Source organism: Pseudoalteromonas sp. 23_GOM-1509m, from assembly GCF_000518425.1.
GTDB lineage: Bacteria > Pseudomonadota > Gammaproteobacteria > Enterobacterales > Alteromonadaceae > Pseudoalteromonas > Pseudoalteromonas tetraodonis.
The window spans coordinates 57,672-115,342 of the sequence record NZ_JADO01000012.1 but is presented as its reverse complement, the minus strand read 5'-3'; the positions used below and the strand labels follow the sequence as shown (position 1 = coordinate 115,342).

Annotated in this window: 44 protein-coding genes and 1 pseudogene (2 of these 45 cut by a window edge); 13 read left to right on the top strand and 32 right to left on the bottom strand. The window is 38.8% G+C overall.

What is annotated here, in order from left to right; translation table 11 throughout:
* Both N523_RS0106205 and N523_RS0106200 read right to left on the bottom strand, forming a co-directional pair.
* Positions 1-653, bottom strand: partial view of a methionine synthase gene (locus tag N523_RS0106205; RefSeq protein WP_028834618.1) — the 5' portion only. 388 nt of this gene lie to the left of the window's left edge; the window shows 653 of its 1,041 coding nt (coding positions 1-653); it begins with the start codon at positions 651-653; its stop codon lies beyond the left edge, outside the window.
* A 31-nt stretch (positions 654-684) separates the two neighbouring features.
* Complete coding sequence (locus N523_RS0106200; protein ID WP_028834617.1) at positions 685-1,659, bottom strand: DUF1852 domain-containing protein; 975 nt, start codon at positions 1,657-1,659, stop codon at positions 685-687.
* 463 nt (positions 1,660-2,122) lie between these two features.
* Here N523_RS0106200 and N523_RS18955 point away from each other — a divergent pair.
* Positions 2,123-2,930 (top strand): annotated as a pseudogene (locus N523_RS18955) (sulfite exporter TauE/SafE family protein).
* A 159-nt stretch (positions 2,931-3,089) separates the two neighbouring features.
* Here N523_RS18955 and nhaR read toward each other — a convergent pair.
* Positions 3,090-3,983 (bottom strand): transcriptional activator NhaR, encoded by an 894-nt coding sequence (gene nhaR / locus N523_RS0106190; RefSeq protein ID WP_028834616.1) that lies wholly within the window; start codon positions 3,981-3,983, stop codon positions 3,090-3,092.
* 109 nt (positions 3,984-4,092) lie between these two features.
* Between nhaR and N523_RS0106185 the strand changes: the two genes are divergently transcribed.
* Complete coding sequence (locus N523_RS0106185) at positions 4,093-4,404, top strand: hypothetical protein (protein WP_008110823.1); 312 nt, start codon at positions 4,093-4,095, stop codon at positions 4,402-4,404.
* 450 nt (positions 4,405-4,854) lie between these two features.
* Complete coding sequence (locus N523_RS0106180; protein ID WP_013462777.1) at positions 4,855-5,829, top strand: alpha/beta hydrolase; 975 nt, start codon at positions 4,855-4,857, stop codon at positions 5,827-5,829.
* Between the two features lie 169 nt (positions 5,830-5,998).
* Here the strand turns inward: N523_RS0106180 and N523_RS0106175 are convergent, their stop codons facing one another.
* Together N523_RS0106175 and N523_RS0106170 are read right to left on the bottom strand one after the other, a co-directional pair.
* Positions 5,999-8,329, bottom strand: a complete 2,331-nt coding sequence (locus N523_RS0106175) for a S9 family peptidase (RefSeq protein ID WP_028834615.1) — start codon at positions 8,327-8,329, stop codon at positions 5,999-6,001.
* Between the two features lie 134 nt (positions 8,330-8,463).
* A complete protein-coding gene (locus N523_RS0106170; protein ID WP_028834614.1) occupies positions 8,464-9,351 on the bottom strand; it encodes a LysR family transcriptional regulator in 888 nt (295 codons plus the stop codon).
* 71 nt (positions 9,352-9,422) lie between these two features.
* Between N523_RS0106170 and N523_RS0106165 the strand changes: the two genes are divergently transcribed.
* Positions 9,423-10,319 (top strand): MBL fold metallo-hydrolase, encoded by an 897-nt coding sequence (locus N523_RS0106165; protein WP_155949127.1) that lies wholly within the window; start codon positions 9,423-9,425, stop codon positions 10,317-10,319.
* A 74-nt stretch (positions 10,320-10,393) separates the two neighbouring features.
* Here the strand turns inward: N523_RS0106165 and N523_RS0106160 are convergent, their stop codons facing one another.
* From N523_RS0106160 to N523_RS0106140, 5 genes are all read right to left on the bottom strand, one after another.
* A complete protein-coding gene (locus N523_RS0106160; RefSeq protein ID WP_028834612.1) occupies positions 10,394-11,191 on the bottom strand; it encodes a DODA-type extradiol aromatic ring-opening family dioxygenase in 798 nt (265 codons plus the stop codon).
* 104 nt (positions 11,192-11,295) lie between these two features.
* Entirely contained in the window at positions 11,296-12,765 is a 1,470-nt protein-coding gene (gene rmuC / locus N523_RS0106155; RefSeq protein WP_028834611.1) for a DNA recombination protein RmuC, read from the bottom strand.
* Between the two features lie 589 nt (positions 12,766-13,354).
* Positions 13,355-16,501 (bottom strand): DEAD/DEAH box helicase, encoded by a 3,147-nt coding sequence (locus N523_RS0106150; RefSeq protein ID WP_028834610.1) that lies wholly within the window; start codon positions 16,499-16,501, stop codon positions 13,355-13,357.
* A 426-nt stretch (positions 16,502-16,927) separates the two neighbouring features.
* Complete coding sequence (locus tag N523_RS0106145; protein WP_028834609.1) at positions 16,928-17,890, bottom strand: transcriptional regulator; 963 nt, start codon at positions 17,888-17,890, stop codon at positions 16,928-16,930.
* 15 nt (positions 17,891-17,905) lie between these two features.
* On the bottom strand, positions 17,906-19,144 hold the full coding sequence (locus N523_RS0106140) for an AAA family ATPase (RefSeq protein ID WP_028834608.1): 1,239 nt from the start codon (positions 19,142-19,144) through the stop codon (positions 17,906-17,908).
* Positions 19,145-19,917: 773 nt separating this feature from the next.
* On the opposite strand from N523_RS0106140, the gene N523_RS0106135 reads away from it, so the two are divergent.
* Positions 19,918-21,132, top strand: coding sequence for a hypothetical protein (locus N523_RS0106135; RefSeq protein WP_013463357.1), 1,215 nt, complete (start codon positions 19,918-19,920; stop codon positions 21,130-21,132).
* Between the two features lie 62 nt (positions 21,133-21,194).
* Here N523_RS0106135 and N523_RS0106130 read toward each other — a convergent pair whose 3' ends face one another.
* Positions 21,195-22,070 (bottom strand): DNA replication terminus site-binding protein, encoded by an 876-nt coding sequence (locus tag N523_RS0106130; protein ID WP_028834607.1) that lies wholly within the window; start codon positions 22,068-22,070, stop codon positions 21,195-21,197.
* Positions 22,071-22,662: 592 nt separating this feature from the next.
* On the opposite strand from N523_RS0106130, the gene N523_RS0106125 reads away from it, so the two are divergent.
* Complete coding sequence (locus tag N523_RS0106125; protein WP_024602472.1) at positions 22,663-24,012, top strand: class II 3-deoxy-7-phosphoheptulonate synthase; 1,350 nt, start codon at positions 22,663-22,665, stop codon at positions 24,010-24,012.
* 89 nt (positions 24,013-24,101) lie between these two features.
* Here the strand turns inward: N523_RS0106125 and ppsR are convergent, their stop codons facing one another.
* Positions 24,102-24,911 carry a posphoenolpyruvate synthetase regulatory kinase/phosphorylase PpsR gene (gene ppsR, locus N523_RS0106120; protein ID WP_008464475.1) on the bottom strand — a complete coding sequence of 270 codons (810 nt, stop codon included), beginning with the start codon at positions 24,909-24,911 and terminating at the stop codon, positions 24,102-24,104.
* Between the two features lie 154 nt (positions 24,912-25,065).
* On the opposite strand from ppsR, the gene ppsA reads away from it, so the two are divergent.
* Positions 25,066-27,441 carry a phosphoenolpyruvate synthase gene (gene ppsA, locus N523_RS0106115; protein WP_016898933.1) on the top strand — a complete coding sequence of 792 codons (2,376 nt, stop codon included), beginning with the start codon at positions 25,066-25,068 and terminating at the stop codon, positions 27,439-27,441.
* Positions 27,442-27,488: 47 nt separating this feature from the next.
* On the opposite strand, the gene N523_RS0106110 is transcribed toward ppsA, so the two are convergent.
* Positions 27,489-27,707, bottom strand: coding sequence for a PGPGW domain-containing protein (locus N523_RS0106110; protein ID WP_013463352.1), 219 nt, complete (start codon positions 27,705-27,707; stop codon positions 27,489-27,491).
* Positions 27,708-27,851: 144 nt separating this feature from the next.
* Between N523_RS0106110 and ydiJ the strand changes: the two genes are divergently transcribed.
* Positions 27,852-30,899, top strand: coding sequence for a D-2-hydroxyglutarate dehydrogenase YdiJ (ydiJ, locus tag N523_RS0106105; protein ID WP_028834606.1), 3,048 nt, complete (start codon positions 27,852-27,854; stop codon positions 30,897-30,899).
* A gap of 73 nt (positions 30,900-30,972) precedes the next feature.
* On the opposite strand, the gene N523_RS0106100 is transcribed toward ydiJ, so the two are convergent.
* The gene (locus N523_RS0106100) at positions 30,973-32,172 is read right to left on the bottom strand and encodes a cation:proton antiporter (protein ID WP_028834605.1); all 1,200 of its coding nucleotides are present in this window, start codon (positions 32,170-32,172) and stop codon (positions 30,973-30,975) included.
* Complete coding sequence (locus N523_RS0106095; protein ID WP_028834604.1) at positions 32,172-33,383, bottom strand: tyrosine-type recombinase/integrase; 1,212 nt, start codon at positions 33,381-33,383, stop codon at positions 32,172-32,174. Before N523_RS0106095 ends, N523_RS0106100 begins: the two co-directional genes overlap by 1 nt.
* A 140-nt stretch (positions 33,384-33,523) precedes the next feature.
* Between N523_RS0106095 and N523_RS0106090 the strand changes: the two genes are divergently transcribed.
* Positions 33,524-34,087, top strand: a complete 564-nt coding sequence (locus N523_RS0106090; RefSeq protein ID WP_008108715.1) for a YSC84-related protein — start codon at positions 33,524-33,526, stop codon at positions 34,085-34,087.
* A gap of 353 nt (positions 34,088-34,440) precedes the next feature.
* Here N523_RS0106090 and N523_RS0106085 read toward each other — a convergent pair whose 3' ends face one another.
* The 5 genes from N523_RS0106085 to N523_RS0106065 all read right to left on the bottom strand — a co-directional run bounded on the left by N523_RS0106085 (position 34,441) and on the right by N523_RS0106065 (position 40,421).
* Positions 34,441-35,487, bottom strand: coding sequence for a patatin-like phospholipase family protein (locus N523_RS0106085; protein ID WP_028834603.1), 1,047 nt, complete (start codon positions 35,485-35,487; stop codon positions 34,441-34,443).
* Positions 35,488-35,581: 94 nt separating this feature from the next.
* Positions 35,582-36,988: an alanine/glycine:cation symporter family protein gene (locus tag N523_RS0106080; RefSeq protein WP_028834602.1), complete on the bottom strand. Its 1,407-nt coding sequence runs from the start codon at positions 36,986-36,988 to the stop codon at positions 35,582-35,584.
* A 330-nt stretch (positions 36,989-37,318) separates the two neighbouring features.
* On the bottom strand, positions 37,319-38,314 hold the full coding sequence (locus N523_RS0106075) for a patatin-like phospholipase family protein (RefSeq protein WP_028834601.1): 996 nt from the start codon (positions 38,312-38,314) through the stop codon (positions 37,319-37,321).
* A 223-nt stretch (positions 38,315-38,537) separates the two neighbouring features.
* Positions 38,538-39,530 carry an LLM class flavin-dependent oxidoreductase gene (locus N523_RS0106070; protein ID WP_008468090.1) on the bottom strand — a complete coding sequence of 331 codons (993 nt, stop codon included), beginning with the start codon at positions 39,528-39,530 and terminating at the stop codon, positions 38,538-38,540.
* A gap of 144 nt (positions 39,531-39,674) precedes the next feature.
* Entirely contained in the window at positions 39,675-40,421 is a 747-nt protein-coding gene (locus N523_RS0106065) for a siderophore-interacting protein (protein WP_028834600.1), read from the bottom strand.
* A 102-nt stretch (positions 40,422-40,523) separates the two neighbouring features.
* Between N523_RS0106065 and N523_RS0106060 the strand changes: the two genes are divergently transcribed.
* The 3 genes from N523_RS0106060 to N523_RS0106050 all read left to right on the top strand — a co-directional run bounded on the left by N523_RS0106060 (position 40,524) and on the right by N523_RS0106050 (position 42,682).
* Positions 40,524-40,943 (top strand): MarR family winged helix-turn-helix transcriptional regulator, encoded by a 420-nt coding sequence (locus tag N523_RS0106060; RefSeq protein WP_028834599.1) that lies wholly within the window; start codon positions 40,524-40,526, stop codon positions 40,941-40,943.
* Between the two features lie 81 nt (positions 40,944-41,024).
* Positions 41,025-41,438: a LexA family protein gene (locus N523_RS0106055; protein WP_013463339.1), complete on the top strand. Its 414-nt coding sequence runs from the start codon at positions 41,025-41,027 to the stop codon at positions 41,436-41,438.
* Complete coding sequence (locus N523_RS0106050) at positions 41,426-42,682, top strand: Y-family DNA polymerase (RefSeq protein ID WP_028834598.1); 1,257 nt, start codon at positions 41,426-41,428, stop codon at positions 42,680-42,682. Before N523_RS0106055 ends, N523_RS0106050 begins: the two co-directional genes overlap by 13 nt.
* Here N523_RS0106050 and N523_RS0106045 read toward each other — a convergent pair.
* The 5 genes from N523_RS0106045 to N523_RS0106025 form a co-directional block, all read right to left on the bottom strand.
* On the bottom strand, positions 42,679-43,134 hold the full coding sequence (locus N523_RS0106045) for a hypothetical protein (protein ID WP_008468096.1): 456 nt from the start codon (positions 43,132-43,134) through the stop codon (positions 42,679-42,681). The two genes, N523_RS0106050 and N523_RS0106045, sit on opposite strands and share 4 nt — an antisense overlap.
* A 292-nt stretch (positions 43,135-43,426) precedes the next feature.
* On the bottom strand, positions 43,427-43,945 hold the full coding sequence (locus tag N523_RS0106040; protein ID WP_024601008.1) for a DUF4240 domain-containing protein: 519 nt from the start codon (positions 43,943-43,945) through the stop codon (positions 43,427-43,429).
* On the bottom strand, positions 43,942-44,136 hold the full coding sequence (locus N523_RS0106035) for a YwbE family protein (protein ID WP_028834597.1): 195 nt from the start codon (positions 44,134-44,136) through the stop codon (positions 43,942-43,944). Before N523_RS0106035 ends, N523_RS0106040 begins: the two co-directional genes overlap by 4 nt.
* A gap of 131 nt (positions 44,137-44,267) precedes the next feature.
* Positions 44,268-44,558 (bottom strand): hypothetical protein, encoded by a 291-nt coding sequence (locus N523_RS0106030; protein WP_028834596.1) that lies wholly within the window; start codon positions 44,556-44,558, stop codon positions 44,268-44,270.
* Positions 44,559-44,561: 3 nt separating this feature from the next.
* Positions 44,562-44,771: a hypothetical protein gene (locus tag N523_RS0106025; RefSeq protein ID WP_013463335.1), complete on the bottom strand. Its 210-nt coding sequence runs from the start codon at positions 44,769-44,771 to the stop codon at positions 44,562-44,564.
* A 100-nt stretch (positions 44,772-44,871) separates the two neighbouring features.
* Here N523_RS0106025 and N523_RS0106020 point away from each other — a divergent pair, with 100 nt between their 5' ends.
* The gene (locus N523_RS0106020; protein ID WP_024601010.1) at positions 44,872-45,675 is read left to right on the top strand and encodes an ion transporter; all 804 of its coding nucleotides are present in this window, start codon (positions 44,872-44,874) and stop codon (positions 45,673-45,675) included.
* Between the two features lie 32 nt (positions 45,676-45,707).
* Here the strand turns inward: N523_RS0106020 and N523_RS0106015 are convergent, their stop codons facing one another.
* From N523_RS0106015 to N523_RS0105985, 7 genes are all read right to left on the bottom strand, one after another.
* Complete coding sequence (locus N523_RS0106015; protein ID WP_028834595.1) at positions 45,708-47,666, bottom strand: methyl-accepting chemotaxis protein; 1,959 nt, start codon at positions 47,664-47,666, stop codon at positions 45,708-45,710.
* Between the two features lie 174 nt (positions 47,667-47,840).
* Positions 47,841-50,060, bottom strand: a complete 2,220-nt coding sequence (locus N523_RS0106010; RefSeq protein ID WP_028834594.1) for a bifunctional diguanylate cyclase/phosphodiesterase — start codon at positions 50,058-50,060, stop codon at positions 47,841-47,843.
* Between the two features lie 341 nt (positions 50,061-50,401).
* Positions 50,402-51,271, bottom strand: a complete 870-nt coding sequence (locus N523_RS0106005; RefSeq protein WP_028834593.1) for an MBL fold metallo-hydrolase — start codon at positions 51,269-51,271, stop codon at positions 50,402-50,404.
* 148 nt (positions 51,272-51,419) lie between these two features.
* Complete coding sequence (gene asd, locus N523_RS0106000; protein WP_028834592.1) at positions 51,420-52,559, bottom strand: aspartate-semialdehyde dehydrogenase; 1,140 nt, start codon at positions 52,557-52,559, stop codon at positions 51,420-51,422.
* 202 nt (positions 52,560-52,761) lie between these two features.
* A complete protein-coding gene (locus tag N523_RS0105995; RefSeq protein ID WP_028834591.1) occupies positions 52,762-55,473 on the bottom strand; it encodes a TonB-dependent receptor domain-containing protein in 2,712 nt (903 codons plus the stop codon).
* Between the two features lie 93 nt (positions 55,474-55,566).
* Positions 55,567-57,168, bottom strand: coding sequence for a hypothetical protein (locus tag N523_RS0105990; RefSeq protein WP_028834590.1), 1,602 nt, complete (start codon positions 57,166-57,168; stop codon positions 55,567-55,569).
* A gap of 314 nt (positions 57,169-57,482) precedes the next feature.
* Positions 57,483-57,671 carry the end of a tetratricopeptide repeat protein gene (locus N523_RS0105985; protein WP_028834589.1) on the bottom strand. It continues 1,140 nt past the right edge of the window, so only the last 189 of its 1,329 coding nucleotides appear in the window; its start codon lies beyond the right edge, outside the window; the stop codon is at positions 57,483-57,485.

Sequence of the window (57,671 nt, the reverse complement as noted above, 5' to 3'; positions counted from 1 at the left end):
ATGCCGTAGCCGTAACAAATATGCACGGCGGTTTCGCATTTTAACCCCTCAATGGCTCGCTCTAGGCAGGCTATGCCCCAGTCGTTTACCTCGTCAAAAAACACGTTAAAAGCGGGTTCATCAAATTGAATTATGTCGACCCCAGCGGCTTCTAGTTCTTTGGCTTCTTGGTTGAGTATTTTAGCAAATTCCCATGCTAGTTTTTCACGGCTTTTATAATGATCGTCATACAGGGTGTCGATCATGGTCATTGGCCCAGGCAATGCCCATTTAATTGGTTGGCTGGTTTGCTGGCGTAAAAACTTAGCGTCTTCAACAAATACCGATTTAGTGCGAGACACAGGGCCAATCACTGTGGGTACGCTGGCGTCGTAACGGTCGCGAATTTTAACTGTTTTACGGTTTTCAAAATCAACGCCATTTAAGTGTTCAATAAAGGTGGTTACAAAGTGTTGGCGGGTTTGTTCGCCATCGCTGACTATATCAACGCCTGCGGTTTGTTGCTCGTGTAGGGAAATACGCAGGGCGTCGTGTTTGCCATCAACCAGCTCATTGCTTTTTAATTTCCACGGTGACCATAAGGTTTCGGGCTCAGCAAGCCATGACGGTTTTGGCAAGCTGCCAGCAGATGATGTGGGTAATAGTTTTTTCATAATAAATGCTGCCTTTAATTTTGTTGTGTGATTAAGCGATACTTGCTGAGAACTGCTGCAGCACTGATTGATAAGGCTTAATAAAATGCTGCTCGGTGAATTTGCCTTGCTCAACCGCTAATTGACCTCGCTCTGCGCGGTCATACACAATTTGCGTTAATGAATGATCATCATTTTTTAAATTTGGTTTATAACGGCTACCTGCGGCGGCATTGGCGTTATAAATTTCTGGACGATAAATTTTTTGAAACGTTTCCATGGTGCTAATAGTGCTAATTAGCTCAAGGTTGCTGTAGTCGTTAAGTAGGTCACCAAAAAAGTAAAAGGCTAACGGTGCAACGCTGTTTGGTGGCATAAAGTAGCGCACTTGTAAGCCCATTTTTTTAAAATATTGCTCTGTTAACGACGACTCATTAGGCTGATACTCTACGCCTAAAATGGGGTGTAAGTTTTCGGTTTGCTGATAGGTTTTATTATCAGACACGCTTAAACAAATAACCGGTGGCTTTTTAAAGTGCTGTTTATAGGTATTTGAGTTTACAAAGCATTTAAACAACTTGCCGTGTAAGTCACCAAAGTTATCGGGAATACTAAATTGCGGTTTGCTTTTGTTATGCTCAAGCAATAACACGCTAAAGTCGTAGTCGCGCACATAGGATGAAAAGTTATTACCCACTATGCCTTCTATTCGCTCGTTCGTTTGGCGGTCAATAATATTGGTTTTTAATACCTCAATTGACGGAAATGCTTGGCCACTGCCTGCAATGTCTAAATCAACCGAAATGATCTTGAGCTCAACCTCGTAACGATCCCCTTGTGGGTTATCCCAACTGGCCAGTGCATTAAAACGATTGTTGATCATTTTTAGGGTATTACGCAGGTTTTGTTGGCGACTTTCCCCCCTTGCTAAATTAGCGAAGTTGGTCGTAATACGTGTGTTATTTGATGGATGGTAGTTTTCATCCAAGTTAGTGCTTTTAATAGTAAATGTAAGATCAGTGCTCATAGCCGTATCCTTTCAATTTGAGTTGTTGCTGCTTTTATTAATGGCGCATTACTCGCTGTTAAAACCGACATAACGGGTTAGCTGTAATGGTGCTGTGCAGAGTTAATAAATTTATACGCGCTATGTAGCATGAAGAAAAACGGTATTATTTCAGGTAAAACATGAGCCAGATTCATTCTGTAGCAAAGTTAAATGGGTAAATTCAGCTAATTACCTATGACCCTCTCACAAAAACCACTTTAGAAGTCTAGATTTCTAGATGTTTTTACGGGTGTTGTGATTTATTCATACAAAACGTGAGTATTATTCAATACTTATAAGTACTTAAAGTGCCATTTGCATAAACGGTTGTTGATATACTCGAATAAACCTTGGTGAGATTAGATGTTTTATTAAACGTTTTTTACACGCAACTCACCGCCACAGAGCATAACAACCCCTAACATAAGAAGAGACAAAAGGAATGAGTGATTTAATAGTGTTAATTATATACTGCGCCATATTAGGTAGCGGTGTTGGTTTTTTAGCAGGCTTATTAGGAATAGGGGGCGGGCTGGTAATTGTGCCCATACTCAGCATGATATTACTGCACTTTAATGCTTTGCCACCTGAACAAGTAGTGGTAGTTGCCATTGCGACCTCGCTGGCCTCTATTTTATTTACCTCGACCTCGTCGGCTATTGCGCATCATAAAAATGGCAATGTACCGTGGGATATTGCACCTTGGGTGATGGCGGGCGTTGCCTTTGGCGCGCTTATTAGTGGCTTTATGGCTGCGCTGTTACCTGAGCATGTAGTGCGTTGTATTTGCTGTAAGTGTGGTGTTAATTGCATTAAAAATGATTTTTTCAGGTAAGAATGATTCAGCAATAGCGCGCCCGTTGCCAAACAAAGGGTTACTCAGTGTTTATACGACCATAACCGGTGGCTTGTCTGCCATGATTGGTATTGGCGGCGGGGCAGTATTGGTGCCGTTACTGACGTTTTTTTCTGTTGATATGAAAAAAGCCATTGGCTGCGCCTCGGCCTCAGGCATTGTGATAGCGCTGTTTGGTTCAATGGGTTATATCAGCTCAGGCAGCCAGTTATTTACATTAAAACAAGGATTTGCAGGTTTTGTGTATTTGCCCGCTTTATTGGGTATTGTATGCACGTCATGGTTTACTGCGCCGCTCGGTGCTAAAGCCACACACTACTTACCAGTTTCAACCATTAAAAAAATATTTGCCGGCTTATTAATTGTAATGGCAATTAATATGTTTACTCGATAAGAGCATTTATATGAGCCTTAAAAAGACGCGGCATAAAGCCGCTGCTACCTAGAATATTAGCGACTAGTAGCAGCGGGTTCACCCCGCGTCGGTGTTAAGCGTTAGAGTCCGAACTCTTTAACCTTTAACCTTTAACATCTTAAGGCGATTAACTAAAATCTACGTCATTTGCGCGTGTTTTATAAATTCATCATAAATACTGTCTTTAATTAGCCTGTCAGGCGTAAAAGCATAATAATGCTGATAAACATTATCAATTGTACCAATGTAATTAACGCCGTAATGGCGCTCTACTTCGGCTCTTACCAAAATAGGCGCAGGGAATATACCAAACCCTTGCTCACCGAGTGACTTCATTAATGCGCTGTCGTCAACATGGCCAGCTATTGTCATTTCAATCTCTTGCTCTTGCAGCCAATAATAAATAGCACGCGCGACGGGGCTTTCTTTTGCAGGGAGCACTAAAGGCTTGTTATTTAAAGACTGCGGAAACTGCTTATGTAACTGCGAATGCCATGTTTCGTTACCAAAAAGAGCGATTTGGCTTTTACCTATTTCATGGCAAAACGCCTTAAATGGCAAAGTAGTATCGAGTGGTTTATCAGCTAACACTAAATCGAGCTTATGAATCGCCATTTGTGCAAGCAGTTCATCTTGTTGGCCGTCAATACAGTGCAAGTTGGTAATACGGTCGTTATTAATTAAAGGCGCTAGCCACTTCGACACCAGTGATTTAGGCAACACGTCTGAAATACCCACCTTTAACGTTCGTGAGTATTGCGTGGTATCACCTTGCGTGGTTTCTAGCCATTCGTGAGCAATAGCAAACATATCATCAGTGTATTGTTGGGTTACATGGCCAAACTCCGTTAACTGTAGGCCTCGCCCTTGGCGAATAAATAGCGGTTTTCCTAACCGTTGTTCTAAGTTAGTAATTTGCGAGCTGACCGTTTGCGGCGTTAAATTAAGTATTTTACTCGCCGCTGCAATACTGCCGTGCTTACTTACCTGCCAAAAATAATATAAGTGATTGTAGTTAATATTGGTAATCATTCGAAAATACCTGTTTTAAAGTAAGAAATAATCAGCTTTTTCCTTTGCCACTAAGTTAGTAGATTACAGTCATGCCTGCAACATAGTTACTATTAAAAGGTGTAATTGCATGAAGCTAAAACTTACAGTTAAAAATAAGATAATTAACGCAAGTGAAAAGATGTCGCTTTTGAAGTTGATAAAAAGCCAATTGGCAAAACATGCTTTAAATATTCGTAAAGTTGAGATTCAAATAAATGATCTTTCGAGTGAGCGCCACGGCACTTTGCAGCAATGCAAAATTAATATTCTTTTGCCTGGGCTACCCAGTATTAATGTAAATACAAAAGGAAGAAGTATGCTGCAAGCGATAAAGCGGGCTCTTAAAAGTTTGCAGCACATTCTCGTTAATAAGTATCAACCTTCGCAACCAAGCAGTTAATATCGCACTTGTAGTAGCAAGGATGCTACTTTTTTTAATGCCTCTTAAATACCAAACTTTGTTTAGCAAAAAACGATTTAATTATTGCCTATTGAGCTTTTTTCTTGTTGGGTTTCGTTGCAATCAACCCAACGAACGCTTTGTAAACCTCCGCACCATTTTGATTAAAAAGAGAGTGAAATTTCAGCCCCTAAATCCATAAAACTTTGATAAAAAAGTAACTTAAAGTCGTAACTAAGCACTAAATTTGGGTTTTGATTAATAAGCAAGTGTCTACTTAATGCCAAACAGATTTATTTACTTGAGAAAATTGAGGTGGATAGAAGATACTGTTAAGGTACTTTGAAATGATAAAAAATGCCTAACTAACGGCTAAAACCTCCTCCACCTCATAGGACGTTATCTGCTTAATTAAAGTGTTGATGTTCAAGTTTAACTAATGAAGCGAAAATGGAAAATTTCACCAAACTATTAGCAATTACACTTTATATATTTTCTTTGTCTGGCTGTACTTCAATTGGCAGTTACGTCATGTCAAACCCCGGTATCTATCTTTCTGAAGCACAGTTTATAAAAGCAAAACCTAGCGACATTGGCTTTGAAAAACAAAAGTTTTGCTCTTTTAGTACCACTCAATGCATTACATATCTGACTGCTGAACCTTATCAAGCAGCCGAATTTTCGCAAGAGAGTTCTGTTTATTACAACCTTCATGCTACTGGTAATAATGTAGAAAATACAATTTCACACAGAATGACACCAGACACATTTAATCGTTTTGAAGGCACTGCTTTATTACTTCATGGCTATGGGGGCAGTAAAGAAGCAATGATGGCTTCAGCTATCTATTTTAGAGCGCTTGGTATGAACGTTATTATTCCAGATCTTTTTGGCCATGGTGAATCAACTGAAGCATTTGTATTTGCAGCAAAAGAGCACGGCATTTTAAATGAACTGCTTGCTGAATCACTTTTAAATCAAATAAATAACCAGACTGTTGTAGTCGGCCATTCTATGGGAGCACTTACTGCAAGTAACTTATTATCATCAGAATATGTTGACGCTGCTATTTTACTTGCCCCAATGATGAGTTTTGACGTTGCAGCTAAGGAGTACTTACCTTATAAATCGCCTTTGCTTAGTCATTTTTTTCATAGCGAGATTGATAATATTGTTAACCAGGCAATGTTTGAGGCAGGAGTAACCATTCAAGAAACAAATTTATTGCCTAAATTAACTGAGACTAAAAAGCCTGTATTGTTAATTAACTCAGATGTTGACTCTCTATCCCCCCCGGCTTACTTTTCATCTATACAAAATGAGTTAGTAAAAAAAATAACTTTTAATGCTCGCTCTCATTCAAGTTTAATGGTGTTTGATCGTGATGATGCTATCGAAATTGAAAAATGGCTAATAACATGGTGAGCCTTGGCTGTTTTAGATGACATTGAGTGTATAAGTCATTTTTTATTATTGTTGGGTTTCGTTGCACTCTATCCAACTTACGCTTTGTAAACCCCCATTACATTTTGATTAAAAAAGCCGCACACTAATAATTAGTGTGCGGCTTTAGTATTTTATTTTTTTAAAGCGATTACTTGTTTAGTAAGTGCTTTTCAAAAAAATCAGCCATCATAGTGTGGTAATGCAAAGTGGTGCCTTTGCCTTCACGTAAGCTATGTGAGCGGTTAGGGTATGAGAAAAACTCAAACTGCTTGTTGTGCTTAACGAGTTCGTCAATTAAACGCTCTGAGCCTTGATAATGCACGTTATCATCGCCTGTGCCGTGAATAAGCAATAGCTTACCGGTTAGGTTTTTAGCAAAGGTAATCGGCGAGGTGTTATCGTAACTCTCAGGATCGGTGTTTGGGTTGCCCGCATAACGCTCTTGATAAATGGTGTCGTACAAACGAATGTCTGGCACGGGTGCTGAGGCAATGCCTACTTTAAATTTATCACCATGGCGGAACAGTAAGTTAAGGGTTGAGCTACCGCCGCCTGAATGACCCCACACGCCAACGCGGTCAGTGTCTATTACATCCCAACGTTTAGCCATAGCATCTAGGGCGTCTACTTGGTCTTGCACTGTGATAGAACCAATTTTTTTATAAATCGATTTGCGCCAATCTCGGCCTTTTGGTGCACGTGTACCACGATTATCAACCGATGCCACAATAAAGCCTTTTTGCGTTAGTAACGATTTATATAAGTAACTGTTACCTTCCCAGCGGTCTTGCACGGTTGAACCCCATGGTTCGCCGTATACGTAAAACACAATTGGGTATTTTTTACTTTTATCCATGTTCTCTGGGAACATAATGTAGCCGTCAAGCTCGGTACCATCTTGCGCGTTTACTTTAAAAAACTCATGCTTGGGTAAGCTTTGTTCAGCAAGCTTTTCTTTAAGCTTTGTATTCTCAACTAAGGTTTTTACATTACTGTGATCGCTCACTTTAATGATCTCTTTAGTCGGTGGCGTACCAAATTTTGAGTAAGTATGCATTGCCCACGAGGCATCTTTTGACATGTAGTAGCTGTTTGATCCCTCAAACTCAGCAGGTGTTACCCGTACCGGTTTGCTGCTGCCATCAAGCGGTGTGCTGTATAAATAACGCTGACCAGGATCGTTTGGCGAGGCAATAAAATACATTACGTTTTTATCTTCATTGATGCTCAGCATATCAATAATGTCGTAATCGCCTGGCGTTAGGTCGATAATAGTTTTGCCATCGCGCGATACACGATAAAGATGACGCCAGCCGTCGCGTTCGCTATGCCAAATAAAAAACTCGCCGTCTTTTGACCAGTTTGCTTTATAAAACCATTCGATAAACGCATCGTCTTTGTCTTCTAAAATCTTGGTCAGTTGCTGCTTTTGCCAATCAAACAACCACACTTTGTTGTGGCTTTGTGGGCGGTTTAAGTCTTGAATCATTAATTCATTACCGGTGCCTGCCCAGCTAATACGCGGAATATAACGGTCGCGGTTATCGCCTTCAAGCTCAGCCCAACGGGTTTGTTTATCAGCAAGGCTTACCACACCAACACGCACGGCAGAGTTGGTTTCACCGGCCTTAGGATAAGGGAATTCTTTAAGGGTAGGGTAGAGCTCGTCGGTGTTGTTAATCATAGTGAAAAATTTAACGTCACTGGTATCAAGCTGCCAATAGGCGATTGATTTGTTGTCGGGGCTCCAACGAAAACCATCGGCAATAGTAAATTCTTCTTCGTATACCCAATCAAAATTACCGTTAACAATGGTGGCGTTACCATCGGTTGTGAGCGCGGTTACATCGTTACTGCCAACCGCTTGCATATAAATATTGTTGTCGCGTACGTAAGCCACTTTTGAGCTATCTGGCGAGAACTTAGCAAACATTAACTTAGTTGGCTCAACATCCAAGCCACCTAATTGCTGTAATTGGTTGGTCTCAAGGTTAAGTAACCAAAAGTCGCCTCTGCTTCGCGAACGCCAAACTTGCTCGCTGTTGGTAAATACCATCAACCATTTACCGTCTTTTGACCACTGATAGCTTTCGATTGCAAATGGCTCGTCTGCGCCCTCTGGCAACAGTTTTTCAAACTCAACCAATACTTTACGGCCTGTGCCGTCAGCATTGTAAAATACAATGTCGTTGCCTTTTACGCCGTGCTCTTTTTCGTCATCGGCGTTGTTATCATCTTCTTTTTCGCTTTCGCGCTCTTCAAGCACAGTGTAGCCAGTACCATCGTCTAGCCACTTAAAATAAGTGCTTCGCTGGGTTTTAAATTCTTTATCTTTATAAATTTGCGTTAGGCTTAATGGGTTATTCACGGTACTCATCGCTGCATTATTGTTGGTTGTTATGCTGGTACTTGAACATGCTTGCAAGCCTAAGCCCGCAACAATGGCCAGTGCCAAGCCCGATGTTTTGATCAGATTCATTATTATTGTTCCTTGGGTCTGCTGACCTTTATGGATTAAGGCGCTTATTACATTTACTGTAACAAAATAACCTACAGAATATCAGTATGCTTAACGCACAAAGCTATGGTTTAAACCCAAACTTTTATAATTTATTACCATGCTGGATTTTTAAATTCTTCACTGAGCGTGTCGATTAGTGCTCTTACTGTTGCCGATAAATGCTGACGAGAAGGGTAAAGCACATATATTTTCATTGGGTTTAGTGTCCATGGCGCTAATACACGTTGCAAGCGACCATCCAGTATATATTGATTTGCCAAATACGTAGGCTGCACTGAAATACCACCACCGGCTATGGCTGCATGAAGTAATGTGGTGGCCTCGTTTGCACTTAAATTACATTTAACATCAACCGATTGAAATTCATCCCCGTTGTGTAAATGCCAAATATATCGGTCAAAGTTTTTATAGCCTAAACATTGATGAGTGCTTAACTCTTGTGGTGTCGTTATTGGCGGATAATCTGCGAGGTAATCAGCTGAGGCCACTAATATAGATTCACACTCGGCAATAGGTTTACCTATTAACGAAGGATCAGGATTGGCTGCAATACGTATTGCCAAATCAACACGTTGCTCTATTAGATCTGTGGTTGAGTCTTCAAGATCTATGTCTATTTGCACGTTAGAGTGACGTTTCATAAAGCGTGTAAATATAGGGGCTAATTGTGCAAAACCTAACGACATACTGGTCGCTACTCGTATTTTACCTGACAACTGTTGCTGGCTTTTAGTTTGTTCAACTAAACGGTTAGCCTGTGCTAACCATTGCTCTATTTCGGGTAAACAGGCCTCGCCAGCGGTGGTAAGTGTAACTTTGCGGGTAGTTCGGTGTAGCAAACGAGTATTGAGCCATGCCTCTGCCGACTCAATATGACGAGTAACCATAGGGCGTGACATTTCAAGCCGATCGGCAGTGGCAGTAAAACTGCCTGAGTAGGCAACATCAACAAAAACCTGCGCTGCGGTGAGTTTATCCATAGTATTTGCACTATTTATGAAACAATGATGCTAATTATTGGTTGTTTTTCTGAACATATCAAACCTTTATTATGCTCGCATTAGCAACCAATGATGAGAATACCATGAACCTACGCACGCTTTTATTAAGCACACTATTAACCAGCAATATCGCTATTGCAGACGAAACCCCATTAACCCTTGATGTGTATAACGCTGACAGCAATAGCTTTCATGTTAATGCCACGCTGGTTTATGGCCGTACCGATGCAATTTTAATTGATACCGGATTTACCAAAGCCGATGCACTGCGCATTGCCGCCAAAGTAATTGACTCTGGTAAACAATTAAAAACTATTTTTATTAGCCAGGCCGACCCTGATTACTACTTTGGCGCTGAAGTGTTACAACAGTTTTTCCCAAATGCAGAGGTTATTACCACACCGGCAGTGCACCAAAAAATAGTAGCAAAGCTTAAAGGTAAACTTGCTTTCTGGACCCCAAAAATGGGTAAAAACGCACCAAAAAACCCCGTCGTACCTAAGGTATTTAATGGTAATAGCTTAAAAATAGAAGGCCATACCATTGAAATTCGTGGCACAGAGGGTGAGCATAATCATCGCCCATATTTATGGATACCTGATAACAAGGCTATTTTAGGGAATGTGGCTGTATACGCTAATGTTCATTTATGGATGGCCGATGCACAAACTCAGGCAGAGCAAAATGCATGGGCAAAGCAACTTAATGAAATGAAAGCACTCAACCCTGACGTGGTGATCCCTGGGCATATGAAAGCAGGCACTCAATTAGATGCTGCAAATATTGATTTTTCAATTCAGTATTTAAAGGATTTTGCACACGCTAAGCAAAGTAGTGATAGCAGTAAGCTGCTGATAGATAAAATGACCAACTCATACCCAGAGGCTGTATTACCTATGGCTCTTAGCATTGGCGCTAAAGTTCATAAAGGCGAAATGAAATGGTAATTGCTTACGCTTAACCACTGTAATAAATACAGTAGAACCAAAAAACACGCCTAGCAAAGTCTGGCGTGTTTTTATTATTGCCACAAATACATACTGGCTCGCTTATTGGCAATATTTAATTCAAATACCTCAGTGCTTGCACACATAGCAGCGCCATAGCATACATGTAGCGGTAACAAGTGCTCTTCTCTGGGGTGATTAAAGCGTGCAGCTGGAGCTTGCTGCCATGCTAATAATTGCTGTTCACGCTGTTGCTCGGTTAATGTTTGATCTGCGATTGTGCTTACCAACCAATTTTCAAATGCCTGATTTTGCTGGTTGACATCGTTTGATTGAGTAACACCAAAAGCGCGCATATTATGGAAGGTAAAGCCTGAGCCTATAATTAATAAGTTATCGTAATCAATACTTTGCAACGCTTTACCAATTTCAACATGCAACAGCGGATCAAGACTTGGATGCAAGGATATTTGCACACAGGGAATATCGGCCTCTGGATACATAATTTTTAACGGTACAAACATACCGTGATCAAAACCACGCTGTGGATCGAGTTTTGAGTCAATATTATGTGTTGCGAGCGCTTGCTGTACTAAATTAGCAAGTTGCGGCTGGCCAGTACAAAGGTAAGTTAATTGGTACGCCTGCTCAGGAAAACCATAGTAATCATAAATAAGCGGCGGTGAAGAGTGCGCCGTTATACTAATTGGTTGAGCTTCCCAATGCGCGCTGACCATTAAAATAGCAGAAGGCTTTGGGATTGTAGCGGCAACCTGTTCTAAACAGGCTCGCATTTCTGCATGGTTGGCATCACCTAGTAATGGCATTGGGCCGCCACCATGAGAAATGAAAAAAACAGTTGGGCGTTGCATGTGGTTAATCCTAAAGGACAGATATTATTATAGTGCCTGCGCAGTTAGTAAATAACTAGCCACATAAACGCACAACCTCAGTGCGCAAATATTATATGTGGTGTTTATTCATCAAGCTCTAAGTGAGCGCGTTCAACGCTTTCTTGAGGTAACTCTTTTTGCACCGATACACCCAACTCTTTAAATTCTGAGGCTTGTTTAATTAAGTTACCTTTACCACGGTATAACTGAGAAAATGCTTTATCGTAGGTTTCTTTGGCTTTATCGAGCTGTTTACCCACCCCTTCCATACTGGTTAAAAAGCCGTTGAGCTTACTGTAAAAACGCTCAGCACGATTAGCCAGCTCTTTTGAATATTTAGTTTGCTCTTCAAAGCGCCATAACTGCTTAACAATATTTAAACTGGTTAGCAGGGTAGTAGGGGTAGCAACCAAAATGTTTTTTTCTATTGCTTGCTGGTAAATGTCGCTTTGGTATTTAAGTGCTTCTACAAAGGCGGATTCTATGGGTACAAACATAATAACAACCTCAGGCGAGTTTATCCCTGGTAAACGGTCATACGATTTACTGGCCAGCTCATTTATACGGGCAGTTACGGCATTTACATGCTCTTTAATCGCTTGTTGAGACTCAAGCTCTGTTTCGGCATTTACGTAGCGGGTATAGGCATTTAACGATGTTTTTGCATCAATCACTAAGTGGCGACCTTGAGGTAAATACACCACAACATCAGGGCGCAAACGGCCGTCTTCGGTATTAAACGACACTTCGCGTTTATAGTCTGTGCCAGCGCGCAGGCCTGCGCTATCAAGCACGTTTTCAAGCATTAACTCGCCCCAATTACCTTGGGTTTTCTTTTGCCCTTGTAAGGCATTGCTTAGCTTGTCAGCCTGCTCGGTAATGGCTTGGCTTTTGGCTTGTAAATGCAATAGTTCGGTTTTAAGCGCAGCACGTTGTTTTAAGTCTTCAACGTGAATAGATTCCATTTTATCTCTAAAGCCTTTTAGCTCACCTTGAACCGGCTTGAGTAACTGCTCTATGCTTTCTTGATTGAGAGTTTTAAATTTTTGCGATTTTTCTTCTAAGATTTGATTGGCTAAATTTTCGAATTCTTTTTTAAGCGTTTCTTTACTTTGCTCTATATGGGCGAGTTGCTCGCTGAAATGTTGCTGCTTTTGCTCAAGGGTGGTGCGTATATTATTAAGCTCGACATCGCGCAGATTGTATTGCTCGCGCAGGGCGGTTAGCTCGGCTTCGGTTTTACGCCAATATTGATTATAAAGTTGGCTTTGTTTTTCTTGCTCAGTTAATCGCGTTTTAAAATGTTGCGCCTGATCACGTTGCTCTTGATGAGTAAGCCCTAACAAGTCGTGCTCTTCCACTAAAGAGGCATATTGATTTTGCGTATGCTCATACTGGCTTTGTAATAACAATAACTGTTGTTGCTGCTCACTCACTTGGCGCTTTATTTTTTTGCTTAACTGGACTGATACAACGCTGAAAATAGCCATACCGGCTATAGCGCCAGTACCAACACTTAACCAATCTAAATGGGATAAAAACGAAGTAAACATAGAATAAACTTTTAAAATTTAGTGACATGCCATCATAACGAATTACGCTCTTTAGCAGTAGGGTAAAACACTAAATTAAGCGCATAAAAAAAGCCAGCTAGTAAAGCTGGCTCAATATTACTAAATTAGTAATCAAACAGGGAAATCAACATGAAACTTGTAAAACAACATATCAACTACAAGCATAATAGTAGACGCGCTCGGATTAAATTAGTTCAAAATAATTTTAAAAAAGTTGAATTTGAGGCATAAAAAAAGCCAGCTAATAAAGCTGGCTCAATATTACTAAATTAGTAATCAAACAGGGAAATCAACATGAAACTTGTATAACAACACATCAACTACAAGCATAATAATAGACCCAGCCATTTGTGATTAGTTCAAAATAAATTAAATAAAAAAATAAATATTTTTAAAAGCAAAAAAAAGCCAGCGCATTACTGGCTGGCTTAATCATTACTATGTCTAGTAACTACTATATGGGATATCAACATGAAAGCTTGGAGAAACTGCAATTTAACCAAGCATATTAATAGACGCCTACAATTTAAATAAGTTCAAAAACTCGTCATGATTTTTTAAAATTATTTTAGCTTTTAATTAAAGACAGCATTTGTTGTTCGTCAAACTGGGTAAAACTCATTGATTTTTCGGTAAATAATGCATCTACAAGCGCTTGCTTATCTTGCTGCATTTGAAATACTTTTTGTTCAATAGAGTTAGCCATAATTAGTTTATAAACAAACACTGGGTTTGTTTGCCCAATTCGATAAGCACGATCGGTGGCTTGTTTTTCAACGGCTGGGTTCCACCATGGATCAAAATGAATAACGGTGTCGGCTTGGGTTAAATTAAGCCCTGTACCACCGGCTTTTAAGCTAATCAAAAACACGGAAGTGTTACCACTGGTAAATTCGTCTATTACTTTATCGCGATGACGCGTTTGCCCCGTTAGCATACTAAAATTAATATTTAGCTCATTTAAACGCTCGGCAATTAAATCAAGGGCAGAGGTAAACTGGCTAAATATAATCACTTTACGGCCAAGGCTAAGCATTAAAGGTAAGTGACTCGATAACCATTCTAATTTAGCACTGGCTGCCTCAGTTTCAGGTTCAATGAGTTTAGGATGACAACAAATTTGGCGTAACTTTAATAAGGCTTCTAAAAAGGCGAGTTTGCTTTTTTGCACGCCTTGCTCGGCAAATAAATCAATCAGTTTTTCTTCAAGCGCACGAGTTATACCTTGGTACATATCTTTTTGTTTAGGTTCAAACTCAAACTCTTTTATAAGTTCGGTTTTTTGCGGCAGCTCTTGAGCCACTTGGGCTTTAGTACGGCGCAAAATAAACGGCATAATTAACGCTTTTAGTTGCTCTGCACGTTCAATGTTGCTTTCGCGTTCAATAGGGCCTTGAAAATGCTGCTTAAAGTGCGCCTGTGAACCTAAAAGCGAGGGCATTGCAAAGTCGAGCAATGACTTTAATTCAAATAAATTGTTTTCAATTGGGGTGCCACTTAAACAAAGCTTAAAGTCGGCATTTAAACGTTTTACCAACCGCGAAACTTGTGCGGTATCGTTTTTAATATACTGGGCTTCATCAAGAATAATGTTTTCAAAATACAGCGGTGAGTAATAAGCAATGTCACGTTTTAATAGCGGATAGGTGGTTAAAATACACTGCGCTTGTGCCAAATGCTGCAACGAATCATTTCGGTGTGCACCAAAAATAGTGGTCACTTTTAAGCTTTTTGCGAACTTGGTAATTTCGTTTTGCCAATTACTCACTAAACTTGTAGGGCACACAATAAGCGTAGGCCCTGCTTGCGGTGTATTGTATGAGCTTGCTAAGTAGGCAATCACTTGTAACGTTTTACCCAAGCCCATATCATCCGCTAAAATCCCACCTAACTGATTACGCTTTAAAAAGTTAAGCCAAGCCACGCCTTCTTGCTGATACTCTCTTAATACTACAGAATCGTGTAAGCCATGAATGGCAGTGTTAGGGGATAGCAGTGCATCGTTATTTAGTTCATCAAGGTAACGCTCTAGTGACGGGTCATGTAGCTCTATATTAATAGCTGTGTGCTGAACTAATTCAGGTAAGTATGAAAGCGGAATGTTAAATTCGTCACGGGTTTTAATAAATTCAAATCGCATTTTAAATTCAATTAATAAATTAAACGCTGCTTTATCAATAACCCCAAATTGACGGCCAACAGGGTAGTAATAAAATAATTCACTTTGACGGTTTAACGATTCATACAGTTTATTATTTACATTTAATAGGGTGGCTACTTTGGTATCGTTTAGCATTACTTTACTATGCATTTGATGACCTGCAGCTCTGTTTACATGCAATGAGATTTGGCTTTTAGTATCAGCAACATTAACTTTGCTCATTGATACTTGCCAACCGCGTTGTTTAAAGCTGGGAAGTACCTCGTGAACTAGCCAATGTAAGTGAATAGCCGATTCCTGACTAAAAATAAACTCGCTGTGTAAACCCCCTTTACAAAAATCGAAGCCTAAGTTGACTAACTCATTGGTAACGGTGTTTTCAAAGGCGCTATTAATTAACTTTGCAGGCGCGGTGCCCGCTAAATAGTTTTTATTTTTATACTTAAACGATAACGAAATAGCCATTACTGAGCCCGACATGCTGACTTTAAGTATGGCATTACTCAACGACTTAACAGGCGTGCTTGGTGTATTAGTAGGGTGGGGAATAACACCTACTCCAAAGTTATCAGCAAGCTGCTTATAAATTCGGTCAAAGTTTGTATCGTGCAGCGCCGGTATAGTTTGTAAGTGCGCAATTTCATCAGCACTGAGGGGCGTACGAATACGGCCTAATTTATATTTATCTAAATCTAAGTAGATAGGCGGCGTTGTTTTAATTAACGCCCAATTAGGAATTTGATCCAAGTGAATTTTTAACTGAGTTACCTCTTTTTGTTTTTCCCAAACAAAGTTAAGAGGTAAACCAGGTTGCGCTTTAATAGGTACTCGAGAGCGTTGTAAAAATAATCTGTCTGTGGCAAGTAATTGCTGCAGCGCATTAAAACCCCATTGACCTTTAAGCTCAATATTACCGACCGCATTTTGCGATCGGATCCAGCTATATAATCTAAAATCACTTTCGAGCAAATCGCTAGGGGTTACAAAACTATTAAGCTGTTGCTCAGTTAAATTTCGCCCAAGTGCATAATTATTATTTTTATCGTAGTTGGCAATTTTAGGGGTTAAAAATACTTTGTTGTTTTCTATGTCTAATACAAACAGTAATACTTGCGAGGGTTGAGCTTGGTCGGTGTTTTTAAGTGCGCTTAGTTCACTAAACCAATCATTAATAAAATAATCTTCACCGTACTCACCAGAATGCTCAATTTTAAGCTTTAACAAAATAGCGGCCAAATGGCGGCATTTAGTTTTAACATTACAGGTACAGTGGGTATCGACCGAATAACCAGTTGGTAATTTACTGATCTCAATACGTTGGTTGAACGCGATTCCTTTATCACCTTGCACCGTAGAGTCAACCACAGAAAAATCTGCATTATGTTCTAACCAACTGATTTGGCCGTTTTTATAGTACGATTTTCCTTTGGCCAACACCGCGGGTTTAAATAATTTTTTTATGAATCGCTCAGAAAGAGGAAACTGGGTAGCCTGCTCATTTTTAATTTCTTCAAAAATAGCCATTAAATCATTTTTTGATAAGTTAGCAGACATGTCACTCAAAGTATTAAAATTTAAAAACAATTTTTCCAGTATATGCCTTATCAGCGCTGAGCTAAAGCAATATTATTTTTAAAATAAACTGGTTGGATCTGATTGGTTAGTAAAAAATTGGTTTATAGCGAATTGGCGATCATTGTTTAATTTTGCTCACTAAAAAAGCACGTTTAAATTACAAAAGAAAAACAATTAATTAACTTTAAAAGGAGATTTAGTTAGGCTTAGATCAGGTTTTTACTAACAAGGTGAAAAATGCCATTAAAAGGAGGAGTTTAGTTAGTAAAAATATGATCCTTGATGGTTTAAGCCATGTTTTTAGCCTTTTTATGCCACTAAAGATCAGATTTTTACCAACTAAAAAAGAGGTTTAGATCATGTTTTAACTAACCCAACCCCTTTTACAGATCACGATATTACTAACTAATTAAAGGCACTTAATAACTTAGTAAGTTGCTCTAAGCGCTTGTCTGTCATGACTTTATTATTTATTTTAATTGAAACGTCACCACTTTTAAGGTTACGTTGCACACTAATAAAGTCATTTTCTAAAACCGCTTCACGTTTTGATGCTGTTTTAGGCTCTGCAGTTAGGTATTTAGTAATTAGCATAGCGCGCTTGTCGTCGGCTTCTAAGGCGTTAATTTCATCATTGCTGGCAAGTGCAACAACTAAATCATTAAATGCTTCCTCATCGCGCTCCTTTGCGTTAATCAGCTTTTTAGCAACTTCTCTACCAACATGATTAGCTGTTGGGTAAAGGGCTATAACATCTGCAGATATTTGCTCATACGCTTTTATCGCATCAGCAATCGCTGTATGCGATACCCCTTCAATAACAGCAATTTCACGGTACGAGCCTTTTTTGCCTTGTTGAATAAGATCGTTTCTAGTTTGCTGATACGCTTGACCCAACTCCCAAAGACTAGGGGCAATGTATTGATCTGATGAAACCGCAAGTACTTTGGCATCTTGCTCGCTAAAGTCACTAGAACTCAATACGAGGTAGTCTGCGCCACCTAAAATACAGGCTTTACGACGTCTAGAGCCAGCTAATACAAGGCTCATATCACCTTGCTCCCACAATAGGGCAGGGTGCTGATTACGGCCATCTTCTTTAATAGCAGGAAGAATATCTGCGACTGACTTTTCGTTTAAAAGCGCTTGTACGCGACGATTTTTACCATAAACCTGAGTTGAGTTTTCAATCTCGTTATGTGTTATCACTTTACAAACAAGCGTAATTTCCCGATTAGGATCACTAGGAGCAGGCATACGAATAACGTCGCCTGCATTGGCTTGCTCTAAAAGGGCATCTAAGCTGCTACTGCCAACAGCGGTTGCAAAGGGATCTAAGCGGGTGTCATTTTTACGTTTTTTAGCCATTTTTAGTCAACATCCTTACTTAGGCGTATTTAATTTAGATTGAGTGGATTGCCAATTAGAACGAATTAGCATTTCGAGTTCATCAACTACATCTTTGATATTTTCTTGTGCGCGCATTAATGACTCTCTACTTGCTAAGCTGTCAGATGCTTTTTGGTCAAAAATAGTATTAAACGACGATGAACTGGCGGTAATTGCTGAACTATGATTAATAGGATAGCTCATTACTTGGCGGCCAAAAGCACTACGAACATCTTTAACTATGTCGCGTTGTGAGTGATTGCCTTTCACATAATTAGTAACTAAAAATTGCATGAAATCCCAACCATCATGGCCAAGAGCGGCAACGGTATGATAAATCTCACCTAAGCGTTTTAAATATTTATTATTTGCATCAAAGTCTACCGCTTCAGGGTGAACCGGAATTAGCATCGCCGTTGAAGCCATTAATGCATTGTAAAACATAAAGTTAAGCGTTGGCGCTGTATCAATTAAAAGAATGTCAAACTCATCTTTTACCGGATTTATTACTCGTTCTAGTAGTTTGTGGTAATGGCGTGTTTGCTCATAATTGGAGGTGTCTTTGAGTAATGTTGCTGTTTCGTGCTCAAAATAAAAGTCATCCATACCTGATGGTAAAACACGAATATTAGGAATATGTGTTGGTAAAAAAGAGTTAGACACAAATTCAGGCCATGTTTCACCTTCATCAAGGTCAATGCAGTCACGCATCAAATCACCAACGGTAATTGGATCGGGCTCTGAAGATGGGAAAAAGCTTGATGATGACCCTTGAGGATCTAAATCAATTATACCGATACGGTAACGTTTAATGTTAGTGGTAGCGAGTGCAGCAGCAATGTTAACCATGCTTGTTGTTTTACCACAACCACCTTTTAATGAATTAATAACAATAACTTGGAGTTTGTCTGTTGATGAGCGGTGATCAGGCTGTATGTCCATAATATCAGCCATAGCAAAAATATTAACTAAGGTGTAGGCATAGTGGCCGTTTGCACCGCGTTTTATATTTAAATCGTCAAAGTCACCATTGTCATGGCGTCTTTTTAAGGTACGATTATTACAGCCAAGTAAATCAGCTGCTGCTTTTTGGGTGTAAGTTCTTAATTCTTTTTCTTCAGATTTAAGATGGGCGCGGTAATGTTGGATACGTCCTTCTAGTGATTTTTCAGCAACTTCTGCGGTTGCTTTCAAAAGTCGATAAGTATCTAGCGCGTTTTTATTGATAGACATACTTTATTCCTCAAAGTTAGGTGTTTAGTATAATGTCCATTCAATTAGCTGTAAACAACTATTTAAGGCGACATGTATTTTAAATACATGACATATAAAATAATTTTTACACCTTTAAGATTGCTTAGTATAAATAAAGAAGTTTAAGTATGGTTAAATATATAAGGTATTAAAGGCTAAGGGTGTAAAATACATATATAACGTAATGATTTATATAAATAATATTAAAAATAGTGGATCAGCATTGTACGTGGTTAAGATCAGATCCTTATCTACTTGCAGATCAGCTTTTTACTAAGCGAATATTTACAATCTAAGTTACGCACAGGTTAAGCACTGAGTTACTCACAAATACCTACCTGTAGATCATATTTTTACTAAGTAAATTATAAAGTTATGCACTAAGCAATAGTGATAATGCATGGTTTAATTAGTATAGATCTGATCTGTAGTAAGTACAGATCAGATCTATGCTAACTCGAACTAAGCTTATCCACAGGGGGTTAAGATTTTTATATAATTTGTCGTGTAAAATATAAAAAAAAACACTTTGTAATGGACAAAATTATTATTTAGTTAGTAAAAATTTGGCTTATCAACACTCAGTTAGTAAAAATGTGATCTGAAAACGCTTGTTTTAAGTTTTCCTTAGTAAAATACTGATCTGAGCATTTTATTTGAAGTCAGATCACTTTTATACTAACTTAAACATTTAACTTTTGTGGCTTTATGTGTTGTTATTAGCTGTCACAATAAAAACGGAAATAAAAACCATGAGCCGAAAGGTCAACATCTCGGTAGATAACTTGCCCGATACACTTAGGGGCCAAATTCACGGGGTGGAAAGTGCGATCGATAACGAAAGCCTAGCACTATTTACAGATAATAAAGATGTGCGAATTTCGATAGAAAATGCAGCCCATGGGTTACGCGCTTACTCTAACACATTTAACCATTATGATCTGTGGGGACGTTTTGTTCGCTCAGGCCACAAAAAACTGCCACTTGAAGAAGCCCCTAAAAAAACCATCATTACGCGTAAGATATCTGAAAAAGTAGATGGTATTTTATATGATGGCGAAATAAAAATAACACCGGCTGTGGTCAGTACTCGTAAAGATGGCGAAGATGTAGAATATTTAGTGTGGCCATCAGATAGAGAAGAAAAAGTAGAGCGCGCATTAATTCGCCTAGCTTCAAAAGGTAAAATTGTAAAAATTAATTTTAAGTCCGGTATTCAATATGCCGTTGTGTTTTCTATGAACGAATTAGCACAAGAGCTTAAAGCGGTTGGCCAATCTATGCCATATCCGCAAATTAAAGAGTCGCTTGAAGCATTGCAAGGTTCTAAACTTTCTTTTAAATATTCTGCAACGGATACTAAAAATTCTGATATTGATGATTCGTTTTACGAGTCGAATATGAACTTTTTATCGTCTTTGCACTTTAGTGGTAAGAAAGGCCAAGGCGGAAACGTAAAATGTGTTGCGTGTTTAAATGCATTTGTACACAACATGATTGATAACCTTGAATACAAAGGTTATTACTTTAACAGTGCACAAGAATTAAAGCGCGGATTATCGCGTTGGATGATGCTGCGTTTATATCATTTATGGCGTTATGCAGCACCAGGAAAAACCTACCATTTTAGATTACTTTCTATTATGGAAAAATATGGCTCTATTTACTCAACGGATGATATTACCGAAAATAAATTAAAAGCACTGCGTCGTGATATGACAACCACGATGAAAGATTTAATTGAAAAAGGAGCAATATCTGAATACAGCATTACCAATGTTAAAGATGATAAAACCGGCAACATAGTCGATTACACTTATGAAATGCATCCGTCTGATCAATTTTGTGATGAGATATTGGCATTAAATAAACACAATAAGCGTATTGAAATACAAGGCGGTAAACGCATTGTTGAAAATGCGGTATTGATTGATGAAGATAAGCTGGAAGAAATTGTAGAAAAGTAATTCTATTTATTTTTACCAACAAATATATTAAAGGCCACATTATGTGGCCTTTTTAACATAATTTATTTAGTTACTTGTTCTAAATATAATCGGTCCACTAGAAAATCATATTCGCGTTTTCGGGGATGCGATAAGGGTTTTTGGTAACTCGGTAGTTCGCCAAATTTTACGTCGGGCTCTGGGTTAATTAGTATAAAAGGTAAAGCAGCACTAACATGATAGCGATTTTGTGCAGTGTACCTCACATTAACTTGAGGACTAACTCGAGTAGGGCGCCTAATTCGCAATTTTTCTTTTTCACCCAAACTGGCTACTCGAACCTGTTCTTGTGCAACCAGTGACTGCCATTTTTGCTGATCAATCATTCGCGGGTTTTTATAGCCTGCCGATTTTTCTAACATTTCAAGCGCCATTTTTTTTGTAAGTGTTTTGGTTGCGTGTTTATGCATCCAAGTAAAGCGAACAGAAAAAGGGGATTCAATTTCACTATGAATTTTACGATACGCCGCAAGCGTTATTAAATTTGGCATTGCATTATGCACCGCTTCAAATCGCGCGTCGTTATTATCTATTGCTAAAATACAATTTTTAAAAGCTGCTTTTGCACTATTTACCTGTGCTATGCGATCAATAATGGCTTGTTTATTCGCCTCTTTTATTACTAGCAAACCAGGGTGTCGCTTTAATACTCGGCTGCTTAGCCCTGGCTTTTTATACATATCTGAGAAAGCATTTAAAATTGCCTTATGTGCCAATTCCCCTGTTATTTTTGAAACGCTTATAGACTCAGGGATTATATTTTCTTCAGTACTACTAATCTCAGGTAATTGAAAATACTCTGCTTTAGCAAAGCCAACCTCTTTAAGCTCATCAATTAAGCTAAGTGTTAATTCATTGAGTAAATCAAACTGACTTCTTATTTGTACCTTTGTAACCATTAGCTACCTACCTAGAACACATCTTACTGAGTCACTATTTTCGCAAACAACCTTTTCTTTTGATAGATATTTCTTCAAATAATATGTTATAGCTAAGATTTTTTTTAATTTAAATTAAGTATGATGTGTTCTTTATTGATTTTTAAAGTACTTTTGCTCAACATACTTTAAAGGAAATAATAGAAGGGCTGAGTTAAGGCACTGAGCTTAGTATGCAGCGCTAGCATAAATATTTAAAAGCGCATAATTGAGTAGCATTCTTTTTTTAAACATGCCGTAAAGTTAAGATTACATAAGTGCTAATTAAGTATGATGTGTTCCTACTGCTATCTGTATCACCATCGCTTAGCTGTTAAGCTTCTACTCAAGCCATAATAATACACACTCTACCTACTTAGATTATTGTTTTTAAATGTTTATTTGTTTTTACTTTATAAACTTGCTCATCAAAAGTAACTTAAAATAGGCTCTTAAATCTTATTAAAATTTAACTAATAACTAAATAATTGGTAAATAGTGTATTTAGTCCTTGAACAAAGCACACTGCATACGTTAATTTCATTACATCAGGTAATAGGAATGAGGAATGAACATGCAATCGTGGAACCCAAATAGCTGGAGAGAACTGCCAATACTGCAGCAACCACAGTACCCAGATCAAGACGTATTAAAGTCGGTAGAAAGCCAGTTGAAAAGTGCACCGCCTTTAGTATTTGCTGAAGAAACAAGAAGTTTATTTAAACAACTTGAAGACGTATGCGAAGGCCGTGCCTTTTTACTTCAAGGTGGAGATTGTGCAGAATCGTTTAGCGACTTTAATGCCGCTAATATTCGCGATACATTTAAAACCATCTTACAAATGGCTGTAGTATTAACCTATGGTGGAAAGTGCCCGGTTGTTAAAATTGCACGTATGGCTGGTCAATACGCTAAGCCACGTTCAGCCGACTTAGAAACAATAGACGGCGTTTCGTTGCCATCTTACCGTGGTGATATAGTAAATAACTTTGAGTTTACTGAAGAAGCACGTATTCCAGACCCTCAACGTTTAATGACGGCATATCATCACAGTGCGGCAACGCTAAATTTGCTACGCGCTTTTGCACAAGGTGGACTTGCCGACTTACATCAAGTTAACCGTTGGAACATGGGCTTTGTTGCTGCTAATCCACAAAAAGCAAAATACCAACAACTTGCAGACAAAATTCAAGACGCGTTAGAATTTATGGAAGTGTGTGGTATTAATTCAACTATAGCGCCAAGCTTAAAAGAAACTGATTTATACACGTCACACGAAGCGTTATTACTAGGCTACGAAGAAGCATTAACACGTAGAGACCATTTATCAGGTGACTGGTACGATTGTTCAGCACACTTTGTTTGGATTGGTGAACGTACTCGCCAGCTAGACCATGCCCATATTGAATTTTTTAAAGGTATTAAAAACCCAATTGGCGTTAAAGTTGGACCAGGTATGGATCCAGACGAGCTTATCCGTTTAATCGATGCGCTTAACCCGGATAATATCCCAGGCCGATTAACACTTATCACGCGCATGGGTGCGGATGTATTACCAGAGAAGTTACCTGCGCTGGTGCGTAAAGTACAGCAAGAAGGTCGCAAAGTAATTTGGAGCTCAGATCCAATGCATGGCAATACTGAAAAAGCCAGCTCAGGTTACAAAACGCGTAGCTTTGATAATATCATGCGCGAAATTAGCCAATTCTTTGCTGTTCATAAAGCAGAGGGTTCTTACGCAGGCGGTGTTCATTTAGAAATGACCGGCCAACATGTAACAGAGTGTACCGGCGGTGCATACGGTTTATCTGATGATGACCTTGCTCAGCGCTACAAAACACAATGTGACCCACGCTTAAATGCTGATCAAGTATTAGAGCTTGGCTTTTTAGTAGCTGATTTACTAAAAGATGCGCGTAAATAATACCCGCTCATAAATACCAAAAGCCGCTTTTATTTAGCGGCTTTTTTGTGTTTAACTGTGATTACGCGCTTAAATCACACATTAGTTTGTTAGTACTTACGACGCTCAAGGCCTGTATCAGAAATGATTTTTGCTGAAATTTCTTCAACAGAATGATGAGTTGAATTTAAATGTGCAATTTTATGTTTTTTATACAGCATTTCAACTTCGCGCACTTCAATACGACACTGCCTGATTGATGCGTATTTTGAATTTGCCATGCGTCTGTCTCTTATTGCAGCCAAACGCTCTGGATCAATAGTTAAGCCAAACAGTTTATGCTTATAAGGCACTAAGCATTTTGGTAAACCTTCGCTTTCTAAGTCGTCTTCGGTGATCGGGTAATTGGCTGCTTTAATGCCATACTGCAACGCTAAATAAAGACTGGTGGGTGTTTTACCACTTCGACTAACGCCAACTAAAATAATATCAGCCTCCGCAAAGTTTTTAATGTTGCCACCATCATCATTCATCAACGCATAATTAACGGCATCAATTCTAAAATCATAACTTTTTTCATGAATAGAGTGTGTTCTGTGTACTTTTGGTACTGGCGCTACATTTAATTCTTTTTCAATTTTTTCACTATAGGTACTTAAAAAATCGTATGAAACTGCATCCGCTGAGCGAATAATCTCAGACAGCTTATGATTCACAAAAGTAAAAAACACCAAAGGCTTTTCACCTTGCTTAGATGACGTGGCGTTAATAAGCGCTTTTATTTCATGCGCTTTTTCTTCAGTTTCTACAAAAGGGATTGTTTTATGATTAAATTCGACAGGGAATAAAGATAAAGTCGCATGACCAAACACTTCAGATGTGATTGCTGTGCCATCTGAAATATAAAACGCAGTTCTCATAAAGCCTCTTTTTTATTACATTTAATTTTAAAATCAGTGTATCACGGTTTACGTGGGGACGTTTGCCAGTGTAGAATGGTGGCGACCTTTATAAAAGGTTTTCTTTCTTAACTCTCACAGTTACTACTACAATTTGTTTTTTGGAGAAAGATCCGTGCAAGAATACGTTCTCTGGTATCAAGAGCTTGGTATGCAAGATGTTCCTCGAGTTGGCGGTAAAAATGCCTCACTTGGTGAAATGATTTCAAACTTAGCTAACGCAGGTGTGCAAGTCCCAGGTGGTTTTGCTACTACCTCAGACGCTTTTAACGAGTTTCTAGAACAATCAGGACTCAACGCAAAAATTCATGACATTTTAGATACACTCGATGTTGATGATGTAAACACACTCGCCAAAGTCGGCGCCGATATCCGCCAGTGGATTATCGATACCCCATTCCAACCTAGTCTAGACAAAGCAATCCGCGACGCATACAGCCAGCTACATGGCGACACAACTGCAGATGTTTCATTCGCTGTTCGTTCATCAGCAACCGCTGAAGATATGCCAGATGCCTCTTTTGCAGGCCAACAAGAAACGTTTTTAAACGTTGTTGGTATAGATTCTGTAATGACAGCCATCAAACACGTATTCGCTTCGTTATTTAACGACCGTGCAATTTCTTATCGTGTTCACCAAGGCTACGATCACCGTGGTGTTGCCTTATCGGCAGGTATTCAACGCATGGTTCGCTCAGATAAATCAGCATCAGGCGTTATGTTTAGTATTGATACTGAATCTGGTTTTGAAGATGTTGTATTTATTACATCAAGCTATGGTTTGGGTGAAATGGTTGTACAGGGTGCGGTAAACCCTGATGAATTTTATGTTCATAAACCAACGCTGCTTAAAAACAAGCCATCAGTAGTTCGTCGTAATATTGGCTCTAAAGCCATTCAAATGATTTACTCTCAAGACAAAGCTCACGGCAAACAAGTAGAAATTGTTGATGTAGATCCAGCACTTTCAAACAAATTCTCGATTACAGATGAAGAAGTGCAAAACCTTGCCAAACAAGCTGTAATCATTGAAAAACATTACGGTCGTCCAATGGACATCGAATGGGCAAAAGATGGTAACGATGGCAAACTATATATAGTTCAGGCGCGTCCAGAAACAGTTCGTTCAAACGAAGACACTAACGTAATGGAACGCTTCCAACTGAATGGCAGCAGCAATGTTGTTGTTGAAGGCCGTGCAATTGGTCATAAAATTGGTAGTGGTGTCGTGCGTGTACTTGATTCAATCAAAGAGATGGACCAAGTACAAGTAGGTGACATTTTAGTTACCGATATGACCGACCCAGATTGGGAACCTATCATGAAACGCGCAGCTGCGATTGTTACAAATCGTGGTGGTCGTACATGTCATGCTGCAATTATTGCACGTGAGTTAGGTATTCCAGCCGTTGTTGGTTGTGGTAATGCAACAGACTTAATTAAAGCAGGTCAAGAAGTTACTGTATCATGTGCCGAAGGCGATACTGGTTTCATCTATGAAGGTATTTTAGACTTTGAAGTGTTAACTTCACGCGTAGACGAAATGCCTGAACTGCCAATGAAAGTAATGATGAACGTAGGTAACCCGGATCGCGCATTCGATTTTGCACGTTTACCACATTCAGGTGTTGGCCTTGCGCGCGTTGAGTTTATCATCAACCGTATGATTGGTGTTCACCCTAAAGCATTATTAAATTTTGATGCACAAACTGATGCATTAAAAGCAGAAATCACTGACATGATTGCCGGTTACGAATCACCTGTTGAATTCTATATTGGCAAACTTGTTGAAGGTATTTCTACCCTAGGTTGTGCATTTGCACCAGAGCGTGTAATTGTGCGTATGTCTGATTTTAAATCAAACGAATACGCTAACTTAGTGGGCGGTCAGCAATACGAGCCAGAAGAAGAAAACCCAATGATTGGTTTCCGTGGTGCTGCTCGTTATATTTCTGAAGATTTCCGTGATTGTTTTGCCCTTGAGTGTGAAGCAATAAAACGTGTTAGAAATACCATGGATATGACTAACATCGAAATCATGATCCCATTCGTACGTACCCTTGAAGAAGGTAAACGCGTTATAGAATTACTTGAAGAACATGGCCTTAAACGTGGCGAAAATGGTCTTAAAGTAATTATGATGTGTGAGCTTCCGTCAAATGCATTAATGGCTGAAGAATTTTTAGAATACTTCGATGGTTTCTCTATCGGCTCTAATGATTTAACTCAGTTAACGCTTGGTCTTGACCGTGATTCAGGTTTAATTGCGCACTTATTTGATGAGCGCGACCCTGCAATCAAAAAGCTTCTTTCGATGGCTATTAAAACAGCAAAAGAAAAAGGTAAGTACGTAGGTATTTGTGGTCAAGGTCCTTCAGATCATGAAGATTTTGCTGCATGGTTAGTAGAGCAGGGCATTGATTCTGTCTCACTTAATCCAGATACAGTACTAGAAACATGGTTATATTTAGCTGATAAACTCGCTAAATAAATTACCTTATTAATAAAATGCCAGCATCTGCTGGCATTTTTTATGGCTTAAAATGTGTGTTTTGCTAATTTTTTATCTAAATAGGCACATGAGCGAGTAAGCGCTTTTTGACACCACGCTAAATAACCTCTCGCTTTTGGGTAATACATAGAAAAGCACAGTAAACCTGCAATAAAAAATATTAACGAAGGTCCAGGTACTACAGCAAATAGTAGTCCTAATAAAATAAACAGTGTCCCGCTGATCTGTATAAGTAGTTTTTTCATATAAACCTCATAGTAGGCGTCTAATTTGATTATAATTAGAGCTGCTCATATTACGATTAAAAGAGTGTTACAAACTGTAAAATCTTCAATTTCTATTAGCCATCACCATGATATAATTACACAAATGCATTAAAAAGCGCCGCCATGATAGCAACGATTACACAACAAGATGCCGCGACCGAATTGGTTGCAAATTACTTAAATACCATAAAAAATCAAGGGTTTACTGGAGATACAGACGCCAGTTATGCAACGAGGCTGACTGCATCTACCGATAACAGTATTTACCAGCAGCTTCCACAAGGTGTTATTTTTCCAAAAAGTGAAAAAGACATTCAAATTGCCTTACAAACTGCATCTCATGACCCGTTTTTGTCGTTAACTTTTGGTCCTCGCGGTGGCGGCACAGGCACTAACGGACAGTCTTTAACCCCAGGTATTGTGGTTGATTTATCACGTTACATGCGTGAAATCCTCGAAATAAATGTAGAAGAAGGTTGGGTACGAGTTCAAACGGGCGTGATAAAAGATCAACTTAACGACTTTTTAAAACCGTATGGATTTTTCTTTTCACCCGATTTATCTACCAGTAACCGCGCCACCATTGGCGGCATGATCAGTACAGATGCATCTGGCCAAGGTTCATTAGTTTATGGCAAAACCAGCGACCATGTTTTAGGGCTAACCACGTATTTAGTCGACGGCACAGCAATGTCTACCAGCCCAATAGACATAGAAAAAGCAAAAATAATTGCCGATCAAGACACATTAATTGGGCAAATATACAAAACAGTTTTAGATATTTCAATTAGTGAACGCGACGCTATATTAGCCAAATTCCCACGATTAAATCGCTTCTTAACTGGGTATGACCTAGAGCATGTACTAAGTGAAGACTTACAAACTTTTGATATGAGTCGACTAATTACAGGCTCTGAAGGCTCATTAGGTATAGTTACTGAGGCGAAATTAAATCTAACACCCATTGCTGAATTTAAAACACTCATAAATATAAAATATGACAGTTTTGATTCTGCACTTCGCCATTCACCATTTTTGGTTGATGCCCGTGCTACCTCGGTTGAAACCGTTGACAGCAAAGTATTAAATCTCGCGCGCGAAGACATTATTTGGCATTCAGTATCGGACTTAATAACCGATGTACCAAATAAAGATATGCAAGGACTCAACATGGTTGAGTTTAATGCTGTATCACCACAAGATATAAAAGACAAAGTAGACACTTTATGTAAATTATTAGATGAGTGCGTTGAAAACCAAACTAATGGGGTTATTGGCTATCAGTTAACAAGCGATAAAAGCGATATACTAAAAATTTATGCAATGCGTAAAAAATCAGTGGGTTTATTAGGTAATGTAAAAGGAAGCCAAAAGCCCCTCGCGTTTGCCGAGGATACTGCCGTCCCGCCTGAAAATTTAGCCGATTACATTGTTGAATTTAGAGCGCTACTTGATAGTCATAATTTACAATATGGTATGTTTGGCCATGTTGATGCCGGTGTATTACATGTTAGACCTGCGCTTGATATGTGCGACCCAGAACAAGAAAAATTACTACGCACAATTTCAGATGAGGTAGTAAAACTCACCGCTAAATACGGTGGATTAATGTGGGGCGAGCATGGTAAAGGCTACAGAAGTGAATACGGCCCTGAATTTTTTGGTGAGCATTTATTTACCCAATTACGCAAAATAAAATCTGTATTTGACCCAAACAATAAAATAAACCCTGGTAAAATATGCACACCTATTGAAAGTAAAGACTCACTAGTTAGTGTTGATGGGCAGAAACGTTCTTACTTCGATAAGCAAATTTCTATTGATGTTAAAACCAGTTTTAATAATGCAATGACCTGTAATGGTAACGGCTTGTGTTTTAATTATGATGAAAACTCGCCAATGTGCCCATCTTATAAAGTGACCGGCGATCGCCGTAATTCACCTAAAGGTCGCGCGGGTTTAATGCGTGAATGGTTACGACTTCAAGAGTCAAAAGATGTTAATTTGCTTGAAGTAGAAAAAGAGCTAAACAAAGGTGAAGTGATCACCTGGTGGGAGCGTTTTGTTCATAGCCGTGAAAAAAATAAAGGCGTTTACGATTTTTCTCACGAAGTAAAAGCATCAATGGACGAGTGTTTAGCATGTAAAGCGTGTACTACCGCTTGCCCAATAAAGGTAGATGTACCAACTTTTCGAGCTCGTTTTTTAAATTATTACCATAGTTATTATGCGCGCCCACTTAAAGATTATTTAGTGGGTAATATCGAAAATAGCGCACCGTTAATGTCAAAATTTGCTCGAATTATTAACCCAATTGTAAAAACATCATTGGTTAGTAGCATCATTAAAAAAACGGTCGGTTATGTTGATACCCCGCAGCTAAGTATTCCAGCACTCGGTAAACGTATAAACAAAGCGCAAAAATTTGATTTAAATTTACTTAAAAAATTAAGCGCCGATGAGCAAAATGAGTATGTACTCATTGTTCAAGACCCATTTACCAGCTTTTACGAAGCCGAATTGGTTGAGAGCTTTATTTCACTGATCACACTGCTTGGAAAAAAACCCATGTTGTTACCATTTAAACCCAATGGTAAGCCTCAACATGTGAAAGGTTTTTTACATGAGTTTAAAGTGACAGCTAAAAATGCTGCAGAATTTCTAAATCAACTTAACGAGATCAATGCGCCATTAGTAGGTTTAGATGCATCTTTAGTGATGTGTTATCGCGATGAATATAATACAATTTTAGAAAATAACCGTGGTGATTTTCATGTGCTACTTGCCCATGAATGGCTAGAAACACAATCGTTTAAACAGTTAACGGCTAAACAAAATTTAAATACTGAATTTACGTTATTGAGCCACTGCACTGAAACAACCGCTTTACCAAAAGCGGCAAGTGTTTGGAAAACTATTTTTGATGAACTTGGTTTGACATTAAACACTACAAATACGGGTTGTTGTGGAATGGCAGGTACGTATGGCCACGAAGCACAAAACCAAGATAACTCTCGATCGCTTTACGAAATGAGTTGGAAACCTATTGTTGATAAAAATAAACCTGAGCAACTTTTATCAACGGGATTCTCATGTCGCAGCCAAGTTAAACGTTATGAAAAGTTTAAACCCAAGCATCCGATAGAGTTACTGGCAAATGTACTTAGTTAATAATTTAATTAATTAAGCTGAAAATAAAAAGGCGTAACTTATTATTAAGTACGCCTTTTTATTTTGCTTATATTTATTTAGTTTTTTTAGCAAAACTATCTGCTATAGGTTTTGTACTAATACCGTGAATAAACACACTAAATAAAATTGTTGTCATGGCAATGGTCGCAATTTGAAATTTGTTTTCTATTTGTGTGTCTATTACCATTAAGGTAAAAACAATTGAGGCCAATCCTCTTGGCCCAAACCAAGCAAATGTAAAACGCTCTTTAATTGTTAGTGCTGTAAATTGCAATGACAGCATAACCGGTATTATTCTAATTAAAGTCGTACTTAATAATGCATACGTTATTATCGCTAAATTTAATTTAGGTAAAACTAAATAAGCACATACAAATCCAAACAAACACCAGATCATTAAAGAAGTAAAGTCAGCAATATGCTCTGAGTCTTCTATCAACTCTTTGCTTATTTTAGTAGTGGCGTATTTATCAAATAATAAACCCGCAACAAACACCGCAATAAATCCACTGCCATGAAAATATTGCGTAATCGAAAACACCGCCATAGCAAAACCTAATAATAAAAAAGGACTCGTGTTTTGCGCAAAGTAATGGCGCTTCATTGCAAAATTTAAACACGGAATAAAAATAGCGGTACTTGTAAAGGCAATTAATAAGGCTAAACCAAGTTCTCTGCCAAACACACTTAACGTTTGCGTTGCTGTAATTGCAGATTCAGGATTTTTTGCCAGTAATATAAAGATTAAAAAAATAGGAACACATAAACCATCATTCAAACCACTTTCGGTATTTATTCCTTCACGAATTTTTTCAGGTACCCGCGTACTTGCCAATAACCCTTTACTCAACGCCGCATCGGTAGGCGTTAATATTATTGCAAGTAACGCCGCTTGAATAACAGATAAATCGGCAAACAAAAATAATCCAACGGCAATCCCAAGTAATAACGTTAAGGGGAGGGCGATAAATAACAGTAAACTCGGATACTGAAAGCTATGTCTTAAAACACTTAATTTTGACTTAGCCGCATCAGAAAATAAAAATATACTGAGTGTCAATTCTATAAAGGGCAGTAAAAAATCTATGCCGGTTTTTATTCTGCTACTTTCGTTAGGTAAAAGTGTGGCAAGCAATATCCCACCAATTACAAAAAACATTGGCCCCGTTACTTCGGTTTTTTCTAGTTGGCGAAATGTTAAGGAATAAACTAAAAATAAAACGCCAATAAATGAGATCACTAAGTATTCCATTAAATTTTCCTTTTAATTCCAGATTTAGCCCGCTCTTTTATATTTGTTTGAATATAAATTTGATCGGTTGTAGCAATTTTTGCATGGCCTAAATCTTCAGATAAATGTTTTAAAGGGCGAGTTTGTGCGTCATGCGTTGCCCCCGTATGGCGTAACCAATGCGCAGTGGCCGCTTCTAATTGTTCCGCGTCATCTTTAAATCCATCATCAAGTAAAGATTGTTGCGCAATATCGAAACTTTGTTGTACCAATCTACGAATTTGTCTTACGGTCATTCCACCCTGACCACGAATTTTATGAACTAGCGGGTCTGACTCATCAACCCGGGGCAGAGCAGGCAAGCCTCGATACAAGCGATAACGTTTTAAATACTCAAGAAAATCATCACTTAATGTTACATCGCGTAATTTATTTCCTTTGCCCATTATTCTTAAAAACCAAAAGCCATCATTATCTTGCCAAAAATGAGACATAACAGGTGACCATTGTGGTCGCTCTGATAATTCTGAAATACGAAGGTAGAGTCCTTTTAAACAGGCGAGGGTAAATAAGTTTCTTTCATACTCTGGTTTTTTTTCGCATATATCTCGGGTAACGCCAAATACATATTCCCATTGAATATCACTTAATGTATCGGGGATTTGTATTTGCGATTGCACAACCAAGTAGGGACTATTTTTTTTAACAACAGGTACAAAGTTAGCAAAGGTTTTTTCTTCTAAAATAGCGAATTTATAAAATACATTGAGGGCAGTAAACATGGCCGATAATGTTTGCTGACTCGCAATAGATTCTTTTAACATGAAAGGGCGCCAATTTTGATTTAACCGACGAATTCCTTGCTCATCTTTATAACGGCATTGAACAGATGTAGATGCCCATTTTTTATCCGGTTCAACCATAAAATCAACATAGGCTTCAATATCTTCACGCTTAAGTTCAAATACAGATTTTTCAGCTATAAGCCATGACCATAAATAAAAACGTTCCAATTCATTACGAAAACGACTATAGGTTGCCTCAGATTTTCGGCCATAAACATATAAAAACTGGTATAAAAAATTAAGATCAGCCTTTGATTCAGTTACAGTCAAGCTGACTTGCTGTATAAAAGAGGCTAGTTCTGGATATTCTGATGAGAGTGTATTATCTTCAAGATGAGCTATTTGATAACGTAATTGTTTTAATGTATCGACCAGAGCAACAAGCATAATAGTAAAATATATAAGAAAATAATAGACTTATAGGTTAACCTTAAAGTCCGATACTGTCTAGTATTGGACATAATGAATTTTTGGTATTTATGCTAAACGCAGATTTATTAACCATATACCTTATTAAAGGAAAAATCATGAAAAAATTACTTCTGTTGAGCATGTTAGTTATTAGCGTTTTATTAACAGGTTGCGCTACTACAGGCAGTGCTTCCCCTGGAGAAAAACGTGCTTTAGTACAAAGTATGAAATCGAATACATTAACTGCTCTATACGAAAAAAAACCAGATGTTAAAACCCAAATCGCAAACTCTGCCGGTTATGCTGTATTTGATAATGCCAATGTAAACGTTATTTTAGCCAGTTTTGGTGGTGGGTACGGTGTAGTAAAAAATAACCTAACCGGAAAATCTACCTATATGAATATGGGTGAAGCTGGTTTAGGCTTAGGTTTAGGTGTTAAAGATTTCAATATTGTGATGGTTTTTCACGATCAAGCAGCGTTAAATAGATTTATTAAACATGGTTGGGCGTTCGGTGGTAATGCCGATGCTGCTGCAAAATACCAAGATAAAGGTGGTGCTTTAGTTGCCGAAGCTATTGCTGACCAAGTTACTGTTTACTCTTTAACCGAAAGTGGCCTTGCACTGCAAGCTGTTTTAAAAGGTACTAAATTTTGGGTCGATTCTGAGCTAAATTAAGACCTCAAAACCCTCTCATAAGTGGGCTAGTTTGTATGATTACGCCCACTTTAATTTAAATTACTCAATTTAACATAACGTAATTTATAGGTGATTAGCTATCAGCTATCAGCTAAAATAATTTAACGCTTATAAAATCTATTATTCAATGCTTATTATTCTCTTTTCATTGTGTAATGAATATCAGAAAACATGTATAAAATATTTAAAGTACAAAAAAACTTAGAATATTTATTTATCCGACCTAAAAAGCTAACTATTAAATATAATTAAAACTTAAACACTTTAATATAAAGGCTTACACTCTTTCATTTATATCGCTTGAGATGGTTATTTTAATTTTTAAAGTTAAATTAGTTATATAACTTCAAATCAAAATTCTCAGCATTTAATTTTTTATCAAACGCCTCGGCCAATTTCTCAGTTTCACTAAACACGGTGTTCCAATATTTAATACGCGTGTCTGCATCAAGATCAGTAAAGTCGTTTCTGTCTGGGATTTTTCCGTAAGGTAAACCCGCGGCAAATTCTTTTGATGGGGTGATCATCACAACGTTGTCGTAATTTTGTGGTGACACTTTTCGTTTTAAATTTTTATCGAACCACCCTGCTTTTGGTTCTGAATTAAAATGCGGATATAAAATTAAGCCTGGGTTATTAATTTTTAAATCAAAGTGGTAATCAATAATGCCGCCATCGCGGTAAATTCCTGGTGGCGAACCGGCAATATTTTTTATACCTTGCATTACTAGTGGTATAGAGCCCGATGCCAATAAGGCATCTTTTAAATTAGTTTGGCTAAGGACTATGTTTTGCGTTTTAAAATTGTAACTGTCGGTAATACTTAAATTACTATTGGGCGCGCCAAAAATAAAACGCTCATATTGCGAGCCTAATAATTTTCGATTAATGCGGTTAAGCATATAACTTTTTGATAAACCTAAAAGCTGTATTAATTTATGTTCGCTGGCAATAAACCCGTTAGATTTTGCGACAATAAAATGCGCTTTAAATACCGGATTATTTATAATTTCATTTACGCCATCATCACCAAATACATCTTCAAGTAATGCCCGGGCTTTAGTGGTAATTTCAGTTGGGGTGGGTTTATTATTAGAATATCGGGTTTGCGAATACGATTTTGCTAACCGCTTAATGGCTGCAACTGGATCGTTTTGTGCAAAACAGGCTGAACGAAAAGCCCCTGCAGATGAGCCAATTAAATTAAGCGGTTGAGTACGGTTTTTAAAAAATTCGCCAAATATATATTTATCTAAACCAAATAAGGTAAACCATTTAGGGCCACCACTTGCTCCTAAAAACGAGGTAAAAAGCTCAGGTTTAAACCCTTGTTCGTTTATTATTTTTGCTGCAGTTTTACCTGCAAAAATGTCGATCATCTAAAAATACTACCTGTAGAGTCGCAGTTTAATGTTGTTAAAGCTAAACTTAAAAATGAATACTTATGCAATATAAAACTTTTAAACTTTAATCTTAATCCCAAATTCCGTCTTCACATTTGCCCTGCACTTTTACGTTTTTTACCTTAAACTCAGGCTCTATGCCTTTGTCTCTTTGTGCGTGGTAGTCGTTAGTAACAGACAAAATAGTCGGTGTGAGTAGTATAATAGCGATTACGTTTACTACTGTCATTAACCCTAGGGCAATATCGGCTAAATCCCATACTTGTTTTAAGGTGGCTGATGCGCCCCACAACATCATTGATAAATAAAGCAAAGTATAAATACCGCGCCCTACTTTGTTATCGAGCTTAAATAAGTGGAGGTTACTTTCGGCGTAGGCGTAGTTAGCAACCACCGAGGTAAAAGCAAATAAAGTAATGGCAGCGGCTACAAAATACACGCCGCCTTGCGCTAAGTGTGAGGTCATAGCGCTTTGGGTTAAACGAATGCCTTCCATTTCGCCGCTTATGTTCACATCGGCCAATAAAATAATAACCGCGGTACAGCTACAAAGTACAATGGTGTCGAAGAACACGCCTAGCATTTGTATGTAACCTTGGGTAACCGGGTGGTTAGGAATGGGGCTGGCACTTGCCGATGCATGCGGCACACTACCTGCGCCTGCTTCGTTTGAATATAACCCCCGTTGAATACCGTTTTTAATCGCCGCCCCCATGGCGCCTGCGCCTGCTTCTTGTAAGCCAAATGCAGATAAAAATATATCTTTTAGCATACTGGGTACTTGGGTAAAGTTAATCAGTGTAATTACCACAGCAACAAGCACAAACACGATGCCCATAACAGGAACTACTCGCTCAGCAAAACGGGCAATAGCTTTAAATCCACCTAAAATAATTGAACCGGCTAACAAAGTGATCACGATGCCGGAATAGTGTGTGGGAATTTCAAAGGCATAATTAAGCGCATCGGTAATGGTGTTGGTTTGCATGGCGCTAAAGGTAAAGCCGTAACCTAAAAATAAACAGGCGGCAAACACAATAGCAAACGCACGGCTGCCTAAGCCTTGTTGAATATAATACGCAGGGCCACCTCTAAAATCGCCATTACTATCACGAATTTTATAAATTTGCCCAAGAATACTTTCTGCAAAACCGGTCGCCATACCCAGTATGGCAATCACCCACATCCAAAATATGGCGCCACTTCCACCAAGTGATATAGCAACAGCCACACCGGCTAAATTACCAGTACCAACACGCGCACAAAGCCCCGTACATAGAGCCTGAAATGAGCTAATGTTATTTTTATCACACTTGCTACTGCCTTTTAGCAAGCTAAACATATGTGTAAATTTAACGAGTTGAATAGCTTTTAAACGCACAGAAAACCATATGCCAGCAAAAAGTAAAATGTAAATGAGTACTTGGCCTTCGCCCCATAAAAGGCTATTTACACTTTTGATCAGCGTGTCGAACATCAGGCTTCCTTTTTATTATTATTTGCCACGGTATTAATTTAGCGACGTGAGTGTTTAAGTTTAGTAGAGACTTAGCCACTTTATAATAAAGCTAATTAGATGTGAATTATTTTTCTTTATTAATGAATATAAATTCATCCAGCAAACTGACTTATATTGCAGTGTAATTGCTGATGTAAAAGGAATGTTTTAGAAAGGAATTAGTCGCGTGCTTTAATAACCGTTAGCGCATTATTTTCGAGGTAAAAAACCGAATATTTCTCACGGCTAAATGACTGCCATGAGAACACAGTAAATGCTGATTTATTATCTTGCTGATTATAAACACAGCTACGCTATGTAGCTGTGTTTATAATCATCCTGATCTGGGTGATGGTTTTTTAAGTAGTTATGGCCTGCTGCTAAACCAAGTTTATAGTCAAATCGTAAGTCATCATTTGAGCTGCCTAATAACTTACTATACAACTTTTGATTTGCAAAAATTTGGATTATTTCTACATCTTTTGGTGGGTTAGCAATAAATGCTAACTCATCTTCGTAGGCTTGCTCATGTTGTAATAAGTAGTCTATTGTTTTTGGGCAATAGCCAGATACTTCAACAAATGATTTTAATTTACTTATCCATGCTGATTGAGCCTGAAAGGCTTCATCAACGGTGCGTATAACCACAATTTTGCGTGCGCCACGATTATAGGCTTCGCGTACAGGAAGCGGTGCGGCAAGGCCACCGTCTAAGTAAAAATCAGACTCTGACTGTATCTCGGTCTTACCTAATTCATTTGCGGCTAATGCATTTAACCACGGCGTCAATTTTACACCTTGCTTATATAAAAATGGCAGTGCACTTGACGCTTTTAATAGCTCTCGCCATTGCTGGCCTTCCCCTGTTGGGGATAAAAAATAAGGTTTGCGATCACGGGCATTAGTTGCAGTAATTAATAGCTCACGGTCACCTAAACTGGCTTTTGCGGTTTTAAAATCAAGCGCTCTGTTCACTTCGGTAGTTTTATCAAAGTACCAATCTAGGTCAACAATATGTTTACCCATTAGGCCACGACCTAATTGAAAAAAGCGTTTATGACGCGAAAGGCCTCTAATCAGGCGTTTAGCATAGCCTTTTTGACGCGCCAAATAGCTCGTTAAGTTTTGAGAGCCTGCAGATGTGCCAATAAATAAGTCAAATGGATCATACTCTTGCTCTAGCCAAGCATCGAGTACACCCGCGGTAAATATCCCTCGTTGTCCGCCACCTTCTGCTATCAGCGCTACTTTTGGTTGCACTGAGTTATTGCATGAATGGGGTGTCGTACTATTTTGAGATTTCACGCTTTACCTTCCTATTTATTTAGCTGAATTGTGTTGCATACCCTTATAATAATCGTTCAATATTCATAATTAAAATTGATTGTTTAAATCAGTTCTATTGAAAAAACAGAACAAACCTTTTCATTGCCACTTTTTAAATAATGTAAAATGGCCCCGACGTAATCAACTTTAATCTGTTTAATAGCATAACAAGCGTTGAGTGTACGCTTGCTTAACCAATTGCTTATCCATGTTTTATTTGCATTAAAATTTCAAGCGCTTTATGGCGCTTTTCATTATCAAATAAGTCGTTGGTGAATATAAGCTCATCAACCCCTAATTGATTTACAATCATTTCTAGCTTGTGTTTAATACTGGCTGGCCCACCGGTAACACTTAACCCTAAAAAGCTCTCAACATGAGCGCGCTCTTGTTCGCTCCACAAACCTTCCATTGTTTCTACTGGGGGTTTTAACCACAACTCGTCGCCTCTAATTAACGATAACACTCGCTGTTTGGATGTAGTTGATAAGTACTGTGCTTCTTCATCTGTATCTGCAGCCACTAAAGGTAATGCCAACATGACATAAGGCTTAGCTAATACATTTGATGGTTTAAATTCTCGTTTATACAAGGCTATTGCATCATGCACAAAACGCGGTGCAAAGTGCCCCGCAAATACATAGGGTAATCCTTTTTGTGCAGCTAACTGCGCACTAAATAAACTTGAACCTAAAAGCCAAATGGGAACATTGGTGTTTTCACCAGGTATTGCTCGCACGCGCTTAGTTCCCTCATAAGGGCCCAATAATGTTTGTAACTCGCTCACTTCATTAGGAAAGTTTTCAGCACGACTGATATCGTTATTTAATGCACGACTTGTCACAGGATCACTACCCGGGGCGCGCCCTAACCCTAAATCAATTCGACCTGGGTATAAACTTTCTAAGGTGCCAAATTGCTCAGCAACAACTAAAGGAGCATGATTAGGTAACATAATTCCACCCGACCCTACGCGTATTTTTTTAGTGTTACCGGCTATGTGCCCCACCAAAATTGAAGTAGCCGCACAAACAATCCCAGGCATATTATGATGCTCGGCTAACCAAAAACGGTTAAAACCGAGCTCATCAGCTTTTTGTGCATAGGCTGTACTTTTATTTAAGGTGTCACTCACAGTGGCGCCTTTAGGCATAGGCGCCAGTTCTAATAACGAAAAAGGAATAGTTGATAACAAAGTAGCACCTCCAAATTAAATAGCGATTTATAGCGCTAGCCATAAATAATGAGTCTATGCTAAGAGATGGGTGTGTATGACAGCCAATTCAAGGCGCCTTGCCTTTTAAAAGCTAAATAGCGATGTGATTGAACAACAATTAAGTTAGCTATTTTTAGCAGCAGCGTGTTGGCGCTTTAGTTTATAAGCTTCTGAATCAAGCCCTTTTTTCCAATAGCCCGATGCAACAATTTGACTGCGCGGTATAGCTAATTCATCAGTTAATATGGTTTTTGCTTTACGGACTAATCCGGCTTCAAGTGCCATAAATACAATAGGTTGTTGCTCACTAAGTGGTAGCGATTTTAATGCGTTTATCATATCTGTATCGGGGGTATTTGTTATTAACCACGTTACATCACGCGAGGAGTCTAAACTAATCACATCATCTTTTATTGGTGCATGGATAATCGCGTCAATTTTTGCGTTTATAGGCAATTGTTGCACGTAGCCTTTAATTGCATTAACCGAAGTTAAATCGCCAAGTAATAGATAATATGAATGATCATAGTTATCCAACTTTTTAGGGCCTGGCCCTGCTATACCCACTTCATCGCCTACTTTTGCTTCTTTAGCCCAATTAGTGGCTGGGCCTTGGTGCATATTTATCACAAAGTCGAGGGTAAGTGCACCAGTGTGCTCATCAACATGTCTTATAGTGTATGAACGCATACACGTAGTTTTAATATTAAAGTCAACGCGGCCATTTTGTGGAATAAGCACCTTAACGTAGTTACCAATGTATTGGGCACTCAGGTCGTTAAACTCATCTGAGCCGACAATAATGCGTTGTAAATGTGGGGTTATTTGCTTTGTGCTTAATACGGTTGCTTTGCGTACTTTTTTACCCATATAAATTTACCTCACTAAAATGATGAATTGCACAACGCCCCATTGGTTGATAAAATCAACTATAGCAATTTAATTGACTTTGTCAACCATTATGGATTTATTATGAACTCTTCATTGGCCAATACATTATTTGCTTTAATGCAAAATTATCGCGTTACCATACGCGAAGCCATTAATGCAGGTGAGCTTGGATTAAACGCGATGCATGTGCGTTGTCTGCATATTATTGCAGCGACACCTCAGTGCACTGCTAACGATATTGTGAATCAAACCCAACGCGACAAAGCCCAAATAGCACGATTAGTGAAAGAACTGCTCGCGCTAAACTTAATTCATAAAAATGCCAGTGAGCATGACAAGCGTTGTTTTATTCTGTCGTTTACCGCACAAGGGTGCACGCTTTACGACAAATTATTAAACGCTGAGCAGCATGTAAATGCGCAAATGTGTAAAAACTTAAACCCACAGCAAATCAATGACTTCTTAGATACAGCTCAGCAAATGATCAAAAATATGGATTGATCGCAGATCCATTACTTGGCATAACTTATATAAAACGCATACACTGTACACTTATACAGTATATGCGTTTTAGGTTGTGTTATGTTTGTTATTCCCATTTATATAGAGGCCGGTGTATGCGGATTTGAGTCACCTGCAGCACAATATACAGAGCTTGGCGTTTCACTTGATGAGTTATTAATAAAGCATCCTGATGCCACGTTTATTGGGATAGCGTCTGGGTGCTCTATGCAAGAAATTGGTATTTTTGAGGGCGACTTACTGTTGGTTGACCGTGCAGAAATACCAAAAGATGGCGATGTTATTGTGGCTAACTTAAATGGTTTATTTGTATGTAAGCTGCTTGATAAGACCAATGCACGCTTGCTATCAGCCTCTTCTGCTTATAAGCCGGTGCAATTGACTGAGTCAGATGAGTTTCAGCTTGAAGGTGTGGTAACTCGCTCTATTAGGCTGCATCGCCAAAGCCCTGAGTTACTTTCATGTATGCCTTAGTTGATGCCGTTGCTTTTTACGCCAGTGCCGAAAAAGTATTCGATCCGGCTATTCGCTCAAAGCCTGTGGTAGTGCTTACCAATAATGACGGCTGTGTGTGTGCGGTCTGCCCAATTGCGCGTAAGCTTAATATTCCTAAATTTGGCCCTTACTTTAAAGTTAAGCAGTTACTAGAACAAAACAATGTGGTTGTACGCTCTAGTAACTATGAACTATACGCTAATTTAAGCGACCGGATGATGAGTGTAATTGGCCGCTTTTGTGACACCCAGCATGTTTACAGTATCGATGAATCGTTTTTACACTTTAATGGTTATCAACCTTTAATTAACGATTGGCAAGCATATGGGCAACTAATTAGGCGTACTGTATGGCGCGAAACCAAACTCCCTGTTGGGGTTGGCTTTGGGCCAACACCGACCTTAGCCAAAGCCGCTAACCATGCAGCTAAAAAACTAACTGGCTTTAATGGTGTTGCAGTGATTGACGATGAAGTAAGTCGCCGCACTATTTTGCAACGAATGCACTGCCAAGATGTTTGGGGGGTGGGCAAACGTTTAGCTAAAAAGCTGGCTCTCATGGACATTCATACCGCGTGGCAACTGGCTGAGCAAAGCCCAAAAACAATTCGCCGCCAATTTAGTGTGGTGCTTGAGCGCACAATTAACGAGCTCAACGGCATTACCTGTTTAAACTGGGATGATGTACGCCAAGATAAACAAGCTATTTTTTCAACTCGTAGTTTTGGTCAGCGACTTTGCGACCCCGATGCAGTTAAAACCGCCCTAATAAATCATGCTAGTATAGTTGCACAAAAATTAAGAGCGCAACAGTCGCTCACTCATCGTATTTATATTTTTGCTGCCAGCTCATCACATGAACACGCCTTTTATAAAAAGTCAGTTATGCATCAATTTGATCCGCCTACTAACGATACTCGCGTTATGGCCAATGCGGTATCAAAGAGTTTTGAGCAAATATATCAACCGGGAATTCGATTTTATAAATGTGGTGTGGGCGCATTAGAGCTCAGCCCGCAGCAGTTTCAACAACATCATTTATTTGATAAGCAAACCGATAACCCGCAGTTAATGAGCTGTTTAGATGCTATTAATCATAGATACGGTAAAGGAATGCTTAGCGTGGCGAGCAGCCAATTAAATGATCATTGGCATATGAACAGGGCTTTTTTATCGCCGCAATACACGACTCGTTGGCGTGATATTCCAAAAATACAGTGTTAGTCGGCAACTTTAATAAATTCACATTCTACACTCGGATTGTCCAATGTGTATTTAAGCGTATTGCTGGTTAAAAAAGTAATGCTTTGTTTAATCGTTCCTTCATGGATAGGATTATCACAGCGGCTCATGCGTAAGCTATTTTCTAGGCCATCTGTTTTATATTTTAGCGAGCTGGTAATAAAACAATAATTTGGTTTTTCAATGGTACGAGTACCATTGTGTAAGGAGTTAAACAAAATCTCTTTGCCTAAGCTAAAACCTTGCTCAGGATCTTCAGGGTTATTAAATTGTAATCGGCTATTAGTACATAACCCAGAATTACTGGAGGTAACTTCGTAATTACCCAGCTTAGTTTGTAACAGCGGAATAAAGCGAGTTTTATTACTTGGGCCTGCTACTGCATAACAGCTAAAAAGGCTTATGGTAAGTAAAACCAGTGTGAAAAATTTCATTATAGGCTCTATCCTCGTGTATCAAATATGATCAAGCACTGTGACTATGCTTAGCTATTTCTAACTATAACAGAGATTTACTATAAAAGATGTGAAGTCGTTATACCATAAACACGTCTTTAAACTGTATTTAAAAATACGTAGCTCACAGCAAATACGATTACATTTTAAAACAGTTCAGTTAGTGAAATAAGAGGATGTGAAGGATAGCGCAAGCTGTATCAAAACCTAAGCAACATAAAATGCATTACCCCTAACCCAAAGTAATGCATTAATAGTCAAAAGTGAGCGATTACTGCCAATACTTAGCAAATAATTGCGGGTAATTTTGTTTTAAAAACTTAGGTTTGTCTTTAAAGCGCTTACCTTTAGGTTGTTCAAGCCCTGAGGGGATAAAGGGTAACTCATCGTCATTACGTTCTTCATATAACAAACCTGCAATTAGGTCATACTCATCTAAATACGGATAAGGTTGCTCGTTTAAAAAATAAAGAGGTGTGCACTGTGCAAGGCTATCGGGGTTTTCTAACGCTGCTTTAAATACCGCTTCACCCCGAGAAATTAGCCAACAACGAAATTCAGAAAAACCATATTCATCATTACAACCAGCCATTACAAACGCCGCACCAAATAAATCCCAAGTATAACTTTGGCGCATACAAATACTAAACTGTTTATCAAATTCAATAAGCTGCTCGTCGGATAAATCACTCAATGCAGCCTTAAGGGATTGGCATACAGACTCAGGCTCTGCGGTTCTGTCGTTTACAGTTACCAATCGCCAAAAATCAGTTAAGGTTAAATCGCTCATGCAATGATCTCTTTTACCCGACCTACTTGACCATCTTCTAACTGTACTTTAATACCGTGCGGATGATTAGGTGACTTGGTTAATAAACGCGACACAATACCATTGGTTAAAGTACCACTGCGTTGATCTTGTTTAAGCACAATATTAACCTCAATGCCGGGTGTTATTTGTGAACGTGTTGGAACAGCCATATATAATCTCTTTTGCTATTTTTGGGGATTATAGCCTGCTTAATAAAATCACTCCATATTAAAGCTTTTAAAGGCCCTATAAATGCCTAATTCAAGCTAATGTGAAGAATAAACAAAACCCATCGTACACATTATGGCTGCTTAGAAAATGAAATGGCATTGGCTTTAATATGTATGTTTAAGCTGGCTAACGCATTACAAATAAGCTGCTCAATGTAATCAAGCTGATTTTTTTGTTTAGCCTGCTCTAGTGCAATATCATCAATAAAATAACAACTTACTTTAAACTTAGAAGGTAAATTGTTTAAATCTGCTGAATGGGTAAGAAAGCTAAAGTCCTCCACAGTATCTTTTATTTGCTCACAAGCGAGCGTTAATTGCTGACGAATACGTTTATCTAGCTGCTTTTGGGTTTTGGTCATCGTTTATTGCTGCTCGCGAGCTTGTTGTTCTTTAAATTCTTTGTAACTGTCTTGCTGTTGTTTAACACACTCATGGTATTCCTTATCTGCCATGTAGCTGCATTCACCCAACCGCGCTGATTGAATTTCATGGTAGCGGCTATCGCTGCTACATCCCGCTAACACCAATAATGCGGATAACGAAAATAGATATTTTAACTTATTATTTAACATTCAAAATTCCTACTATTTTAACGGGAAAACTACTGATCTTCGTTATTTTTGCTGTATATTGCACTGGTTTTGTATTTATAACCGTTAAGGGCACGTTATGATGTTGTCGCAGTTACAAGAGCTGTTCCAGCGTATCGATAAAAGTAAACTATTTCAATCATTTGTTATTGCAGTTATTGTTGTTTCTGCATTGACCGTGGGCGCACATACTTATTCATTGCACCCAACCGCCGAACTCGTTCTACATTGGATGGATATAGGCATAACGGTGTTTTTCTTAATTGAACTGATTATTCGCTATATTGCCAGCAAAGGTATCAAGGACTTTTTCTCCAAAGGTTGGAACATTTTTGACTTCATTATCGTGATCGGAAGTTTATACCCCGCGGCAGGCTCTACTATTTTTATTGCTCGACTGCTGCGTATTTTCCGCGTGTTACGATTAGTCTCAATGATCCCAGAACTGCGCTTATTAGTAAATTCGCTAATAAAAGCAATACCGCAAATGGGCTACATTGCGCTACTCATGTTCGTTATATTTTATATTTATGCCGCCACTGGCAGTATGTTGTTTGCTGATATAAATCCGGTACTTTGGGGCGATGTGTCTATTTCTATGCTCACCCTGTTTAGAATAGCCACCTTTGAAGATTGGACTGACGTCATGTACGAAACCATGGCCGTGTACAAATTAAGTTGGATTTTTTACCTAACCTTTATCTTTTTAACTGCATTTGTGTTTTTAAATATGATGGTTGGCGCTATTTTAGAAGTGATGAGTGAAGAGCATCGCAATGCACGAGAAGAGCAAGCCGATATAGACTCACTCCCTGCCACCCAAGGCCAAGTAAACGAATTAAAAGCACAACTAGCAGAATTAAAAGAACTACTTAAAAATAAGTAGCAGGGATAAAAAGGGCATGCATTTGCTTGCCCTTACACTTTAAATTTACCCACTAATCCCGTTAAAATTGACGAAAGACGATTCATTTCATTGCCGTTTTCACTGGTGCTCACGGCAATATCACTCACCTCATCAGCCGCATTTTTAATTTCAGTAACATTGCGGTTTATATCTTCAGCTACATGTTGTTGCTCTTCAGCAGCGGTGGCTATTTGGGTATTCAAATCACTAATATGAACTATAGATGACGTGATCTCACTAAATTGTTGCTGCGCCGAATGCGCAAGCTCGACAGTTTTATTAGTGGTTTCTATACTGCGTTGCATATCTTTAGATACCTTAGATGACATAGTACGTAGTTTATCAAGCTGTGAAGCCACTTCTTCGGTTGACTCAGCGGTTCGTTGCGATAACGCGCGCACTTCGTCGGCCACCACAGCAAAGCCGCGTCCGTGCTCACCGGCACGTGCAGCTTCTATTGCAGCATTTAAGGCCAATAAGTTAGTTTGTTCTGAAATACCGCGAATAACACTGAGTATCGACATAATGTTTTCGCTTTCAGTATCTAGCTGAGTAATATCTGCTGAGGCATTGTTTATTACCTCACATAGCTGAACCACACTTTCCACAGTTTGTGTAATAACCGATTGCCCCAAGTCTGATGCTTGCTGTGTTTGAACAGCCAAATCCGCTGCATTTGCACAACTGCTAGACACTTCGTTTGCGGTGGCAGCCATTTCATTAATAGCCGTAGCTGCCATCTCTAAAGCTTGTTGCTGTTGGCTGGTGGAGCTTGTTAATTGTGCCGCTTGCGATGAGGTTTGTGATGAGGTTTTACTTACATTTTGCGCGCACTCATTAATTTGAGTTACCAGCTCGCTGATCAAGTTTAAAAATAAATTAAAGCTATTAGCCAGTTTAGCGGTTTCATCTTTGGTTTTTATTGTTAAGCGTTGGGTTAAATCACCGCCACCTTGCGATATTTCAGTTAAGCCATCACTCACTTCAACAATAGGGGCTGATATTAATTTAGAAATATAACTCGCTATAGCAACAAATACGGCAATTAATATCGCACTAATAACCAATATGGTATAAGCCATGGTATTCGCCGTGCTCATCACTTCGGCTTTCTCTACTACCCCAATAAACTTCCAGCCTAAGGTAGCAGAGGTATGAATATTAGCCATATATTGTTTACCATCTATCTCTACATCAAACAGCCCTTGGGTATTTTTAGCTAAGTCGGCGTATTTTCCCCCCTCAAGATCTGCTAAGTTTTTAAATCGGTAATCTGGGTGTTTAACATCCACCAGCACACTGCCACTATCTTCAATCAACATTAAATAACCGGTTTCGCCTAATTTAATATCGGCAATAATATCGGTAAGCCCGCCTAATGATACATCCATTCCTTGGGCGCCAATTAATTGCCCGTTATCAATAATCGCTTTAACCGTAGATACAATAACTAAATCATCAGCGGCCCAATAATAGGCATTAGTTCGCGTTGTTTTACCATTAGCCGCTTTTGCTGCCATATACCAGGGGCGCTCGCGCGGATCATAATTGGCGTTTACTTTCCCCATGGGCCATTGAATATACCCCCCTTGTTCGTTTCCCATGTAAATATAAGCAAGTCCAGGGTGTGTTTGGCCAAAATGGTCAAACAAGCTATAAGCAACTTGCTCTGTTGGGCTTTGATTAGGATGGTTAAGCATCACTGAGTTGGAAGCATCCATATGGGTTTTAACATTGGTGCGTGCGTTTTTAATGGTGGTGTGGGATGCTAAATAATCAACATTTTTGGCAATTTCGGCAAAAAACATCGTAATAGCGTTGTCTACTTGGCGCGCTTCTCGCTCACTCAATTGAGAAAAATTATCGAGTGCTTGCTCCCTCGTTTGCGATATAACAATAGCAGCAATTACAAACAAAGGCAGTGCGATAGCTGATGCAAAAGACAGCTTTAATTTTTTTGATATATTCATGTAGTTACATCCCAAGAAGCTAGATAAAATATAGTCTTGGAATATGTATTGAGCAAGAAATTAGCAATTATTTAAACATCACTCATTTAATCTTCAACCAATGACAGTTAAGCGCCTGTTTACTGTTTGTATGGTCACCATAAATCATGAATATCATTTAATAAAGATGAGAGGTTACTTTTCAAATAGTTCACTCAAGGACTGTGGTTTATGGATAGCATAACCTTGAACGTAATCGACTCCCATTTGTTTTAAGATAGACTTAATTTGCTCGGTTTCGACAAATTCAGCAATTGTCTTCATCCCCATAATTTGACCTATTTCATTAATAGCTTTAACCATAGCATGATCTATTGGGTCACTTGCGATATCTTTAACGAAAATGCCATCAATTTTTAGGTAATCAACTTTAAGATTTTTAAGGTACCCAAACGATGATAACCCACTACCAAAATCATCAAGTGCGAAACGACATCCAAACTTTTTCAGCTTATTAATAAACTTTCCTGCAAGCTCTAAATTTGAAATAGCTGCCGTCTCTGTAATTTCAAAACAAATTTTATGACTGTTTACCCCTAGCGTTTGTAGTTGCTCAATAATAAAATCAAGAAAACTCTCATCAGTCAGCGATTGCCCTGAAAGATTAATAGAAACAAAATTAATATTTTTAAGAAAAGCAGCGTTACTAACAATTAAACTAAAGGCGTTTTTAACAACCCATCTGTCCACTTTTACAATTAAATGATAACGCTCGGCTGCAGGTAAAAATGCACCAGGCGATATAACATTATCATGCTCATCAATCATTCTTAGTAACAGTTCGTAATGTTTATTTGAATCACTGGTCAGCGGTTCAATTGCTTGCGCATACAGGCGAAAGCTGTCTTCATCAATCGCGTATTGAATACGGTTTACCCACAGCATTTCACTTTGCCTTTGTACCAATTCTTTATCGTTTTCATAATGTACGTGAATACGATTTCGCCCTTTATCCTTTGCAATGTAGCAGGCAACATCGGCTACTTTTAACACTTCGATAAAGTCGAGTGCTTTTTCTGTAATTTGCATTAGCCCTATACTGGCACCAATACGAAAACTTCGCCCTTCCCATATAAATTGAAAGTCCTCAATAGCGCTTTGAATAGAGAGTGTTATGCGGTGCGCATCACTAAACGAGCAATCCTCCATTAAAATAGCAAATTCATCTCCGCCAAGGCGCGCCACTATGTCTGATTGCCGAACAGCTTTTTCCAGAATAAAACTAAGTTGGCGAAGTAATTCATCACCCGCTGAGTGACCGCAAGTATCGTTTACAACTTTAAATTGATCGAGATCCATATAACATAAAGCATGAACAGGCCGGTTATGAGCAGGAACAGCAAGTAGTAGCTCTGTTCGACGTTTAAACTCTCTGCGATTTAGCAACCCCGTTAGTGAGTCATGAGTAGACTGATAACTGAGTTTTTCCTCTGATTTTTTTCGTGCTGTAATATCAATATGAGTACCGACTAAACGGGTGATCTCCCCTTCTTCACTTTCAACCATGAAAGAACGAGATAAAATATTGATATAATGGCCGTCTTTATGGCGCATTCTAAATTCGACTTCATATTTTTTTATTTTCGCATCTATAAAAGATTGGATCTGCGCAAGCGTTTGTTCTAGGTCGTCAGGGTGTAATAAGCCTTCCCAGGTTGAGAAATGATCAACCAGCTCGTCCTCTGCATAACCTAACATTGATTTCCAGCGGGGTGAGTAATACATTTTATCGTTGGCTATATCCCAATCCCATAAGCCATCATTTGCGCCTTGCATAGCTAAACTCAAACGCTCTTCATTGGCTAGCGCTTTTTCTTTTTCGAGAATAAGTTCTTTATGTTGCTGCTCTAATGAAAGAGTCATTTGCGTCAATGAGTCAGATAATATATTTATTTTACTATTTGCCTGCGTTAAATCAGTAATATCGTAAAAAATCACCAAATACATTTGCTCAAAATCGGTTAAGGGCGCACAGCTGGCAAGCACGGTTCGTTGTGCACCATTTTTGCAATGTACATCTAACTTTATAGGTTCAAAGTCGGTATTTGTTTTTTTTGCTCGCTCAGTGTTTTTTTCCCATGAACTAATCACCCATTCACGGTATTTAGGGTTTGGGTAGGCTTTGGGCCACCAATCATTTAGTGTGGGAATATCGCTAAGTTTATAACCATAAAGCCTTGTAAACATGGGGTTTACATTAATAATATTTCCATATACGTCATTTAATGCAAAGGGCAAAGGCGAGGAATTAAAAATATTTAAAAAGATATGGCTTTGGGCTGAGCTTGTTTCTAGCTCAGATATTCGAGAATGTGCGATAGCTAATTCAGACTGAAGTTGCTCAATGCTATTCATTTATGCTTCCCAAGAATATAAATATCATAAAAAACCTGTAGTCAGGTTTATGCGTAAAACTGGCGAATAAATGCAACATTTAAATAGCATTTTGCGATGAAATTATTATACAGAGTCAAACGAGTGTTTAGTTGAGCATTGATAGTAGGCATTAAAACGGATTTAAGCAACTTATCATAATTATTAGGTAGTTATACGATGTTGCAACGTAAAATTATCACGCCTATTTTATAAAAATAACCATGCTATATTCAGGTATGAGAGATGGTTAAGCGCTCATCTAAATACAATAAATTTACTTGTGCTTATTACTCTATCCGAATAATCATTATGATATTGAACTATAATTGGTTTAAGGGAATTTTAAGGTAGCTTATGCCGTTATCTTCAGCGGGAGGTGGGTTGCCAGCTCTAATATTCATTTGAATAGCAGGTAAAATTAAGCGAGGCATAGGTAATTCTTCGTCACGGCTATCGCGCATTTGGACAAACTGCTCTTTGCTTATTTTAGTCTTTACATGAATATTTGTTTCTTTTTGTTCTTTTACTGTGACCGCAAAACGGTGATTTCGTTTTTCAGTCGGATAATCATGGCATACATAAATTGTTGCCTCATCGGGCATCAAGAGTAGTTTCTGGATTGAATCGTATAATGTTTCAGAGCTACCACCTGGAAAGTCACACCTTGCTGTGCCTACGTCAGGCATAAAAATCGTATCACCAACAAAAATGGCCTCTTCATTTATAATGTAAACTAAGTCGGCGGGTGTATGCCCCGGTGTGTGCATTACTCGTATTGATAACTGGCCAACATTAAAACTATCTCCATCTTTTAATAGTCGGTCAAAATCAGCCCCATTGGGTAAAAATTCTTTTTCAAGATTAAATAGCGCCTTAAAGCTTTGTTGTACCGTTTTGATATGTTCACCTATGGCGATTTTAGCACCAAAGTGTTTTTTAAAATAAGGAGCTGCAGAGATATGATCGGCATGAGCATGTGTTTCGAGAACCCACTCTAATGAAAGAGAATGGCTTTGAAGGTACTCGCCGATTTTTTTGGCGCCTGATTCACAGCTGCGACCTGATTTATAATCAAAATTTAAAACGGGATCAATCAAGATTGCTTGCTGAGAGTTACTATCAGAAACAACATAACTAAAGGTTTCGCTATCGTCATCAAGAAATGCGTGAACATGAAATTTACTGTGCATAATATTCTCCAATAAGTCTGAACTCATCACTTGAATTAATAAAAATGACCGGAAGCAATAATATAAACGTTGGTAAAGGCTATGAAGATATTAGCGATTTAATTATTAAATAAAAAGGGCTAGCCAATGCTAACCCTCAAAGTAAATATTATTTATTATCAACAATAATACGTAACATACGACGCAGTGGCTCTGCTGCGCCCCATAAAAGCTGATCGCCTACGGTAAAGGCACTGATATATTTTGGCCCCATGGCGAGTTTGCGAATACGGCCAACAGGTATACTTAACGTACCGGTTACTTTAACTGGGGTTAAGTCGGTACTGGTAATGTCACGCTCATTAGGAATTACTTTAACCCACTCATTGTGCGAGGCTAAAATTTCTTCTATTTTTTCTACGCTAATGTCTTCACGTAATTTAATGGTCATCGCTTGGCTATGACAACGCATTGCACCAATGCGTACACATAAACCATCAATAGGCACAGGTTGTTTAGATGAGCCTAAGATTTTGTTGGCTTCAACTTGCGCTTTCCACTCTTCTTTAGATTGACCGCTTGGCATAGGCACATCAATCCATGGGATTAAGCTACCCGCCAGTGGCACACCAAACTGGTCTTGTGGCAAATCGCTTGATGCCATTTTTTCGCTGACTATTTTATCAATTTCTAAAATAGCTGAACTTGGGTTATCTAGTTGCTGTGCAACACTTGCATGAATAGCCCCCATTTGAGCTATGAGTTCTTTCATATTGCGTGCACCCGCGCCCGATGCTGCTTGGTAAGTCATTGGGCTTACCCATTCGATTAGGTCTTGCTCAAATAAACCACCCAGCGCTAGTAGCATAAGTGAAACCGTGCAGTTACCACCTACAAAGGTTTTAACGCCTTGCTCTAGCCCTTGTTCAATGACATCTTTGTTAACAGGGTCAAGTACGATAATACTGTCGTCACTCATACGCAGTGCAGAGGCTGCATCTATCCAATAGCCATCCCAACCTGATTCACGTAATTTTGGATACACCGCATTGGTATAATCGCCACCCTGACAGGTAACAATAATGTCCATTTTTGCAAGCTCAGAAATATCGCTGGCATCTAAAAGCGGTTTAGCTGCACCCGCTAACTCAGGGCCAAGCTGACCTGCTTGTGAGGTGGTGAAAAAGGTGGTGTCGATATGTGCAAAATCATGTTGTTGTTCCATTCGCTCTAGTAACACTGAGCCTACCATGCCGCGCCATCCGACTAATCCTACTTTTTTCATTGTTTGTTCCACTGTTTGATTCATAAAAGGAGCCTATACATTAAAAATTAAAAATTCATTGCGTGAGATTTAATTTTTACAGCCCTAAGCTAACACCACCAGCACGCTAAAACTAGTCAATAAACTGTAACTTAAATATTTTTCATACACATAAAAAAGCCCTGTATAAAATACAGGGCTAATGAGTAGTTAGGCGTTGTTATAAATCCTATCCTTGGGCTTTTACTTAAAACTCGTAACTATAACTAATATCAAAGTTCATACCGACTTCTTTAGAGCGAACAATAATATCTGATTGCGATACTTCCTGATCTTCATTAAGTAGGTTTTTAACTTTAAACTTCACCTTAGAGTTAAAGTCAGGGTAAAAGGTATAAACTAAATCAAGTGAATGAAATGGCTGCTCATAAGCATCATCTCGACTCGCAACACCTGCTGCTAAAATACGTTCACCAAATACGTTATAAACCAAAGAACTACTGTGCATTCCGTCGAGTGAATCGTAGTTAAGTTGTAAATTAACTACGTACTCTGAGTGACCCGTCATACGTTTTTTAGGGTTAGTTAAGGTGCCCGCAAGCGCAGGATCGATAGACGCTTCTGAATCACTCAAAGTTATATTACCACTGGTAAATAACCCTTCAGATAAAAACGTAAGATCTTGCAACCATTCAGCTTCTATACCGTAGACCTCAGCGGTTTCACCATTGATAAATGAGGCTGAATAGTCTTCATCGCCAATATTTAGAACCGTTTCAATGGGTGAAGTAATATCTTTGTAAAAGGCAGCCACACTAAACGAATTACCGGCTTCACCGTAATATTCATAACGTAGGTCATAGTTTTTAATTGGGCTACTTTTAAGCCCTGTACGGCCAAATGTTCTAATATCGGTAAGTGGGTCAAAGTAAGTAACCGGTACCACTTCACGAAAATCCGGACGAACTACCGTTTCACCATAGCCTGCACGTATTTGGTAGTTATCAGCGCCTACATAGGTGACAGAAAGCGCAGGGTACCAATCATCGGAAACAATAGAGCCTGCTTGAATTTTTTCAGGGTCGTAGAAAGTATTTAAGTCATCTTGATCAAATATTAGGCTAGATGTACCAATAGACGTTTGTTTAAATTGTTCATAGCGTACACCACCGCTAATGCGTAGCCATTGATCATAAAACACATCAAACGAGGCGTAACCCGCATCTACTTTTTGTCCTGCTAGGTAATCATCCGCATCAGGAGCTGTTGGTTCGTTAAAATCAACCAGTATCGCGTTATTATTAATAAATTCATCGCTTAGATACCCGCTATTATTTAGCGCATTATCACTGCCATCATTTATAGTGATACCAGCACCACCACTGTTATTAATAGCAAAACTTGAGGTATTAAAAATACGCGCTCTATCTGAAAAGTCATACCCTACTTTAAATTCAACATCCATGCTGTCAAAGCTAAGCGGTAAGTTTAAATTACCACTGTAAGACTTAACTCGTTCTTCCATGTTGGTGTATGACATAATCACACGGTTATCATCACCCGTGATTTGAGAACCTACATACGACCCGTCTGTGTTGTACTCATCGCGAAATTCAAAATCAGCATTCGTCGGAATATCCGTTGTTGCCTTCGCTTCGGTATACTGCCAATCAGCGCCAATCCCCATGTAATCTAAAAAGGTGTGCTGACCAATAAACTGGGTAATATTGAGTTGTCGCTCTTCGTAGTTAAAAGTATGGTTACGATTAGCAACGCCATCCCCTGCAATACTAAATGTTGAACTACCCGCTGGACTTTGCGAAATAGCAATTTCAGACTCATCTTCATTATCAATAATGTATAGCTGCTGCGCTGATATACTGTGAGTACCTAAGGTATAGCCTAAACTAAATGACGCATTATAACGCTCGTTTTCTGTGGTCACTTGGGAATTTTTTACAGTATTAAAACATGAATTTGCGACATCATCTGCAGTATTTAGCGCTGTCGTACAGTCAATTTTACCGTCTTCATTTTTTAAATCTTGGCTTATCACTGAGCTAAATCGGTCTTCAAAATCCCACTCATTTTTATAAGCGCCAGAAAGCATAAAGCCTAACTTGCCGCCAAAGTAAGATTCGCTAAAGCTATCACCGTAATGGGCTTTAATATTGTATTGTGGATCGAGAGAGTCTTCTTTTAACTCATAACCACGCGGTAACGACTTAAGCAATTCGTTATTAATCGCAGTCGCTTGCTCTGCACGCGTTGTATCACCATCGACTAAGCCATCGCGTTTTACTATGTTGCCAATACCAAAATCACCTCGGTATTGTGTTATTGCAGATGATAACGCATCAGGTAGTCCGCTTTCTTTACGGTTGTAAGTAAAGCCGTCACTTGCAGCAGTGTTATAACCAACACCCACCTCTACACCCGCTGTAAACTCGCTCGGTGCAGTTTTGGTTCTAATGTCAATATTACCGCCACCAAACGCGGCGGGCATATTTGGTGAGTAAGCTTTTTGTACTGCCATGCTTGAAATTATACTAGCGGGAAAAATATCAAGCGGGATCACATTGCGAGTTAGATCGGGGCTGGGTATGTACGCGCCATTTAAACGTGCGCTCGAATAACGTTCACCTAAACCACGCACATAAATGAACTTGCCATCAACGAGGGTCAAACCGGTTACACGCCTAAGGGCAGAGGCAGCATCACTATCGCCAGTACGTGCTAATTGCTCTGAGCCTAAAATATCGGCTACAAAGGCTTGATTTTTTCGCTCTTCAACCACAGCAGCAGCACTGCCTTGTAAGCGCGTACCTACTGCCACTACTTCTTCTATTTCTTGGGCTACATCAACATCATTTTGCGCAGCAAATAGGCTTACAGATTGGGCACACAGCCCTAAACCAATCGCCCATGTAATTTGATTAAGTCTATGCTTTTTAGACATAAGATACATCCTGATCAGATTATACAAAAGAGGCGCCAAACGCTTATTATGCAAGCTCCAAGGCGCCTTCAAAAGTTTATAAATAGTGTTAAATTAGTCTGCGTTAGCCGCGGCTACTGCTGCTTCAACCCATTTATACCAATTTGACGTTGTATCCTGGTCCGATACGGCACCGATGTAATTTACCGATTCAAAGAACGAATCTGTTGTACTTAAATCAGTGGCTGTAACGCTCACATCTGTAGAAGCCGTATTAGTAGCAAAACCATTAGCAGCAAGTACAGAGACATCATCTGTTAAAATTTCACTCGCACCGCCATTTTCAAACCATGCTGTTTTAGTTTGTCCTGCAAGCGGACCACCAGCAAAGGTATCTGTATTAGCGAAATTATTTGAACATGCCATTACTGAGCTAGTAAAAGAAATGTTATCGGCTTGCTTTTCACCATCACCCGAGAATTCGATACATTGTGTATTAACTGCGTTTTTTTTAACAATTAACGCGTTATAAATGCTTGAATTAAATTGATCATCAAACTTGTAGGCTTGTGAAGGGTCATCATCACGAACTGAATTGCCATCAGTAGTAATCACAGTCACATTAGCAACCATCGGGTTTGAAGGTGACACTTGAGCAGAAGATGAACCTTTAACGCCGTCAGACTCAAAACCATTATTACCCATATTAACCACAGAACCATCGTTAAGCGTTACCGTACCGTGTTGAACAAATAAGTACTGCGCCTTACCTTGCCAACCGGCATCAAAGTCAAACGAATCATCTTGAGTATCAGTCACTGCAATATGCTTAAGCGTGGTTGCACCACCAAAAATTTCAATACCGTCATCAAAGCCTTGGTGAATATGAATGTAATCAAACTCAGAGCCTGAACCAACAGCATTAAGTGTTAATGAATTTAAATCATCACCTTCACCACCTACGCGAGGGCCAGAGCCTGCATACCATACTTTAGCCCATTTAATATTACCGCTTGAATCGCTATTATCGTTACCACCAAAGTAGCTTGTTATACCTTCAGAGGCTACGTTACATGTACCGCCATCACGCTCTGCATCTGTACATTGGTCAGTAATACCTTGACCATTAATGATAATGCCACCCCAGTCAGCATAACGTGCACCTTCACCAGCTGTATCAAAACGGTCAAAGGCATTAGCTGAGGTAAATACTACTGGCTTTTCTGCTGTACCCACGGCTTGAATTTTTGCACCACGTGCAATACGTAAAATCGCTTCACCTGATTGAAACGCAAGCGTTGCGCCAGGCTCTACAGTCATAGTTGGGCCATTAGTTGGAATAGAAAAGCCATCAACTGTGTTGCCATCTTCACCAATTTGCAGGGCATCAGCAAATACATGTACACCACCGCCAGGTAACTCTTTAAATGTAATGTTGTTAGTAATTGAAATAGTTTTACTTGAAAATGAATCGTTGTATAAGCAATCTATACCACTGACCACACCTGTTACCGTGCCTGCATCTGATTCATAGCTTGCACATACAGCCTCATCATCAGTTGTTGAACCGGTGTTGTTATTAGAATTATTAACACTGTTGTCTGTACTGGTGCTGTTATCATTAACGGTTGGTGTAATTTCTATATCACCACCACAACCAGCAAGTGTCATTGCTGTAGCCACTAAGCTGATTTTGAATAAGCCAGATAATTTCATTGTTCACTCCGTAAAAGTATTTAATTATTGTGTTAGCGCATTAAGTAATAACTTAAGTCACTTTAAGGCACGATACTCATGCATTAAGGTCACTTGAGTTATCGAATACGAAGTACAATACGGGAGTGATATGACAATGAAGTTACACTTTAATAAACATAAAATGACAATGTTAATTAATTAAAAATCAATTAGTTATTTTAAAAATGCAAGCAAAAAAACCACACTAACCGAATGTTAGTGTGGTTTGAGTAGTGCAATTATGAAATGGTTTTTAGTGCGTCAATTAAGAACTAATAATCGCACTATAAAAATTAAAGCAGTGCTGTTTTTAATGTTTGCGCATGCACTTTTTCTCGTTTTACATATTTGATCCATTGCTGGGCTAAACGTTGCGACTTTTTGTGCTTTTCAGCTTGTTCAAACGCAAGGATAGACGCATCAAAATTTTGTAAATTGTATTGCGCCATCCCTAAAGCAACAAACGCATTTGATTCAAAATC

What these genes read in the sequence shown, in the direction of transcription:
- ppsR (WP_008464475.1), bottom strand. Translation starts at nt 24,911, where the DNA reads ATGAGAACTGCGTTTTATATTTCAGATGGCACAGCAATCACATCTGAA.
- N523_RS0106160 (WP_028834612.1), bottom strand. Translation starts at nt 11,191, where the DNA reads ATGCAACGCCCAACTGTTTTTTTCATTTCTCATGGTGGCGGCCCAATG.
- N523_RS0106045 (WP_008468096.1), bottom strand. Translation starts at nt 43,134, where the DNA reads ATGAAATTTTTCACACTGGTTTTACTTACCATAAGCCTTTTTAGCTGT.
- N523_RS0106080 (WP_028834602.1), bottom strand. Translation starts at nt 36,988, where the DNA reads ATGTTCGACACGCTGATCAAAAGTGTAAATAGCCTTTTATGGGGCGAA.
- N523_RS0106020 (WP_024601010.1), top strand. Translation starts at nt 44,872, where the DNA reads ATGTTGTCGCAGTTACAAGAGCTGTTCCAGCGTATCGATAAAAGTAAA.
- N523_RS0106140 (WP_028834608.1), bottom strand. Translation starts at nt 19,144, where the DNA reads ATGTCTATCAATAAAAACGCGCTAGATACTTATCGACTTTTGAAAGCA.
- N523_RS0106200 (WP_028834617.1), bottom strand. Translation starts at nt 1,659, where the DNA reads ATGAGCACTGATCTTACATTTACTATTAAAAGCACTAACTTGGATGAA.
- N523_RS0106135 (WP_013463357.1), top strand. Translation starts at nt 19,918, where the DNA reads ATGAGCCGAAAGGTCAACATCTCGGTAGATAACTTGCCCGATACACTT.
- N523_RS0106030 (WP_028834596.1), bottom strand. Translation starts at nt 44,558, where the DNA reads ATGACCAAAACCCAAAAGCAGCTAGATAAACGTATTCGTCAGCAATTA.
- N523_RS0106095 (WP_028834604.1), bottom strand. Translation starts at nt 33,383, where the DNA reads ATGCTTGTTGCTCTGGTCGATACATTAAAACAATTACGTTATCAAATA.
- N523_RS0106050 (WP_028834598.1), top strand. Translation starts at nt 41,426, where the DNA reads ATGTATGCCTTAGTTGATGCCGTTGCTTTTTACGCCAGTGCCGAAAAA.
- N523_RS0106180 (WP_013462777.1), top strand. Translation starts at nt 4,855, where the DNA reads ATGGAAAATTTCACCAAACTATTAGCAATTACACTTTATATATTTTCT.
- N523_RS0106065 (WP_028834600.1), bottom strand. Translation starts at nt 40,421, where the DNA reads ATGGGTAAAAAAGTACGCAAAGCAACCGTATTAAGCACAAAGCAAATA.
- N523_RS0106100 (WP_028834605.1), bottom strand. Translation starts at nt 32,172, where the DNA reads ATGGAATACTTAGTGATCTCATTTATTGGCGTTTTATTTTTAGTTTAT.
- N523_RS0106055 (WP_013463339.1), top strand. Translation starts at nt 41,025, where the DNA reads ATGTTTGTTATTCCCATTTATATAGAGGCCGGTGTATGCGGATTTGAG.
- N523_RS0106005 (WP_028834593.1), bottom strand. Translation starts at nt 51,271, where the DNA reads ATGCACAGTAAATTTCATGTTCACGCATTTCTTGATGACGATAGCGAA.
- N523_RS0105995 (WP_028834591.1), bottom strand. Translation starts at nt 55,473, where the DNA reads ATGTCTAAAAAGCATAGACTTAATCAAATTACATGGGCGATTGGTTTA.
- N523_RS0106015 (WP_028834595.1), bottom strand. Translation starts at nt 47,666, where the DNA reads ATGAATATATCAAAAAAATTAAAGCTGTCTTTTGCATCAGCTATCGCA.
- N523_RS0106170 (WP_028834614.1), bottom strand. Translation starts at nt 9,351, where the DNA reads ATGGATAAACTCACCGCAGCGCAGGTTTTTGTTGATGTTGCCTACTCA.
- N523_RS0106125 (WP_024602472.1), top strand. Translation starts at nt 22,663, where the DNA reads ATGCAATCGTGGAACCCAAATAGCTGGAGAGAACTGCCAATACTGCAG.
- N523_RS0106130 (WP_028834607.1), bottom strand. Translation starts at nt 22,070, where the DNA reads ATGGTTACAAAGGTACAAATAAGAAGTCAGTTTGATTTACTCAATGAA.
- N523_RS0106150 (WP_028834610.1), bottom strand. Translation starts at nt 16,501, where the DNA reads ATGTCTGCTAACTTATCAAAAAATGATTTAATGGCTATTTTTGAAGAA.
- rmuC (WP_028834611.1), bottom strand. Translation starts at nt 12,765, where the DNA reads ATGTTTACTTCGTTTTTATCCCATTTAGATTGGTTAAGTGTTGGTACT.
- N523_RS0106025 (WP_013463335.1), bottom strand. Translation starts at nt 44,771, where the DNA reads ATGTTAAATAATAAGTTAAAATATCTATTTTCGTTATCCGCATTATTG.
- N523_RS0106145 (WP_028834609.1), bottom strand. Translation starts at nt 17,890, where the DNA reads ATGGCTAAAAAACGTAAAAATGACACCCGCTTAGATCCCTTTGCAACC.
- N523_RS0106185 (WP_008110823.1), top strand. Translation starts at nt 4,093, where the DNA reads ATGAAGCTAAAACTTACAGTTAAAAATAAGATAATTAACGCAAGTGAA.
- N523_RS0106060 (WP_028834599.1), top strand. Translation starts at nt 40,524, where the DNA reads ATGAACTCTTCATTGGCCAATACATTATTTGCTTTAATGCAAAATTAT.
- nhaR (WP_028834616.1), bottom strand. Translation starts at nt 3,983, where the DNA reads ATGATTACCAATATTAACTACAATCACTTATATTATTTTTGGCAGGTA.
- N523_RS0105990 (WP_028834590.1), bottom strand. Translation starts at nt 57,168, where the DNA reads ATGAAATTATCTGGCTTATTCAAAATCAGCTTAGTGGCTACAGCAATG.
- N523_RS0106165 (WP_155949127.1), top strand. Translation starts at nt 9,423, where the DNA reads ATGCTCGCATTAGCAACCAATGATGAGAATACCATGAACCTACGCACG.
- N523_RS0106090 (WP_008108715.1), top strand. Translation starts at nt 33,524, where the DNA reads ATGAAAAAATTACTTCTGTTGAGCATGTTAGTTATTAGCGTTTTATTA.
- N523_RS0106035 (WP_028834597.1), bottom strand. Translation starts at nt 44,136, where the DNA reads ATGGCTGTTCCAACACGTTCACAAATAACACCCGGCATTGAGGTTAAT.
- N523_RS0106110 (WP_013463352.1), bottom strand. Translation starts at nt 27,707, where the DNA reads ATGAAAAAACTACTTATACAGATCAGCGGGACACTGTTTATTTTATTA.
- N523_RS0106175 (WP_028834615.1), bottom strand. Translation starts at nt 8,329, where the DNA reads ATGAATCTGATCAAAACATCGGGCTTGGCACTGGCCATTGTTGCGGGC.
- ydiJ (WP_028834606.1), top strand. Translation starts at nt 27,852, where the DNA reads ATGATAGCAACGATTACACAACAAGATGCCGCGACCGAATTGGTTGCA.
- asd (WP_028834592.1), bottom strand. Translation starts at nt 52,559, where the DNA reads ATGAATCAAACAGTGGAACAAACAATGAAAAAAGTAGGATTAGTCGGA.
- N523_RS0106085 (WP_028834603.1), bottom strand. Translation starts at nt 35,487, where the DNA reads ATGATCGACATTTTTGCAGGTAAAACTGCAGCAAAAATAATAAACGAA.
- N523_RS0106010 (WP_028834594.1), bottom strand. Translation starts at nt 50,060, where the DNA reads ATGAATAGCATTGAGCAACTTCAGTCTGAATTAGCTATCGCACATTCT.
- N523_RS0106040 (WP_024601008.1), bottom strand. Translation starts at nt 43,945, where the DNA reads ATGAGCGATTTAACCTTAACTGATTTTTGGCGATTGGTAACTGTAAAC.